The following is a 57,671-nucleotide window of genomic DNA, read 5'->3' as shown; positions in this document are numbered from 1 at the left end:
CATCCAGAGCTGAAGGACCAGCTGTTTCAGGAGATTGGTCAGATTGTAGCCACCGCCTGCTTGGCACACGATTTAGGCAACCCGCCCTTTGGTCATAGCGGCGAGAAAGCCATCCAGTCGTTCTTTACCGAAGGTGCCGGTTACGACCTGCAGCGCCAGGTAAGTGCCAACTTCTGGAACGACCTTACCCACTTTGAGGGTAACGCCAATGCGTTCCGTTTGCTAACGCATCAGTTCAAAGGTCGCCGTCCGGGAGGATTTGTCATGACTTATTCTACGCTTGCCAGCATTGTTAAGTATCCATTCTCATCGAGTGCTGCCGGCAAGAAAGGCAAGTTCGGATTCTTTGATTCCGAAAAGACATATTACCGTCGCATTGCCGACGAATTAGGCATCCCCTGTAAATCAGAAGTGGGCGAGCCCTTGCGTTACGCCCGTCATCCGCTGGTGTATCTTGTTGAGGCAGCCGACGATATCTGCTACGAGATTATGGACCTTGAGGATGCCCACAAACTTAAAATTATTTCGCACGCCGACACCATGCAGTTGCTGTTGGGATTCTTCGACGAGGAGACCCAGGCCCGTATCCAGAACCGCATTGTTGAGGAAGGTGTAAACGATAATAACGAAAAGATTGTATATCTGCGAGCCTGCGTGATTGGCAAACTCGAGAATGAGTGTGTACGCGTGTTTGTTGAGCACGAGGACGAGATATTGAGCGGCGTTTTCCAAGGCAGTTTGATTGATCATATCAGCGACCTGCCGCAGAATGCCTATAAGCGTTGTTGCGAGCTCTCGGTTCAGCACATCTACAAGAGTCGTCCCGTACTCGATGTAGAGCTGTCGGGTTATCAGATTATCCAGACGCTGATGGAGAAGTTTATCAATGCCGCTGTTCATCCCGAGCGTTTTTACTCTAAGCACCTGATCAGTCGTGTGTCGAGTCAGTATGATATTGATGCGCCCGACCTTGAAACGCGTATCATGGCGATTATCGATTATATCAGCGGTATGACCGATGTGTATGCACTTGATGTGTTCCAGAAGATTAACGGCATATCGCTACCTATTATTTAACCTGTTTATACTTTGCATGATGAAGAAGTTATATATTGAAACGTATGGCTGCCAGATGAATGTGGCCGATTCTGAAGTTGTTGCATCGGTGATGCAGATGGCTGGTTACGAAACCACCGAGACCATCGACGAGGCCGATGCTGTATTCCTGAACACCTGCTCTGTTAGAGATAACGCCGAGCAGAAGATTTATCACCGTTTGGAAGCGCTGGATGCTGAGCGTCGCCGCCGACTGAAGAGCAATCCCGAAGCTCCCAAAATGATTCTTGGTGTACTTGGTTGTATGGCTGAGAGAGCTCAGCGCGATTTGCTTGATAATCATTTTGCCGACCTGGTGGCAGGTCCCGACGCTTATCTGTCGCTGCCCGACCTGATTGCTCAGGCCGAACTGGGACACAAAGCCATGAATACCGAACTCTCTACCAGCGAGACTTATAAGGATGTGGTACCACAGCGTATCGGCATCGGACATAAGATTGGCGGTTTTGTAAGTATTATGCGTGGTTGCAACAATTTCTGCCACTACTGCATTGTGCCTTACACCCGTGGACGTGAGCGCAGTCGCGATGTAGAGAGCATCCTGCGTGAGGTTCGCGACCTGCGCGATAAGGGATTTAAGGAGGTAACCCTGTTGGGACAGAACGTAAACTCGTATAAGTTCGAGGATACCGACTTCCCCACCCTGTTAAGAAAGGTAGCCGAAGAGGTGCCCACCATGCGTGTTCGCTTCACCACTTCGCACCCTAAGGATATGAGCGATGAAACCCTGAAGGTAATAGCCGAAGTGCCCAACGTTTGCAAGCACATCCACCTGCCTGTACAGAGTGGTAGCGATCGTATCTTGAAGTTGATGAACCGCAAATACACCCGCGAGTGGTACATGGATCGCGTACATGCCATCCGTCGTATCATCCCCGATTGCGGTCTTTCTACCGATATCTTTGTAGGTTATCACTCCGAGACAGAGGAAGACCACCAGCTGTCGCTCGACCTGATGCGCGAGGTGGGTTACGATTCTGCCTTTATGTTCAAATACTCCGAACGCCCAGGCACTTACGCTTCGAAGCACCTGCCCGACGATGTGCCCGAGGAGGAGAAGATTCGTCGACTGAACGAGCTGATTGCCCTTCAGACCGAGATGAGTGCCATCCAGAACAAGAAGGACGAGGGCAAGGAGTTCGACGTGCTGGTTGAGGGCTTCTCAAAGCGCAGTCGTGAGCAGCTTTGCGGTCGTACCGAACAGAACAAGATGGTAGTCTTCGACAAGGGTACTCACCATATCGGCGAAACCGTTCGCGTAAGAATCACTGGTAGCACCAGCGCCACGCTTCTGGGCGAAGCAATCGTCAAATAGTAAATCGTCAAATAGATAAATGAAAGAGTTCCTGAACGTACTGAGGCGGTTTGTACCTCCTTACAAAAAATATCTGGTGGCATCGGTAGTGTTCAATATCCTATCGGTTATCTTGAATGTCTTCTCGTTTGCAGCCCTGATACCTATCTTACAGATTATCTTCAAGACAGGCGACGGCGACACAGCAACCGCACTGATGGCATGGGATTGGGCAAATGCGCAGGAGGTGTTGATGAACAACATGAACTACTACGTTAACAGCCTCATTGCCGATCTTGGTCCTACCACCACCCTGCTCATCATCGGCCTCTTCCTGGCCTTTATGACTTTCCTGAAGACGGGTGCTTACTTCCTGTCGTCGGCCACCATCGTGCCAATCCGCACAGGTGTGGTTCGCGACATCCGCAACCAGTTGTACCAGAAGATAAACACCCTGCCATTAGGTTTCTTCAGCGAGGAGCGCAAGGGCGACATCATCGCCCGTATGAGCGGCGATGTACAGGAGATTGAGAACTCTATCATGTCGAGTCTCGAGATGCTGTTCAAGAACCCCATCCTGATTGTAGGCTATTTCACCATGCTGCTGTTTATCTCATGGCAGCTCACCGTGTTCACCCTGGTTATCGTACCCATCATGGGTTGGTTTATGGGTTGGGTTGGTCGAAAGCTCAAAGCCCAGTCGGTCAAGGCTCAGGCGCTTTGGAGCGATACCATGAGTCAGGTCGAGGAAACCTTAGGTGGTTTGCGCATCATCAAGGCCTTCTGCGCCGAAGATAAGATGAACAAGCGTTTCGACACCATCAACTCGGCCTATCGCAACGACATCATGCGTGTTAACATCCGCCAGTCGTCGGCCCATCCTATGTCGGAGTTCCTGGGCACCGTGATGATTGTGATTGTGTTGTGGTTCGGTGGTGTATTGGTACTCAACAACCACACACTCTCTGGTCCTATCTTTATTTATTATATGGTGATGCTCTACTCGATTATCAACCCATTGAAGGATTTCTCGAAAGCCGGATATAACATCCCCAAGGGACTGGCTTCGATGGAACGTGTTGATAAGATCCTGATGGCCGAGAACACCATTAAGGAGCCAGCAGCCCCCAAGCATATCGCTAACTTCGAGCACCAGATAGAGTTCCGCCACGTATCGTTCAAATACGGCGAGCAGTGGGTATTGAAGGATATCAACCTGGTAATCCCCAAGGGCAAGACCATCGCTTTGGTAGGTCAGAGTGGTAGCGGAAAATCTACGATGGTAGATCTCATTCCCCGTTACTATGATGTTCAGGAAGGCGAGGTGCTCATCGATGGCATCAACGTGAAGGAGTTGGGTATTCACGATCTGCGCCAGCTGATTGGTAATGTAAACCAGGAGGCTATTCTCTTTAACGATTCGTTCCGCAATAACATCTCGTTCGGTGTGGATAACGCTACCCAGCAGCAGATTGAGGAAGCAGCCAAGATTGCCAACGCCTACGATTTCATCATGGCATCCGAGAACGGTTTCGATACCAACATCGGCGATCGCGGTGGCCGCTTGTCTGGTGGTCAGCGCCAGCGTGTCAGCATCGCTCGTGCCATTCTGAAGAATCCACCTATCCTGATTCTCGACGAGGCCACCTCGGCCCTCGATACCGAGAGCGAGCGCCTGGTGCAGGATGCCTTAGAGCGCCTGATGAAGACCCGCACTACCGTTGCCATCGCACACCGTTTAAGCACCATTAAGAACGCCGACGAGATTTGCGTACTGCACGAGGGTAAGATAGTAGAACGTGGCACCCACGATGAACTGTTGAATATCGACGGTTATTACAAGAAGTTACATGAAATGCAGAGTTAGTTATCTGATAAAGACGTACCTCTGGACGGTTCTTGTGTTCGTCTTGGCCAAGTTGGCATTTATGCTTTTCTGCCGAGAGGGACACGAGTTCGTGTTTATCGATATGTGGCAGGTGGTACAGCACGGACTGTCGCTCGACTTATCAACAGCCCTTTATTTCTTTATTGTACCTTTTCTCGCCACCATCGTCAGCATGTGGTACACAGGCCAATGGCTGTTCCGCATCCTGAAAGGGTATTACGCCCTGATAGCCATCGCCTTTGCTTTGGCTTTTGTGGCCGACACCAGTCTTTATCCCTTCTGGGCATTCAAGCTCGATGCCTCGTGCCTGCAGTATCTCGAAACACCCAACGAGGCTACAGCCAGCGTCTCTATCGTCTATCTCATCTGGCGATTCGTAGCATTAGTAGTTACGGCAGTAGTTATCTATAAGGGTTATGCTAACGCCTTATGCAGTCTGAAAGGCACCAGCCCACTGAAGAGTTCACTCAAAACAGCAGTCATCAGCCTGGTTACTTTCCTGGTCATGGCACCATTGATAGTTATCGGTATTCGTGGTGGCTTAGACGAATCAACCACCAATATCGGTCAGGTGTACTATTCACAGAATCAGTTCCTCAACCACTCGGCAGTTAATCCCGTTTTCAGTTTCCTGGCTTCGTTAGAGAAAACAGGCGAGGTAGAGAGCTACAACTACATGAGCGACGAGGACTGCCAACAGATTATCAACAAGCTGTATAACACCGAGAGTGTGAATAGTGATACGCTGTTGAACACCCCAACCCCTAACATCATTGTGATACTAATGGAGAGTCTCGGCGGTGAGTTTACCGAACTCAGCGGTCGCCAGGATATCACACCCAACCTCAACAAATTGGCTACCGAAGGTGTTTACTTTACCAACTGCTATGCCAACTCATGGCGCACCGATCGCGGCACCCTGTGTACCTATAGCGGCTACCCCTCGTTCCCCAACACGTCGGTAATGAAGTTGCCCGCCAAATCGCGCACCCTGCCTTGTATCGCCCGTTCGCTACGCGACGAGAAGCAGTACAACACCCACTATCTGTATGGTGGCGACATCAATTTTACCAACATGCGCAGCTATCTGATTAGCGGCGGGTTCGACCAGCTTACCTGGAAGGCCGACTATACAACAGCCGAACAGAAATCAGCCGAATGGGGTGTACGCGATGATATCACCTTCGGCACCCTGTATGATATGGCCACCACCCTCCCATCGCCTTATCTCATTGGCTACTCTTCGCTGAGCAGTCATGAGCCTTGGGATGTGCCCATCAAGCATTTCGACGACGAGATTCTGAATGCTTTCTATTATCTCGACCAATGTATTGGCGATTTCGTAACCAAACTGCGCCGCACAGAGGCCTGGAAGAATACGCTGATTGTGCTGCTGCCCGATCACGGCATCAACTACAAAGCGTACGACGAGCAGCATCCGCTACGCAATCGCATCCCGATGATTTGGGTTGGCGGCGCCGTAAAAGCACCTCGCCGTATCGATACCATCTGCAACCAGACCGACCTGCCCGCTACGCTGTTAGCCCAGTTAGGTCTGTCGCATAGCGATTACACGTTTAGTCGCGATGTGCTCAGCAGCACCTATACCCACCCCGTAGCCATGCATACCTTTACCGAAGGTTATTCGATGGTAGATAGTACGGGATTGACGGTATTCGACCTGTACAGTCAGCGTGTTACCACAGGTAAGGGCGATATCACTATTGCCCAAGCCATTCTGCAAGCCGCTACAAAAGATTTAAATCAACGATGAAACATCTTCTCAGCAAGCCCTACGCCCCTATCGTGGCCGTTATCTGGAACATCCTGTTAGTCTATGTGGTTTACCAGATAGCCCGATTGGCATATTTCTTCGAAAACGCCCAACTGCTCCATTATAACAGTGATGTATTCTGTGGCGGACTCTTGTTCGATACCTCAGCAATTGTTTATACCAATGCGCTTTATGTGGTGCTGATGATAGCCGCTGGGGCATTTACGCTGAAAGGTCAGAAAGCCCTTAAGTGGCTATATCTCATCATCAACGGTCTTGCTTTAGCCATCAACCTAGGCGATGCGGTTTATTTCCAATACACCATGCGCCGCACCACTACAACGGTGTTCGGCGAGTTCTCGAACGAGGGCAACTTAGGTAGCATTTTTGGCACCGAGTTCATCAACCACTGGTATCTGGTACTGCTGTTTGCTGTAGTGATGATAGCTCTCTACAAGCTGTATGCCCAGCCCCGACGCAAGCATGCAGCCAACTTAGCCAGCTTGCTGCTTATCGCACCTCTGAGTATTGCCGGCATGCGTGGCGGTTTTACCACAGCCGTTCGCCCCATCACCGTATCAAATGCCAACCAGTACGCCCAGCATCCTACCGATGCCGCCTTGGTGCTCAACACCCCCTTCTCGCTCATCCGCACCATTGGCAAAAGCGTATTCACTGTGCCCAACTATTATCAGAGCGAGACTGAGTTAGAAGCTATCTACACCCCACAGCATAAAGCCCAGACCGATACATTGGTAAAAAAGAACGTTGTTGTTCTGATTATCGAGAGTTTCGGTCGCGAGTATATCGGTGCACTCAACCGCGATTTAGAGGGCGGAAAGTACAAGGGCTACACCCCCTGTGTCGATTCACTCATTGCCCACAGCACCACCTTCCGCTACAGTTTCTGTAACGGCCGAAAGAGTATCGACGGCATGCCCAGCATCCTCTCCAGCATCCCTATGTTTGTTGAGCCGTTCTTCCTCACCCCAGCCTCGATGAACGACTATACCGGCCTGGCAGGCATCTTGGGTAACGAGGGATACCAGACAGCTTTCTTCCATGGGGCCCAGAATGGTTCGATGGGCTTCGAGGCCTTTGCCAAGAAGACGGGCTTCCAGCGTTATTACGGTCGTACCGAATACGAGGCTGCTCGTGGCACTAACGATTTCGATGGTACCTGGGCCATCTGGGACGAGCCCTTCTTCCAGTATTATGCTGAGGAGATGAGCAAGATGCAGCAACCGTTTATGACAGCTATCTTCTCAGCTTCCAGTCACCATCCGTTCGCCATCCCCGAGCAGTATAAGGCACAGTTCCCCGAGGAGCATCTGCCCATCCAGAAGTGCATCCGCTATACCGACATGGCCCTTGGCAAGTTCTTTGCCACCGCCCGTAAGCAGCCTTGGTTTGATAACACCATCTTTGTGCTTACCAGCGACCATACCAACCAGAGCGACCACGCAGAATATCAGAGCGATCTGGGTGGATTCTGTTCGCCCATCATCATCTACGATCCTTCGCAGCCTGTAGGCCGAATGGAAGAGAAGATTGCCCAGCAGATAGATATCATGCCCACCATCTTAGGTATGTTAGGCTACTCTAAGCCCTATATGGCCTTTGGTATCGACGTGCTCAGCACGCCCGCCAACGATACGTGGGCGGTTAACTACCTCAACGGCATTTATCAGTACGTAAAATATGGTTATGTGCTTCAGTTCGACGGCAAACAAACCAAGGGTGTTTACCAGTTAACCGACCGTCTGATGCAGCACAACCTGAAGGGCAAGGTACCTCAGCAGGCGCAGATGGAACGCGAGCTGAAAGCCATCATACAACAATATATGATGCGCATGACCAAAAACAAGTTGCTTTAGAACTTATACCAAGGTTTCTTGGGAGGCGCGGGCTTATTGTCGGGATGATCCTTGGCTATAACCTTACCATCGATCACCTCGAAACGCTCGTTAAACTCAGCACGTGTACGCTTCCAGCGGTCGTGACTCCACAACCAGAACTCAGGCGCACGCTTGATGCTCTTCTCCAACAAATCAAAGTACATATCTGTGAGTTCGTAATCCTTCAGCTGCTGTGGCTCGCGGGTCATAGGAATCACTTCGGCCTCATAGTAGCCACGCTTTACACGACGCACATCCATGAAGAACACCGCATAATTCATCTTCTTGGCAATACGCTCAGTACCAGTGAGCACGGGTGTATCGTGATGCAGGAAATCTATCCAGTGGTGGATATTCACCCAATGGGGCTTCTGATCCGAGATAAATCCGATAACAATAGGCTGCTTAGCCCTGCGGTACTCCACCATTCTTCGCAGCGTATCCTGCATGGGGATACAAACGGCTCCCATACGCTGGCGCGAGCGCAGGAACAAGCGGTCGAAATCCTTATTCTCGATAGGATGATAAATCTGTCCTAATTGCGCATCCGACTTCATCCAGAGTGGCAACGATGTTATCCACTCCCAGTTGCACAGATGCCCCAGATACACGGCGCACGACTGCCCCGAATTGATAGCCTCATCAATCTGCTCTACCCCCTTAAACACCATACGGCGCTTCAGGTTCTCGGGTGTCATCGTCATCAGTTTCACACTCTCCACGATGTAATCACAGAAAAAGTGGTAGAATCCGCGTTCTATCCTGTATCTCTCGTCATCGGTTTTCTCGGGGAACGACTCTTTGATGTTTCTTCTTATTACCTTCTTACGATAGCCCAATACGCCATACAGCAACCAGAACAGCAGGTCGCTGATGAAGTAATGTACACGTAATGGCAGTAATGAGAACACATACCAAACGGCTAAAACAATATAGTAGAGTACCTTCATGGATGCAAAATTATATAATTATTTGCAATCTCACAAGCGTTTTGATTGAAATATGCAGTTTTTTGCGTACCTTTGCCACGAAAATTTAAACAATTAACAATAGTTTATATGGCAAGTTACGATATCCGTCCCCTTCAACTCCACATCCTGAAGATTCTTCAGGCCGTCGATAAAGTATGTCAGGAACACAACCTGCGCTATTATCTCTGGGCAGGCACCATGCTGGGTGCAGTGCGCCACAAGGGCTTTATTCCCTGGGATGATGATATGGATATCGCCATGCCCCGTAAGGATTACGACACACTGATGGCGCATGCCCACGAGTGGCTGCCCAAGCCATTCGAAGCCGTTTGTGCCGAGACCGATCCCAACTACCCAGGTCCCTTCGGTAAAATCCAGGATGCCAGCACCACGCTGATTGAGCGCGAGCATATCAACTATATCGGTGGTTTGTATATCGATGTGTTCCCCTTGGATGGTGTTTGTGCCAACAAGCTGTTGCAGCGCCTTAACTTTGCGCGCTACGAGTTCTGGAAGCGTGTTATCTACTACATCCACCGCGATCCGTTCAAGCACGGTAAGGATCTCAGTGCCGTAGTGCCTTTGCTGTGCCAGAAGCTGTTTACCAACCACTATGTGCAGCAGAAGATGCGCCGCATTATGATGCACTACGATTACGACAAGTGCGATTTGATAGCCGATTACGATGATGGCAAGAACGGCATCATCAACAAGGCGGTATTAGGTCAGCCCACTCCCATCAAGTTCGAGGATATCACGTTTATGGGCGTTGAGCATTTCGATACCTACCTGGCTACCAAATACGGCGATTATATGACCATCCCTAAGCACGACGAACAGCGACAGCACGATTTTCATTATCTCGACTATCAGCTGCCCTATCGCCAGTACGATGATCAGCGTGCCAATATGAAGGGTTAATCCTCCCAGATATTCTTGATTTTCACATCACGGAATATCGTCAGGGCTTTCTTCAGCTTACTTCTTGTCAGGTCTTTCTTCAGGGCGGCACTGGTGTCGTTCTGGCTGTCCCAGCGTTCACCGCGCTGCAGCACATCGCGCATAAACGATGCCGATGTGATGCCCCATTTTCTCAGGAACTGGGTGCTACCATCGTTCTTCACAATGCGATGGGTTGAGCGTGCCTCAAAATGGTACACACGACTTTTATCAATGCCTTTGAAGATTCTTACACCCGCCTTCCACAGCTTGGCCGAGAAGTCGGGATCGCTATACATGCCAGGCGAATATTCAATCGAGTAGCCGCCCACCAAGTCCCAGATATCCTTATGCACCACGTTTGGTGGCCATGTAGCGCCTTTCCAATCGTAGTGTGGCAGGTTCTTATATTCGTTCAGCAGTCTCTGTTCGTCAAAGGTCTCTACGGTCTGTCCAAAGTCGGCTGGTGCAATCACGCTCTTACAGAAGAATGGGCGTGGCTGAATCAGGGTAGATGACAGGAAGAACATCTTATGTCCGATACGCTCTATCTCCTCGTACAGGTTCTTATCCCAGTCGGGCAACACATACATATCGTCGTTCATAAACAGTATGTAGTCGGTAGTGGCCAATGGGCGCAAACCGTTCAGTGCAAAGCACACACCGATGTTCTCGGGCGAGTGCGTATATTTCAGTCCCTCGGCCTTTACCCACTCCAGCGTGCCGTCGCTACCATCGTTCACATGAATCAGAATCTCGTGCGGATACGTCGAGTTTTTGCGGATGCTATCCACACAAATCTTCAGGAACTTCAGGTTGTTCCATGTAGGAATCAATATCGAGAACAGAGGTTTATCCATATTAATACAATTCTTTTGGTAATGCAGCCGAAGCTTTTTCCAAGTCCTCGGGGGTGTCGAGCTCGTAACTGAACAGGTCGGTGGTATCTACCACTTCAAACGTATGTCCCTGCGGAATCAGCCGCTCAAAGGCGCGCTCGTAGAAGATATCTATCAGGTTCTCATCTAATATCATCTTGCGCAGTTCCTGATAGATGGCCTCGGTATAGGCGGGTGTCATCTTCTCGATACCCACACTCTCGCCAATGGCGTCGGCAGGACTGCAAGTCTTGCTTATCTCGGTAATACGTCCGGCCTCGTCAACCACAATCTTCATCTCTTCCTCGCCCAGCTCGTGCTGCTGCATGGCTAAGGCGGGGGTGGTTTTACGGGCCACACGGCGCACAGCCTCAGGATCGCACAGTATGTCGCTATCCATCAGCAGCACCTCTTGTCCGTGCAGTTTCTGCATGGCCAGCCACAACGAGAAAATGTTGTTGTTATGCTCAAAATCGACGTTGTCGATATAATTGATAATTGACAATTGATAATTGACAGTTAGGAATTCCCTTATCATCTCTGCACGATAGCCTGTTACTACCACAAACTCCTTCACGCCGGCGCTTATCATCGCGTCAACCGTACGCTGCAACAGCGTTTTACCACCAACCTCCAGCAGGCATTTGGGTTTCTCGTCTGTAAGCGGGCGCAGTCTCTTGGCCATTCCCGCCGCCAATATCACACCAATCATAATGTTCAATGGTCAATGTTCAATGTTCAATTACTTTAAGTATGGTGTCCACTACAACCTGTGTCTGCTCCTTGCGACCCAAGGTAATACGCACACACTCCTCCAGGCCCTTATCGCTCATAAACTTAATCTTGTAGTTCTGGTCGGCCAGCGCCTTCTGCAGGGCCTCCTTAATCTCTACAGGATATTTTATCAGGATAAAGTTGGCCACACTCTTATACACCTTAAAGCCAGGCTTGTCGCCCAGTGCTTTCTTGTACAGCTGTCGGCCCCACTCCATATCGTCGGCCACCTGGCGGTAGTGCTCATCGCTATCGAGCGCAGCCAATGCCACAGCCTCCGAGAAGCGGTTGTAACCCAAGTACTTGTTGATATAGCTTACAAAATGATCGTGTCCGGCACCGATAAAGCCAAAGCCACAACGCAGTCCGGGCAGTCCGTAGAACTTACTCAGCGTACGCGATATAATCAGGTTGCGGTATTTGTTTACCAGTGGTGCTATATAGTCGGTATCGCTGGTAATAAAGCTGGCATAAGCCTCATCTATCAGCACCATTGTATCGCTGGGGATGTTCTCCATGATACGTCCGATCTCCTCGGGTGTCAAGCAGTTACCCGTGGGGTTGTTAGGCGATGCCAACAGCAGCATACGGGGATGAATGCGGTTGGTATATTCTATCACCTCATCCACATCATAGGCAAAGGTATCCTCCTGCTCGTGCAGGGGGTACATCTCAAAGGTACCGTAGCACTCAGCAGCCACCTTGTTGTAGTACCACCATGAGTATTCGGGTATCAGTATTTTCTTGTTGTCGCCTTTCATCAGGTAGTAGTGAATGGCATTCTTCAGAATATCCTCACCACCATAAGCCAGCAGTACCTGCTCTTCGGGTACGCCGTATATCTCGCTCAGCTTTACCGATACAACGCTCTTCTTGCCCTGATCGTAAATGCGGGTATAAAAACACAATGTCTTTGGGTCAAAATTGCGGATAGCTTCTACCACCTTCTCACTGGGTTCGAAATTAAACTCATTTCTATCCAGAAAATTCATTTCCTTCTCCATATTTATTCTATTTGGGTGCAAAGTTACAATTTTTTTAGCTTTTTATACCAAAACTACTATTTTTTTTATACCTTTGCAAAGAATTATTTACCTTTTGATCATGAAACTACCTGTATTAACCTCTAAGATTAAACACTATCTGGCCGACTTTCGTGTCGTGTTTTTCGTATGGCTCATCATGGCCATCATCCCTTGGCTGCGCATTTGGCTCAAGGGTAAGTTCGACCTCGATTATTCCATCTTCTACCACTCGTTCTGGCATGCCTGGCAACAAATGCCGCTGTATATTATCTACCCCGAGGATGGTAATTATTTTCTATACGGACCGCTCTTCCCGCTGCTCATGGCACCCATGGCAGTGCTGCCCTATCAGTTAGGCCGACTGATCTGGATGCTGCTCATCACGTTTGTGCCTTATTGGAGCATACGCCAGTCGTTCTTCACCCGCAGTCAGCAGCTGTTCATCCTGTGGTTTGTGGCGGTCGAAGCCTATACCTGCATACTCGATTCCGAGAGCAACAGTCTCATCTTAGCCTGCATCCTGTTCACCTATTACCTCACCCAGAAGCAGAAGGATTGCTGGGCGGCATTCCTCATCGCTTTGGGCACTGTCACCAAAATCTACGGTATTGCGGGCTTGGCGTTCTTCCCCTTCTCGCACCATAAGCGCCAGTTCTTAGGCTGGTTTGTAGCTTGGATGGTCATTCTGTCGGTACTGCCCATGTTCGTATTCGGGTTCGATTACGTATGCGGCCAGTACGGTGCCTGGTACGATGTGCTGGTACATAAGAACGACCTCAACCAGTTTGCCGCCGGTCAGAACATCTCGCTGCTGGGTATGGTACGTAAGATATCAGGCATCGCCAGTTACAACGATATCTGGCTTATCCTGCCTGGTGCCATTCTCTTCGCTCTGCCTTATCTGCGACTCGATCAGTATCGCCATCAGGGGTTCCGCCTGGCAGCCGTAGCCTCAGCGCTCATGACGATTGTGCTGTTCAGCACCGGTTCCGAGTCGTACAGCTACATCATCGCCATGCCCGGTGTAGCCATCTGGTATCTCACCAGTCCTTGGCAGCGCAACCGCTGCGATCTGGCACTCATCATCTTCGCCTTTATCATCACGTCGATGTCGCCATCCGACCTCTTTCCAAAGGTAGTATGGAGCCAGCTCATCAAGCCCTATTCGCTCAAGGCCCTGCCTGTAGCTATCATCTGGTTTAAGCTCATTTACGAGATGCTCACCAAGGATTATGCCTTCACCACAGCCCAAACCATGCGCACCCAGGCCAGCGTCATGCAGTAGATATCAAACCAGAAGTTATTGTGGAAGAATTTATATACTGCTACAGGACAGAGTGCATCTACAGGGAAGATGCAGAAGTTTACGAACAGTAGCCAGAATATCACCCAGTCTATCGTGGTACGTTTGGGTTGCAACCAGAACACCATCTGGTAGCCAGCCAAGGCAATCAGGTACGTATGTGTTTCCGGACTGTCGCTAAACAGTATCACGTAGCCCATCATCACTGCTAAGGCCGTTACTCTGAATCTGTAATTGCTCCACAAACGGTACTTCCAGAAGAAGATGGCAGCCAATACGGCCAGCACACCCAACTGTATGGCTCGCATGTTTGGCAGCAGCACATCGCGCAGTACGGGTGCAAACAGCAGTCCTGCCCAGGTACCCGAATCGCCGTGCTGTGTCAGCATCTCGCCCATCTGTCGGTACAGGTCAAGCGGGTGCTCAAACATCGGGTTCAAGGCTGGCAGCAACAGCAATCCCACGCCCATCAGCACCGCAGCGCCAAGGTTACGCCACATTTTGGGATAGCACAACAGCAGCGCCAACTCTATACCGCCGTAAATCTTAGTGGTAGCCGAAATCATAATCAGCAGTACCGCCCACAACGGCTTGTTACGTTCCAGCAGCGTAAAGGCCAACAGGAACAGCGCACACACCACCAGGTTATACTGAAAACAGAAGGTGCCCTGCACTATCAGCAACAGCAGGAATCCGAAAATCTTAGTGCGGTATTTGTTCACCTCGCCCGGCAGCGTTCTGATGGCCGTTACCATCAGGGCATACAGCATGCCGTTCCATGCAAACGGCCCTAACCATTTGGGCAGCAGCAGGATAGGTGCATACAGGGTGGTAAACACGGGTGTATAAAGAAAATAGCGCCCATGGTCGGTAATAAACTGCTGGGTGTAAGGTGTCAGTCCGTGCCAGAACATGCTGGTGGCATCGCTATACACATAGTAGTTGCTGGCCCTGCCACGCAGCGTTTCGATGGCAGTTGCTGCCACCATGATAATCAGTCCCAACCAAAATAATATCTGTTCTTTGTTTTTGATATTCTTAATTTTTTGCCACATGGTTTCGTTCGCCATTATACGAGTTCAGGAAGTAGCCAGGTCGGCCCTTCACTTCATTAAAAATCTTTGCCACATACTCACCCAGGATGCCCAAGCTCAGCAGCTGTATGCCACCTAAGAAGAGTATCGTTACCATCATCGTAGGATAGCCCTGAACAGGCTCGCCATACAAGTTGGTAATCACAATAATGTATATCAGATACAGGAAAGCCACAAACGATACAATCAGTCCCAGTACCGATGCCAGTCGCAGCGGTGCGGTGGTGTACGACATGATACCGTTCAGTGCCAGGTGCATCAGCGCACGTGTGCTCCATTTGCTCTCACCCGCCTGTCGCTCCAGCTGCTTGTAGCCGATGCCCTTTTTGCGGAATCCTATCCACGAGTACATACCCTTGGTGTTACGTTCGGTTTCGCGCATCTGTTTCAAGGCCTCCACACACGAGCGGTCCAGCAGTCTGAAGTCACCGGTATCCTTCTGTATGGGCACCTTGGTAACCGATTGCAGCACCTCGTAGTACCAGTGCGATGTGGCACGCTTCAGCCAACTCTCCTTACTGTCCTGTCGGGTGGCATACACGTCGTCGTAACCCTGCTCCCAGTACTGCAGCATCTCGGGTATCACGTCTATCGGGTGCTGCATGTCGGCGTCCATCACTATTACGGCATCGCCTTTGGCATAGTCAAAACCAGCCATCATCGCTATCTCCTTGCCGTAGTTGCGGCTCAGGTCCAGATAGTTGTAATGCAGGTCTTCGCGGTGCAGTCGCATCATCTGCTGCAGCGTATGGTCGCTACTGCCATCGTTTACCAGCAGAAACTCCCAGTTGTAGTCCGGGTTCTGTTTCAGCACCTCGCCCATCCGTTCTTTCAGTAGCTCGAACGACGATTCCTCGTTATAGGCAGGCAGTATAATTGTTACCGTTTTCATATATTCGTTTGTTGTTATCTTATAGTTGCTTGTCAGTAAATTCCGTGTAAGTTATAAATTTGTGGCCGTGGGCTTTCAGCATCTTTATCAGCTTGTCAAGTCGCCCAGCCATCTCACGTCCGCTGTGGTTCTTGATAATAAAGGGCATCTTAAACTCGGGGTGCTCCTTCAGGTCGTAAAACTCCCAGGGGTGAAAGTAGGTCACAAAGTAGCCATCGTGCTTCAGCACCCTTCTCACCAGCCAGTGGTACACGCTCTGTGGCAGGTTGTGCAGTGCCAGCCAGAACAGCGGGAATCGTATCAGCGGTGTTACCGAAGCCGGTATCTGCATCACCCCATCCTTCATAAACCAGGTTCTGGGTTCAGTCAGATGCATGTATCTGCCGGGAATGAACGCAGGGTTCAAACTCGAGTTATAGCGATAGCCCGCACGCTTTATTTCGCTCTCCACCACGGGGAACATACGTGGCTGTCGGTAGCCGTACACCGTTCGTCCGGTTACCCGTTCCACTATTTCCTTCGATCGGGCAAAGTCAGTTTCTTTCGGCTCAAAGTGATCCACGCCATGACAGGCCACCTCGTGCCCTTCGTCCATAATCCGTTGCACCAGTTCAGGTGCATTCTCTGCAAAATTACCTGTGCAAAAAAAGGTAGCCTTCACGCCGTTCTGCTTCAAGCAGTCCAATATGCGGCGCGTGCCTTCCTTCGAAACTTCCATACCTTGTTGTAACGAAAAATCCACGCCATGTTCACGTGGTCCATCAAACTCTTCGGTATCAAAACTCAATAGTATCATGATAATAATTGGTATAATTTGGTGCAAAGGTACACAATTATACCGAATTATTTGTATCTTTGCACCAAAATTTCATGTTCATGGATAAAAAGGAAACATTTGGTCAGATTGTTCGCTTCGGTATTGTGGGCACCACTGCCGCCGCCATCCACTACGGTGTGTACTGGTTGCTGCAGCACTTTATCGAGGTTAACATTGCCTATACCGTGGGCTATATCGTTAGTTTCTTAGTCAACTACTACCTGTCGGCCCACTTCACCTTCCGCGAAAAAACCTCAGCCCGCAACGGCATAGGTTTTGGCGGCGCCCATGCAGTCAACTACGTGCTGCACATCGTGCTGTTCAATTTCTTCCTGTGGTTAGGTCTCAGTCGTGCTGTAGCCCCATTGGCAGTACTGGCCATCGCTGTGCCAGCCAATTTCATCATGGTTCGTTTTGTATTCAAGCACTTTAAAAAGCAATAGTATTATCATGAGTAACACGCCCCTTCATATCGGTTTCGATGCCAAGCGCATTGTTCGCAACGGCACAGGCCTTGGTGCCTATGGCCGCACGTTGGTCAACGATCTGGCCCAGTATCCCCTGCAGCTCAGCCTCTATGCCCCCGATGCCGGTCGCGCCCCTCTGCGCAACCAAATCATAGAGCGCCCCAATGTAGCATTTAAGTTTGCCAACAAACGATGGCCGTTGGGCAACGCCTACTGGCGTACCAAGGGTATCGTTGCCGATCTTAAGCGCGATGGCATCCAGCTCTATCATGGCTTATCGGGCGAACTGCCCCTTGGCATCAGTCAGAGCGGCATCCCCAGCGTAGTTACCATCCACGATTTGATATTCCTGCGCCATCCCGAGTTTTACAATCCCATCGATGTCAAGCTCTACACCTGGAAGTTCCGTCGCACCCTGCGCGAGGCCACCCATATCATTGCCATCAGCGAGCGTACCAAGCACGATATCATCCAGTACGGTCAGGTACCCGACGAGAAAATCTCGCTCATCTACCAGAGTTGTGCCCAGCGTTTCGGTGCCGAGACCGATGCCGCCGTGCTGCAGCAGGTAGCCCAGCATTACCAGTTACCCCAGCGTTACATCCTGAATGTGGGTTCTATCGAAACGCGCAAGAATGTGCTGCAGGCCGTTCAGGCGCTGCTCTATCTGCCCTCCGATGTGTCGCTGGTCATCATCGGCCGCCCCACCGATTACACCCATAAGGTCATGGCCTACGCCCAGCGTCAGAACCTGCAGCAGCGTGTACGCATCCTGCATGGTGTACCCGACGAGCACCTGCCAGCCCTTTACGCTATGGCCGAAGTGTTTGTTTATCCCAGTGTTTACGAGGGTTTCGGCATACCTATCATCGAGGCCATCCGTTGCGGTTTGCCAGTAGTGGCTTGCAGCGGTTCGTGCTTAGAAGAGGCAGGCGGTCCCGACAACATCTATGTCAAACCGGGCGATGTGTTAGGCATGGCAGATGCCATCCGCCGTTCGCTGATTGGTTCAGCCCATCGCGAAGCCCGCATCCAGCGCAGCCAGACCTATGTGCAGCGTTTCGCTGGCAACGATGTCGCCGGCCAGGTTTATCAGCTCTATCATCAGATCTTAAGCCGCAGCTGAAGCATCATATCCGTTTTCGATTCGCGTTCAAAGTTGTTGTTTACGCCCATTTTGGCGGTCAGCAGCAAGTGTTTTCCTGCATTAGCGCGTAGCATCAGCCAATAACGTATGCCCTCGCCATACAGCTGCTGCATGGCATAAGTATATAGCGGTCCGTTCTCATACACATACAGTCGGCTATTATAACCATCCGTATGGTAATAGCCCGCTCCAGCGTTCAGTCGCAACCACTTATAAGTGTAGGCCATGCTCTCGCTCAGCATAGCCCCCGTCTCCGTTCCTCCATCCGCTCCATAGTTGCCATCCAGCTGGGTGCGCACACCCAAGCCGCAGTCCCAGTTGTATTCAGCTGCCAGTCTGGTGCGGTGTTCCTGTTGCTTGGCTTTCAGTCGGTACCTGCCGCTCAGTTTCCAGCGGCTGCTGGTATAGGTTGTCTGTAGCAGATAGTCCATTGTGTAAGTACCCGCCTGCTGTCGGTACCTTACCCACGGAAAGTAAGCCCAGTCGGCATAAGCCGCCACCTGCCATTTAGTGGATGGCTGCCAACTAGCTCCCACATACACGCCGCTTTCGTTCTGCACGCTGCCCCCATCGCTATAGCTCTGTGCATCCAGCGAGGTATAACGGTACTGGTAATAGCGCTGCAGTGCCATCAGCGTCAGGTTACTCCCCATCGCCACGCTCACACTGTTGATAGTGGCTATATGCCCGTTCCCATCCACGGCCGTTTCACCGTTCAGCGACCATTTGCTATTGGCATAGCCGTAGTCCGTACTCATATTCACAAAACTGCTGCCCTGCGGTTTATACAGGTTGTATAGCTGTTTGGTGTTAGGTTGCAGCGGTCGGTCCAGATGCACGTAAAGCCCGTTCAGCCCTATGTGCAGTCCATGTTCCGTATAACGCACACTACCACCCGTTTTCAGAGCGTGCAAATTATGTTTCTTAGCTATTTCGGCTTCCGTACGGTGGTAGCCAGTGGTTAGTATCGTACGTGCACTACCGTCCTTATTCAGCGTGGCATCCATCGGCACATACCCCACAAACGCAGTAGTCTGCCAACCGCGCCCTAACTTCAGGGTTATACCTGCACCTTGAAGTGCGTTCTCCGTTCTCGAGGCGTGTGCCCGCAAGGTGTTTGTGCTGCGCCCCAAGTTCTGTAGCATGGCTATCTTGCCTAAACTAAAGCTGTTGTTCATCACCAAGCCCATGCCCATGCTCACTCTGTAGCTACCCAGCACCAGTGTCTCTATACGTCCCCAGTGGTTCAGCTGCACATACGGTGCATAGTAGTCGTAGCCCCATCGGTTGGGGCCCTTCATAAAGGGTTCGTCAGCATCCAAATCACCCACCAGCCCCGCCTTCAGCCGGTCGCCATATTGCAGCTGGTAGCGAAACCAGTGCCCGTTGCTTAGTGGCAGCTTGGCGGTGGCCGTCAGTTCGTGGTGTAAGTAGCGTTTGGGGTTGCTCTCACCTGTATAAATGCAGTAGCTCAGCAGTTCGCGCTGGGCTGGTGTCAACAGTGTCATCATACGCAGTTCGGCAGTCGATTGCATCGGTGCATAACGGTACAGGTAAGCCATCAGCTCCTCTACCTGTTGTGCCGACAAAAAGGGGATGGCCTCCAGCTGTTCACGTGTGGCGGTATTAATGTTGATGGGGTGCTGCACCAGGTCGCTCAGCAGATCGTACGTCTGCTGCCACCCCTCCGATGCCGCATCCTCAGCCGTCATCACCTGATTCAAGTACGTCTCCCATCCATGCGATTCCTGCGCTTTTACGCCTAGGAATGGCAGTAAGAGTAGTAATGATAATCTTAGTTTCATTAATTTAGCTAATCTTTTGATGGTGCAAAGGTATAGAAAAAATTAGAAACAATAAAATAAACCCACTGAAAATCAAAAACAAATTCAGTGAAATTGAAGAACAAATTCAGTGAATTTGATGAACAAATACAGTGAATTTGATATTAAAGGAATTAGCGATTACTTTTAAACGAATTAAATGTATTTCACTAATTAATATGTTTTTTCGTGTTAAAACATGCACTACGTGACGAAAAAAGTAGTACCTTTGCACCCGAAAATGAGAAAAGGGTTTATCATAGCATTGCTGTGTTGCGCTGCTTGCGCCCAGGCGCAGGAGGAACAACGGATAACCGCCGAGCAGGTGCTGGCGGAGATGGACTCGCCTACATTTGTACCAACCGTGAAGGTGGGAAAGGTGCTGCACGAGGGCGACAGCATACAATACATGGAGATGAACAATGTGTATGTGTACCCGCAACTGACTTTTAAAAACAAAAAACAGGCCCAGCAGTACATGCGACTGGTGAACAACGTGAAGAAAGTGCTGCCTATAGCCAAAGAGGCACGCATGATGCTGATTGAGACCACCGAATACCTGGAAACGCTACAAACAGACCAGGAAAAGGCGGAACACATGAAGCGTGTGGAGGCCGACATATTTAAAACCTACAAACCCAAAATGAAAAAACTGACCTACAGCCAAGGTAAGCTGCTGATAAAACTGATTGACCGAGAATGCCACTCGAGCAGCTACGATATGATTAAAGCCTTTATGGGCCCCCTGAGAGCGGGATTCTGGCAGGTGTTTGCCTGGGGCTTTGGTGCCAGCCTGAAAAAGGAGTACGACGCAAAGGGCGTGGACCGACTGACCGAACGCGTGGTGCTGATGGTGGAGAGTGGGCAGATTTAAACTAAGAAAATTGCTAATATATTTTGCAGTTTAATAATAAATGTATATCTTTGCACTCGAAATAAAAGAATTTTTGTGTGGAAAAAACTGAGTTTACTCTTTTAAATAAGATCCAGACACCTGATGATTTGAGAAAACTGAAGGTGGATGAATTGCCACAGGTTTGCGACGAACTGCGACGCGACATCATTGAAGAAGTGGCAGTGAACCCTGGACACTTAGCCTCGAGTTTGGGTGTGGCCGAAATTACGGTTGCACTTCATTACGTATATAACACCCCCGAAGACAGAATAGTTTGGGACGTGGGACACCAGGCATACGGACATAAGATTCTGACTGGCCGTAAAGACCGATTCTGCACCAACCGTAAGTTGGGCGGTATCAAGCCTTTCCCATCGCCCGAAGAGAGCGAGTACGACACCTTTGCCTGCGGACACGCCAGCAACTCGGTATCGGCAGCCTTGGGTATGGCCGTAGCAGCTGAACTGGAGGGCAAGCACGACCGCCATGTGGTGGCTGTGATTGGCGACGGTGCACTGAGCGGCGGACTGGCTTTTGAGGGACTGAACAACGTTTCGAGCAGCCCTAACAACCTGCTGATCATACTGAACGATAACAACATGAGTATCGACCGCAGTGTGGGCGGCATGAAGCAGTATCTGCTGAACCTGAGCACCAACGAGACGTATAACGCCATTAAGTTTAAGACGGCACGCTGGTTTAACCGTCACGGTATGCTGAACGACGACCGCAAGAAGGGCTTGATACGACTGACAAACGCCATGAAGAGCGCCATCAGCCATCAGCAGAACATTTTTGACGGTATGAACATACAGTACTTCGGACCGTTTGACGGACACAACGTGAAGGAACTGGTGCGCATACTGAGTCAGCTGAAGAATATGACCGGACCGAAACTGCTGCACCTGCACACCAAGAAGGGACATGGCTATGCGCCTGCCGAGAAGGATGTGACGGTATGGCACGCACCGGGCAAGTTTAACCCTGATACTGGTGAGCGCCTGGTGGACAACGACCCCACCAAGCCACAGAAATACCAGGATGTATTCGGACACACGCTGCTGGAACTGGCTAAGCAGAACCCAAAGATTGTGGGTGTGACACCTGCGATGCCCAGCGGCTGCTCGATGAACATCATGATGAAAGAGATGCCCGAACGCACGTTTGACGTGGGTATAGCCGAGGGACACGCCGTGACATTCAGCGGCGGTATGGCCAAAGACGGACTGCTGCCCTTCTGCAATATCTACAGCGCCTTTGCACAGCGTGCATTCGATAATATCATACACGACGTGGCTCTGCTGAACCTGAACGTGGTGTTCTGCTTTGACCGCTCAGGACTGGTGGGCGAGGATGGTGCCACACACCATGGTGCCTTTGACCTGGCTGCCCTGCGCCCCATACCAAACATGACCATCTGCTCGCCACTGGATGAGCACGAGCTGCGACGACTGATGTACACCGCACAGCTGCCTAACAAGGGTCCGTTCGTGATACGCTATCCACGTGGTGGCGGCGAGCTGCAGGACTGGCGATGCCCACTGGAGGAGATAAAGGTGGGTACCGGACGTAAACTGCACGACGGCGACGACATAGCTGTGCTGAGCATTGGCCCGATAGGCAATAACGTTACCAGAGCGATTGAACAATTGTCAATTATCAATTGTCAATTGTCAATTGCCCACTACGACATGCGCTTCTTGAAGCCGATTGATGAATCGATTCTGGAAGAGGTAGGCAAGAAGTTTAAGAAGGTGATTACCGTTGAGAACGGTGTACGCCAAGGCGGACTGGGTAGCGCGGTGCTGGAGTGGATGAACGATCACGGTTACGCACCAAAGGTGACACGACTGGGACTGCCCGACAACTTTGTGGAGCACGGCACCGTAAAGGAGCTGCAGCACATTGTGGGCATTGACGAAGAAGGCATTAAGAAAGCTATTTTGGAGGCATGAAAATTGTGATAGTAGGTGCAGGCGCCGTAGGTACTCACCTGTCGAAATTGCTGTCGAGAGAACATCAGGACTGTATTCTGATTGATGACGACGAGGAGCGACTGGCTAAAATGAGCGAGTACGACGTGATGACGTATTGTGCATCGCCAACCAGCATCAGAGCTCTGAAAGAGGCCGGTGTGCCTAATGCCGACCTGTTTGTGGGCGTAACTCCCGAAGAGAGCACAAACATTAACGCCTGCATACTGGCACACGCCTTGGGCGCCAAGAAAACCGTAGCACGTATTGATAACTACGAGTACCTGGCACCCAGCTTACAACCATTTTTTAAGAACTTAGGACTTGACTCGCTGATTTACCCCGAGGTACTGGCAGCCATTGATATCAACAACGGCTTAAAGCTATCGTGGGTGCGCCAGCGCTGGGATGTACACGATGGTGCACTGACCATGCTGGGCATCAAGCTGAGAGAGCAGGCCGAGATACTGAACCAGCCACTGAAGGACCTGTGCGGCCCCGACGACCCGTACCACATTGTGGCCATTAAGCGCGGAGGCGACACGATTATACCAAGCGGTATGGACGAACTGAGAGTGGGCGACCTGGCCTACTTTATGACTACCAAGGAGTATATACCTTACATACGCAAGATAGTAGGTAAGGAGCACTATACCGACGTGAAGAACGTGATTATGATGGGCGGCGGCAAAACGACCGTACGTGCGGCGCTGACCACACCCGACTACATGCACGTGAAGATTATTGAGAAGGATGCCAAGCGCTGCGAGAAGCTGAACGAGCTGCTGGAGAACCAGGACACGATGGTGATTCACGGCGACGGACGCGACTTGGGACTGCTGGAAGAGGAGGGCATCAGAAATACACAGGCCTTTGTGGCGCTGACCGAGAATGCCGAGACCAACATTCTGGCTTGTTTGACAGCCAAGAAGATGGGCGTGCGCAAAACAGTAGCGATGGTGGAGAACCTGGACTACGTGAGCATGGCCGAAAGCCTGGATATCGGTACGATTATCAATAAGAAGACCATCGCCGCCAGCCATATCTACCAGATGCTGTTGGATGCCGACGTGAACAACCTGCGATCGCTGATGATGGTGGACAGCGAGGTGGCTGAGTTTACGGCTGCCGAGGATTCGAAGGTGACCAAGAAACCGGTTAAGGACTTAGGACTGCCATTTGGCGTAACTATCGGCGGACTGGTACGAAACGGCCACGGTATGCTGGTGAACGGTAACTCGCAGATTGAGGCGGGCGACTCGGTGATGGTATTCTGTCATGAACAGAAACTGAACAACATAGAAAAGTACTTCAAGAAGAATGCGATATGGTAAACTTCCGTATCATCAGTAAAATCATAGGCTCGCTGCTGCTGATAGAGGCATTGTTTATGTCGCTATGTGCACTGGTGGCTTTCTCGTATCACGAGGACGACCTGATGGCATTCCTGATATCGCTGCTGATAACCTTTGGCAGCGGTTTTACGTTTATGTATATGGGACGTAACGCAGACAACAGTCTGAGCCGTAGAGACGCCTACCTGCTGGTAACGGCCGCCTGGCTGGTGTTCTCGGTATTCGGTATGTTTCCATTTCTGACCCACGGCTGTATTACCAACATTACCGACGCTTTTTTTGAATCAACATCGGGCTTTACCACTACGGGCGCCTCGATTATCGACGATGTGGAGATACTGCCACACGGCATATTATTCTGGCGATCACTCACCCAGTGGATTGGCGGATTGGGAATCGTATTCTTTACCATCGCCATCCTGCCATCGTTGGTGGGTGGTAGTGTAAAGGTGTTTGCCGCCGAGGCTACAGGCCCCATCAAGGCCAAGATGCACCCACGACTAACCACAACTGCCAAATGGATCTGGAGTATCTACCTGATACTAACGCTGGCCTGCGTATTATCGTACTGTGCTGCAGGCATGAACTGGTTTGAGGCACTGAACTACGCCATGACCACCACAGCTACAGGCGGCTTTGCGATACACAACGAGAGCACGGAGTACTTCCACTCGCCTACCATCGACTATATCTCGATTACATTCCAATTCCTGTCGGGCATCAACTTTACCTTATTATATTTAAGCATTGTAAAAATGCGACTGAAGGCGCTGCTGACCAACTCGGAATTCAAGCTGTACGTAAGCGTGGTGATAGGTGCAACACTGTGGATTATGTACCTGCTGCTGACACGTATGGGCTACGACTTAGAGCATGCCTTCCGTGCTGCATTGTTCCAAGTGGTATCGTTTATCACCACCACGGGTATGTTTAACGAGGATGCAGGCACCTGGCCACATATCACCTGGGTGATATTGGGTGTGGTAATGTACTTAGGTGCCTGTGCAGGTAGTACCAGCGGTGGCTTTAAGTGTATCAGAGGCGTGATGCTGCTAAAAGTGGTACGTAATAACTTCCGCCAGATACTGCACCCCAATGCTGTGCTGCCTGTAAAGATTAACGGCATGAGTATTCCACAATCAAAACTGGTGGCGCTGTTTGCCTTTTTCACGCTCACCATGCTGATGACATTAGTAACGGCCACCATTATGATTGTGGCTGGCATTGATAACACCAACGCCATTACCATAGCCCTGAGCTGTGTGAGCAACGTAGGACCAACCTTAGGCACGCAGATAGGACCGGTGATGTCGTGGTCGATACTGCCCGAATACATCAAGTGGATTCTGTGTCCGTTGATGCTGATGGGACGTCTGGAGATTATGACGGTGCTGGTACTGTTTACACGTACCTTCTGGAAAGAAAATTAAACTAACACTAATATAGCTATGATTAAATTTGAACCGCTGCTGAAGCAGACACTGTGGGGAGGCGACAAGATTATCCCCTTTAAGCATTTAAACGACACCCTGGAGAATGTAGGCGAGAGCTGGGAGATTTCGGGTGTAAAGGACAACGAGACCATCGTAAGCGAGGGTGAGTACAAAGGCAAGAGCCTGAACCAACTGGTACGCGAGCTGAAAGGTAAGCTGGTGGGCCAGGAGAACTACGAGCGCTTTGGCGACGAGTTTCCCCTGCTGATTAAGTTTATCGATGCCCGTCAGGATCTGAGCATACAGGTACATCCTACCGATGAGATTGCCCACCGACAGGGTAAGACACGCGGCAAAACCGAGATGTGGTATGCCCTTGAGAGTGCCCCAGGTGCACAGCTGTACAACGGACTGAAACAGCAGATTACGCCTGAGCAGTACAAGCAGATGGTTGAGAACGATACGATTACGGATGCGCTGGCACGCTACGAGGTGAGCGAGGGCGACGTATTCTTTATTCCAGCCGGCCGCATACATGCCATTGGTGCCGGTTGCTTTGTGGCTGAGATACAGCAGACAAGCGACGTAACCTACCGCATTTACGACTTTAAGCGTAAGGACAAGAACGGCAACTACCGCGAGCTGCACACCGAGCTGGCGGCCGAGAGCATCGACTACACCGTGCTGCCCAACTATCGTGCCGAGTACGAGCGCACCAAGAACGAGGGCGTACAGGTGGCTACATGCCCCTACTTTACCACAGCCGTTTACGACTTGACTGAGCCTATGACACTCGATTACACAGAGCTTGACTCGTTTGTAATCCTGATAGCCGTAAAGGGCGAGGGCACCATCAAGGCCAACGGCCAGGAGACAACCTTCCGCATGGGTGACACTATCCTACTGCCCGCCACTACCGCCGAAGTAAAAATCGAAGGAACGGTCAAATTCCTCGAAACCTTCGTTTAATTATTTTTGGCACGGATTAACACGGCTCTCTTTTAGAGAGACGCTGCTTTTTCGTTAACAACAGCCGTGTCTTTATTTATAAAGCCGTGTTAATCCGTGCCTAAATAATTATGGATGTCGGATTGGAGGCGACGGAATTGCTCTGATGAAGCATAGCCCGTGTTTTTCTTAAGCATCGTTTTAATGTCCTGCAGCGAGTTTTCGTAGCAGGACATTTCGTTTCGCTTCTGCGTACGATGGGCAGAGGCGTGATAGATTTCGTTCTGGCGCTCCTGGCGTAACAGATTGCACACCTTTGACAGGATGGGCGACACAACGGTGTCGAACAAATGATGACCCTGTATATAAAGATAGGTGGTTTGCGGCGTTACGCCTAAAGCACGGATATCGTCCTTGGTACGCAGATACTCTTCCTTGGCATCGGGGAACTGGCGCTGCAGATCGTTGATCTTGGTGCGCACCTTACGCTTCACGTTGTTGATAGAGGCTGCGGGATTCTGCACACTGAAACCGCCCGGATCGGCAATACGACAGAAGTCGGTGATAGAGAACCGTGAGTAATTGCCATTGCGATACACCATGACACTCCACACAAAAAGCGGAAAAATGGCCTCGGAGAACTGCTGGAAATAATCGCGGAAATCGAAGATGCGATGATCGTTGAGTGTTACCGACACGCATACATTATGCAGCGAAGGGGCGTAACACTGAAAATTCTCGATGGCATACACGTAGGTGTGGAACACGTACGGACTGTTCAGGATGCGCTGCGACTGATGGGTGCGACCCTGCATCAGGTAGTCGTAATCGGCATCTACGCAGGCAATCATATCGCGCCCCAGAGGCTCGCCCTCGAGGAAGTTCATCAGTACGGATTTCTTGCCGCGTGTGAGATTGATTTTTGAGGGCAGCATCACCTCGAAGTAGCGCTTATCGTTCTCGAACTCGCTGAGAACGGTGCGCCAGAAGTAGATATCATCGTAGCTCTCGACATAGGCCACTATCCTACGTCGCGCCTTTTTAGAGGTGAGCGCATTGGCCGCCTCGAAATACTTGCTATTCAGATTATCTTTTAATCTACTTCCCATTCTTCTTTTTTTTGCAACGGACAACAGGACTTTACGATTTTCCTTATTCCTAAAGTCGTGTAGTCCGCTGCTAAATTATACTGTTATATCGCTTACTTCGGTAACGGCATCAACCCAACCATTCATGACGATGGCGGGCGAATGGGTGGTAAGAATAATCTGTACGTTAGGGTTAAGCTCGACACAGAGATCGACCAGACGCTTCTGCCATTCGAGATGGAGCGATACCTCGGGTTCGTCCATAAACAGCACGTAAGGCTGGTTGTCCTCGACCAGCACGGTGAGCAGGATAATCAGCATCTGCTTTTCGCCGCTCGACAGCTGATAGGGCAACAGCACCTCACCTATCTGGGTGAAGCGCAGTTCGTTCTCGGTACGGATAATCTTTTTGCCCGTTTCGCGGAACAAGTCATCTACAATGTCCTGGAAACGTGACTTTTTTTGTGAAAGCTGCTGAGCGGCATCGGTATCGCCGCTCTGCAGTTTTTCGATAATGCGATTGCCTATGTTTACCTGATAATCAAGGTACTTGCGCTGCAGGTTGTAGAGCTGGATATCGAGCAGCGAACCGCCACCAACACCAGCCAATGCCGATAAGGCCTGACGGAGGAATCCCTCGCCCTCGGCCAATGCCTGCTGCAGGTTGGTATCGAGCGAACGGATCATGTCGTAACGAATCCACTTGGCATCCTCGGGCACCACATCCAAGTGAACACCCTTGAGCATGTGCGAGGGGAACTCGCCACCTGCAATCAAACCCTTTACCACCTTATTCAGGATGGTACTTTTGCCCTGACCGTTAGTACCACTGAGGATGTTAACCTGACGGTTAAGCTCCCACACAATATGTTTCTTCCCGCTCCAAAGCGAGTCGATCTCGATGCGTTTAATGTAATCGGCGTATTTAGGCATAGGCAATGGATTTTATAAAAAGTTTTGTTATTCTTAGTGCTACTTACTTAAAAGCAGGGCGCGATTCGCCTGGGTGCCACACATCAGCAACAGCAATCTCGAACACCAGCGTGCTGTAACCAGGAATAGACGATGAAGTAGTTTCGCCATAAGCAAGCTGATAGGGGATATAAACCAGCCAATGGTCGCCTTTCTTCATGTGCTGCAGGGCTGTGCAGAAACCCTCGGTGAACAAACTCGTGGTTGTGCCCGATGTTGTGGTGACTTTATTCCAGCTTACGCATGCCTTGAGCATAGCTGACTTTGACCAATCGAAATCGCCCAAGAACGACTGATCGAACACATAACCTTTCTCATATGTCTTTGATGGAATCAATCTACCACGATAGGTATAGAACACTGAGTCGGTGAAAAGTGCTGTTTCGGTGCCACTTCCCTCCTCCAGCACATCTACGTAGATGTAGTCGGCATCGGTAATACTGGGATTTGTGGTATCCTTTGTGTAAGTCAGGATTTTCTTGTAGCTAGGATTTGAAACCACCTGATTAAAGTAGGTCTCGTTCTTCTGTTTCCAGTTGTCGAACTCGCCCTCTTCGGTCTCATCTTCGCTGCACGATGATACCATTCCCACAAGTGGGAACAGTATCAAAGCGAGCCATATGTATTTTAAATTCTTCATTGTTTACTGAAGCTTCTTAAGCAGACTAGCGATGCTTACCTTATCCTCGATGATTGAGTTAAGATCGCTGATGTTTACACGCTCCTGCTCCATAGTGTCGCGGAAACGCAGAGTTACCTTACCATCGGTGAGGGTGTCGTGATCGACAGTTACGCAGTAAGGAGTACCAATGGCATCCTGACGGCGATAACGCTTACCGATAGAATCCTTCTCGTCGTACTGACAGTTGAAGTGGAACTTGAGCTGGTCGATAATCTCGCGTGCCTTCTCGGGCAGACCATCCTTCTTAACCAGAGGCATAACAGCGCACTTAACTGGTGCGAGGGCTGCGGGCAACTTGAGTACGGTACGAGTCTCGCCGTTCTCGAGCTTCTCCTCCTCGAAAGCGTGGCACATAATGCTCAGGAACATACGATCGACACCGATAGAGGTCTCGATAACGTATGGAGTATAGCTCTCGTTGGTCTGAGGATCGAAGTACTTGATGCTCTTACCAGAGAACTTCTCGTGCTGGCTCAGGTCGAAGTTGGTACGAGAGTGGATACCCTCAACCTCCTTGAAGCCGAATGGCATCTTGAACTCGATATCGGTAGCTGCATTAGCATAGTGAGCCAACTTTTCGTGGTCGTGGAAACGATAGTTCTCGGCGCCGAAGCCCAGAGCCTGGTGCCACTTCATACGGGTTTCCTTCCACTTGGGGAACCACTCGAGCTCGGTACCAGGAGCTACAAAGAACTGCATCTCCATCTGCTCGAACTCGCGCATACGGAAGATGAACTGACGGGCTACAATCTCGTTACGGAAAGCCTTACCAATCTGAGCGATACCGAAAGGAATCTTCATACGACCGGTCTTCTGCACGTTCAGGTAGTTTACAAAGATACCCTGAGCAGTCTCAGGACGCAGGTAAACCTTCATCGAAGCATCGGCGCTGGCACCCATCTCGGTAGCGAACATCAGGTTGAACTGACGAACGTCGGTCCAGTTCTTGGTACCGCTGATAGGATCAACAATCTCCTCGTCGAGGATAATCTGCTTCAGAGCCTCGAGATCGGGACCCTGCATAGCCTCGGCATAACGGGCGTGCAGATTGTCGCGCTTCTCCTTAGTTTCCTTTACGCGCTCGCTGGTTTCCATATACTTTGCCTCGTCGAAGCTGTCGCCAAAACGCTTGCGGGCCTTCTCAACCTCCTTCTGGATCTTCTCGTCGTACTTGGCAATCTGATCCTCGATGAGTACATCGGCGCGGTAACGCTTCTTTGAGTCGCGGTTGTCAATCAAGGGATCGTTGAAAGCATCAACGTGACCTGATGCCTTCCAAATGGTGGGGTGCATAAAGATGGCACTATCGATACCAACGATGTTCTCGTGAAGCATCGTCATAGCCTTCCACCAATACTGCTTAATGTTATTCTTCAACTCTACACCGTTCTGACCGTAATCGTAAACGGCTCCTAAACCATCGTAAATCTCACTTGAGGGGAATACAAAGCCATACTCCTTACAGTGGCTCACGATCTTCTTAAATACATCTTCTTGTGCCATCTCTATTTACAATTTGACAATTTACTATTATATAATTTGGCTGCAAAGTTACACAAATAAATTGATAATTGAGAATTGAAAGTTGATAATTAACATAAAATCATAGAAAATCCCCGCCTTTTGGCGAGGATTAATCTCTATTAATTAAACAGATAACGAATAGTAAACATAATCTGATACGTTGACTGCAGACCGAGGAAATCGGAATAGGTGTGCAGGTGACGCTCGCCATTAACGGTGTTATAGGTGTATTGACCCTTGCTATAAGAGAGCAGCGACGTTTCGGTAACCTGCTTGTAAAGTCCCCACTTCTTGTTAAGGAAATTGGGCAGGTTGAGGATATCGACACCTAACTGCAGGGTGTGCTTGGTTTTACCGCAAAGGAGACTCATATCATGCTCGAACTTAAAGTCGATCTGATGGTGCCAAGGCATCTTAGCGCCACCACGCTCGGCATACTTACCGGTGCGATGCTTCAGATAATCGTCCTGCTGGATATAAGCCCAGAAATCGTCGCGCTGCATCTGGGCGGTATATACCTGATGGTTAGCGCCGTAGGTACTCTCGGCAAAGTCCCAGCTGTCGAGTTCCTGGCGCGAGGCGGGCACATAAATCAGGTTGGCAGGCGCCAAGGCGTCGCTGTTAACGTTGGCCGAGAAGATATAGCTGTAACGGCTGAAAGCATACTCGGTAAGGAAACCATACTGGTAGCCATCGTAAACCAACGAGAAGTGCGAGGTGTTGTTCTTTCCCTCGTTGAGTGTGTAGCTGGCCGAGAGCAACAGGCGGTTAGGAGCCACGTAGGTGGCGTAACCCAGCTCGTTATCATTAACGGCATTAACCGAGTTGCGGTAGTTGTTATAGGCCGATGCCACCTGGTTGCCGATACCATCGGTATAGGTCTTGGCCCTTGAGATGGTGTAGCTGGCCGAGAGATCGAGACCAAAGTCGAACTTCTTACGCAACTGGGCGCTGAGCGACATGTAGTAGGCCTTATGGCCTGCATTCTCGAGCACGTAAGCGGAAGAGTTGGCATCGTAATACGACATCTTATGGCGCACATCGCCGTGACCTAAGTCGATAGTAGAAGTGCCATCCCAGTAGATGTCGCGATTGGCCACTACTACGGGGTTGATATCGCGGTTATAGATACCCTCGATGGTAAAGTCGATATCGCCAGGCAGACGGGCATCGAGTGCCAACGAGGTTTTCCACGTTTTGGGCATACGCAGGTTATCGCTCAGGATAGTGGCGCTGCTGGGCACACTGATCTTACTCGGGGCACCAATCTGCTGCAACATATCCTGCTGACTGGTGGTAAAGGTAGGAATAGTGCCTTTGGTTTGAGAGGCGATATAAGAGGTCTGACCCATACCTGAGTTACCCACAGCCGAAATGAGCCAAACGAAAGGCAGACGACCTATGAACAAGCCCGAACCTCCACGCAGGATGATATTGCGCTCGCCTGTAATATCCCAGTTGAAGCCCACACGCGGCGATACCGAGATGCTGGCATTTGGCACGTTATCGGTGCGGAAATGCTCGCCGCCAAAGCTAATCTTATAATACTCCTCGTTGAAATTATCCTTCAGACTGGGATAAGAGGGCAGTTCGAAACGCAAACCAAGCGACATGCGGAAACGATCGGAGAGGCTCATGTTGTCCTGGAAATAGAGCGACCACTGGTTGGTGCTCATCTTAGCCACAAAATGATCGTGATTGTCGCCATTGCCAAAAGTGATACCAAACAAGCGGGTGTGATCTACTGCGAAAATCGGCCCCCAGTCGTTGTTTACGATGGCCTTATCTATCTCGTCCTGACTGGCCTGGAATGCATAATAGCCGGCACCAGCCTGAGCATAGCCGTTGGCAGCCCAGTTGTTCTCGTACTGCAAACCGCCAAACAGGTTGTGCTTACCCAACTGGATATTGATTTCGTCGGTAATCACGGTAGTCTTGGTCTTGGCCACATTGCCGTAAGTAAACAAATCGCCGGTAAGCGACCAGTAAGGATAATGGCCCTGACCATCGCTCATCACAATCTCAACCACAGGCACATCAACACCATACTCGTTGCTACGGGGCTGGTCCTGATACGAGTAGGTGCCACGCAGGGTGTTATGCAGCTTACCGAACTTGCTATTGAGCTCGGCTGCTACCGAAGTGAAGCGGAACTCGGTCATATAACGGCTTGAGAGCGACGACATACCATAATCGGTATTGCCGCCATACGAGTTCTGGTTGCCACCATAGATAATAGAGGTGCGATTGCTACCGATACTACGCGATGCCGAAGCGGGGTTGGCCTCCTTACGGTTCGACTTGGTGAAGCGCACGTTAAACTTATGATCGTCGTTGATGTTCCAGTCGATACGGGCCAACAGGCGATAAGCGGGCGTTTTCAGGTTATAATTCTGCCAAGGGCCTGTGGTAATACCATAAGCGTTCTGCATGTAGGTAGACAGACTCTCGAGCTCGGCCAACTTGGGGCGACGATTCGTGGCCGAATAGGGCTGGTCGCTGCGGTTATAAGCCATCACGGCAGGTCCAGCCGTCACATTATCCTCGTACTCGCCGTTAAGGAAGAAGAAGAGCTTATCCTTGATAATCGGTCCGCCAAAGCTCAAGCCAAAGGTGCTGTTATGCCCCTTGGATACGGGCAACCGGTTGTTACGAATCTTCTTACCCTTCAGGTCGGAACTGGTCAGGAAGGTATAGGCCATACCCTTAAAGGTGTTGGTACCACTCTTGGTAACCGCATTCACACCACCGCCAGTAAAACCACTCTGACGCACATCGTAAGGCGTAACCGAAACGGTCATCTGGTCGAGTGCCTCGAGCGAGATGGGAGTGCCACCACCAGGCAGCGGACTGGGTTCCATTCCGAACGAATCGTTGAACGAGGCACCATCGATGGTGACATACGACTGGCGGTAGTTTCCACCACCAATAGCCATACCGCTGGCCGAGCTCGACTGTGGCGTCATCTTCATGATATCCAGCATAGAACGACCGATATTAGGCACAGCAGCCATCTGGTTAGCGTTCAGGCTGGTTACAGCACCACTACGGTCGCTACGCATGGTATTGTTGGCCTTAGCCGTTACCACAATCTCCTGAATCATCTCTGAGCCCTCGCTCAGCGTGGCATCAACCACAGCATTCTGACCCAGGGCCAACTGGATATCGGTAAAACGCGACGTTTGGAAACCGATATACGATATCTCAACCTCGTAAGGTCCGCCCGCCTTCATGCCTGTAATCGTGTAGTGACCATCGATATTGGTAACACCACGATAGATAGAGCCCGAAGGCACATGCTTGGCTGTAACGGTAGCACCGATAGCCTCTTCGCCATCAGCCATCACCACACCTGTAATACCAGATGTAGTAACCTGAGCCATAACAGAAAGCGATATTGTCAAAAGGGCAAATAGTAATGTAGAAAGTCTTTTCATCATCTAACCAGTTAATTTTGTTCCACTTGCGGGGCAAAGATACAAAATAAAACAATATGATGCAAGTTTTTTTGACATAAAAACCACAAAAAATAAAAAGTACCTAGAAAACATTTGCGTTCCAGGTACTTTTCAATTGAAATCTAAGTACTTTTCAAATAGTAGCTTAAAGGCCCCAGGCAGAAATAATGTCTTCGCTCTTCGTAGCCTCTAACTGTTCCTCGACATCGTCGGGCAGGTTACAGAAGAAATCGATACCTGTTTTCTGCTCCAGATCGTCGATACTTACTACATAGCCTTTCAGGGCATCGTTCGAATGGTCTTCGTTCAGATGCTCGGCCCAGAAGCCTAACATACGTACGGGGCCAGAAGCGTTCTTAAACAACAGCGCCATGAAGAAGTACTTGGGCACGACATGATTGTTGATTGTCTTGCCAAGAATCTGATCGGCCTTATCGATGGTACCACCTTTACAGATAAAAATGGTGTCGCCATCGCCCAACTTCTGAGCCCAGCTGTTTACCTGCAGCTCCATCTTCTGCCAAAGCTTACCATTAAACTTACCTACCATTGGCAGAATGTTAGTCATGTAGAAAGTCTGCTCGTTGGCATCCTTGGTATAAAGGCGGTCGTTTGAAGGACAAACGTGACCCTTTTCGTAATAATCCTTAGAACCAGGATAATAGCTCTTGCTGAGCTCGCTATAGGTGGCCTGCTGATCGCTCGTAGCTACATCGGGATCGTAGTTCCAGGGATCACCATCAGGCCAAAGCGACTTACGGGTATTACCGTTCTTGGCAGCGTTGCGCTTGTTCATATCGTAACAAGTCCAGCGCTGAGCACGGATATTACTATCCCACTCTACCGAATAGGTTACGCCATAATCCTTGGTAGTATGGGTAATCACCTTTGAATCGGTACGAGCCTTAGGCATTTCCAAACGAGCCAGATAGGCATTCTCAGAAGCATCGTTCTTATTAGCATTGCCTACTGTAGGAGTTGGTGTAGGTGTAGGCGTTGGATCGGGAGTAGGATTAGGACCATCGCTACTACTGCTACCACCACCGCAAGCAACCAATGCAAAGACTGCTAAAGAATAAAACATCTTATTCATACTTATCGAATTTAAAAGCGCCAAAATGTCGCTATCCACAACATTTTGGCGCGTTAGTTTTGAGCTTTATCTAATTTTTACTCAGCTTTCTCGTGAGAGAAGTAGATACCACCATTAACCTGAGGAGTTTCCTTGTAGGTTGACTTAACACCGATAACGGTGAGCTTGTCGCCTACTGCGATACCCAGATTCTTGATAGCGCCCTTACGGTTATCACCGGTAGCACCCCATCCAGGATATGTGCCATATACATACAGGCGGTTGGTACCATCTGTGATGTACAAGTTACCATAAGTATCGTTGGCAATCTCGTCGATAGTACCAGATACTCTATAGTAAACATTAGCAGCATCCTCCTTAGCCAGGAAGTCGGCGATAGAAACCTCAGTTACCTTGATTGACTTCTCGAACTGACCACCAGTCATCTGGGCAGTTCCCTTGTACTCGCCACGCTTACCTACAAGAGTAATAACATCACCCTCCTTCAGGCCAAGCTTCTCGAAGTCGCCCTTAGAACCTACGCCATAAACGTAAGCCTCGCCAGAGTAGTCCTTAATGTAGATGTTACCATAAGATGCATTAGCAATCTTGGTGATAACACCAGTGAGGCGGAACTGAGTATTACCTACAGCAGCAGCCAGGAAGTCGGCAATGCTGCACTCAACGATAGCACCCTTCTGAGAGATAGTAGTCTGTGAGCTGTACTCCTTAGAACCATCGGTAGTCTTGAAGGTAACAGTTGTCTCACGGTCGCCACCCTCGTTAGCCTTAGCATAGAAGGTAACAGTTGGGTTAGTACCTACTGTTGAAGAGGTAACACCCAGCCAATCCTTAGCGTCGGCAGGAATCTCAACAGCTACGCCAGTACCCTTGCAGGTGAGGTGAGCAGTGATCTCGCCACCAGCTACAGGCAGCTCAGTAGCCTTAACGCCACCAACTGTGAGAGAATCAACCTTGATGAGCGACTTAACAATCTTAACAACAGTTACGTCAACCAGCTCTACAGTACCATTATAAGTAGTCTTTGGACCCTGAACAGTAATCTGGTCGCCTACCTCGAGGCCCCAGCTGCTGAAGTTCTTGGTGCTACCCTTAGAGTCGAGTGTACCATAGATGTAAACCTCACCAGTACCATCGTTCAAGTACCAGTTACCATAAGTGGTATTTACAATGCTGGTAACAGTACCAGTTACCTGATAAGTCTTAGAGTCGGGACCAGCCAGAACCTCAGCACAAGTAGCAGGGCTGATAGTTACAACACCCTGAATGATGTTGATGATCTGAGTCTCGTCGCCACAGTTAAGCTTTACTGAACCGCTACGACCCTCGGCAGCGTCGGCCGAGAAAGTGATAGTACCGTTACCTGTACCAGAGGCAGGTGAAACGGTGAGCCAGGTGGGAACCTCAGTAACAGTCCAGCTACCATTGGTGGTTACATCGATAGAGGCAGAACCACCAGCAGTGTTCAGAGCTACATACGACTGAGAAACGCGAATTCCCTCAAGATAGGTAGCATCCTTACCGTCAGAACAGCTTGTGAATACAGCTGCTACAACTGCTACGAGAGACGGAATGAAATATTTTAGTTTCATATTAATCTTACCTTAATTAATTAGTTGAAATAATACTTGATACCTACAGAAGCGTACCAGCACTGACCGATAGCGTAGTTGGTAGTCCAAGTCTGAGTATTACCGCTGATAGAAGAAGGTGTAGAGAAGGTTGCATAACCCTGTGCATCAACGCCCTCGTACTTCAGGATCTTAGCCTCGCTACCAATCTCAGGATTCAGGTGCTTAGCAACACCCCAAGAAGAGTTGAAGAAGTTAAGAACGTTCTTCATATCGAAGGTGAGCTGCAGCATATGCTTAGTCTGACCTACGTTGAACTTGAAGTCGTGCTTGTAACCGAAGTCGATGCGGTGTACCCATGGAGAGTAAACGCTGTAAGCCTCGGCGTAAGTACCCTGATGCTTGCTCAGGTAGCTATCCTTATGAACATAGTCCATGAAGCGAGTCAGGTCGTCCTGAGTCTTGAAGCGGAAGTCGCCTGTACCAACACCTACCTGATCATCTGTTGGGATATAGATAGCGTCGTAGTTGTAACCGTCGCCGTTCATATCGTTAACAGTTGTGTAAGAGTAGTTGTAGCCACCACGATATGCCTCGTAGATGAAGTTATAGTGGTTACCGCACTTATCGTGGATAGTAGCAGAAGCGATCAGACGATCAGGAGTTACATACTGAGAGTTGTGCAACTTGATGTTGTTTGGCCCCTCGTAAGTAGGAACGTATGTGAAGGCAGACTCAGCAGCCGAACCAGGCATACCGGTAACCTCCTTAGATACAGTGTGAGTATAAGCAGCCATCAAGCTAATCCAATCAGCAGGCTGAGCGTTCAGAGTAACGTTAGCACTCCAACCGTAACCTTTGCTGGTGTTCTCGAGCACGAATGCCTTTGTACCGCTGCGGAAATCATCGGGGAAGATAGGACGGTTGTCGGCACCGTTGAAGCGCGCGAAACCACCTACGTTCTTAATGCTCCAGTCAGAGATTGACACAGCATTGATAGTCTTGTTGTAGATACCCTCAACAGAAACTGAGAATGGGAAGTCAACAGGCAGCTGATAGTCGATAGCAACAGAAGTCTTCCATACCTGTGGCATCTTGAACTTAGGATCTACACCGTTAACAGCTGAAGGAACAGTTCCGTCCTCAGGCTTAACAGTTGTAGGATAGCCCAGGCTCTGCAGCTTAGCAATCATATCGCTAACCTTGGTCATAGGACCACCAGCGAACACGTCCATAGAGAAGCCCTTCTTGGCAGCGTTCTTCTCGTTGATCTGTGCCTGATACTGTACCAGACCACCGTTGGTAGGCATGTTGGTGAAGAATACCAAAGGCAGACGACCAGAGAAGAGACCAGTACCACCACGAACCTTCAAACTCTTGTCACCGAATACATCGTAGGTGAAGCCGAGACGTGGAGAGAAGGTGATGCTGTTCTTAGGCCACTTACCGGTATCGATGTGACGACCGTTGTAGTCGAGGTTCAGAATAGCAGCGTTAGTCATCAGGTCGCTGTTGTTGAAGAACAGACCGTCAACACGCAGACCGTATGTGAGCTTCAGCTTATTGTTAACGTTCCACTCATCCTGAGCATAGATACCAGGACGGTTGAACTGTACGCGAGCTGCAGGAGCAGCCTCACCATCGTAACCGTAGGTCAAGCAGAATACCTCAGGTGTGCTGTTGAACAGCATATCTGGCTGCAGTACACCGCCTACATACATATCGTCGGTGATGTTGTAGCGATAGTAACCAGAACCATTACGCATGTACTGGTTGTCGGCCATCTGATGCTCGAAGGTAATACCAGCCATAATCTTGTGGTCGCCCATATAATAGGTAACATCATCCTTGATGTTCCAGATAGTGTTATGAACGGCGTTGTTCCAAGTAAACAGCTCGTAACCGAGAGCCATATAGTTATCGCCATCGCGAGTGATATCGATGAATGGGAACTCAGCAGAGTTAGTGCCACGAACGTCGTCGAGCTTAGAGATAGTAGCCAGGAACTGGTTCGACAGGTTGTCGGTCAGACGGCTGTTCAAATCCAATGACCAAGAGTGAACGAGGTTCTCCATTGAGTACATTGAGTTAGCGAACGACATTGAAGTCTGTGACATACGGTAAGAAGCCATACGAGTACCACCGTCCATAGAAGTACCGTTAGGCGAGTTCCAGATATTATTCTTTGTATAGTTATAGCGCAAAGCCAGGTGATGACGATCGGTGATGTTCCAGTCCAAACGAGCCATCAGCTTGTAGTTGCTCTCATCAGCAGGGAAGCTGGTCCATGAACCGGTATCATAACCATACTTGCTGGCCATGTACTTAGAAACAGCCTCAAGATCCTTGTTAGTAGTACGAGAGATGTAGTTGTCGGCATCGGCCTTACCATCATCTGAACCCTTCCAACGGTTAACGATTGAAGGAATCTTGATCATTTCACCGTTTACGAAGAAGAAGAGCTTGTTCTTAATGATTGGACCACCCAGTGTGAAACCGTAAGTAGTAGTCTGAGCCTTCTCACGAGCGCCCTGGATCTGCTGACGATTTACAGCGTCACCCTGCATGTTCTCGTTCTTGTGGTAAACATAAGCACTACCCTTGAAGGTGTTAGTACCCGACTTGGTAATAGCGTTTACACCACCACCGATGAAGTTGGTCTGACGAACATCGTATGGAGAGATAACAACCTGCAACTCCTCGATAGCATCGATAGAGATTGGGTTACCACCACCAGGCAACTTGTCAGAAAGACCGAAGTTGTTGTTGAAGTTAGCACCATCAACGGTGAAGTTAGCGTTACGACCATCGCTACCAGCGAAGCTCATGCCGTTACCTCCGTAAGGAGACAGACGTGTTACATCTGTAATAGAACGGCTAACGGTTGGCAGGTTTGTGATCTGCGTACTGTTAATGTTAGTAGCAGCACCCGTCTTCTCAGCAGCAAACTTTGAAGCCTTACCGCTTACAACAACCTCTGCAAGTTCGGTAGCATCCTCGGTGAGGAATACATTCAGGTTGTAGGTTTCAGCCAGCTGGAGGGTAATACCCTTGACGGTTTTGGGCTGGAAACCAATGTAAGAGATGGTCACTGCGTAAGGACCACCAGTACGCATACCATTGATCGAGAAACGACCTGTGGTATTAGTTACTGCTGTGTAACGAGTACCAGAGGGCTCGTGTACAGCCACAACTGTAGCACCGATGACTTCCTCGCCATTCGCTGTGTCGAGGGTCACCTTTCCAGCCATACTTGAAGTTGTGATTTGTGCCATCAATGTTAACGAGAAAGTTAACATTAAAGCAACCAGAAAGAGCAATCTTTTCTGCATAAACTAGAACTGTTTTAATTAATTAAATGAGCGGATAAAATCCGGATTGTTTAAATTTCGGTGCAAAGATATGAAAAAAATCCGATTTAAAGTTATAAATCGGCTATTTTTTAAAAAATTGGTAAAATTTGTTGCGTAACGTTATGCTTCGTCGTCGAAGTCCTCGTATTCAAAGTCCTCGATATCTTCGATATCATCCTCGTCGATGTACTCGATATCCTCGTCCTCGCCCTCGTCGGCAAGCTCCTGAGCAAAACGGCTCATATCCTTGTCGCGATGTACCAGCGAATCCTCCGAGGTGATGACGTTAAGCTTGTTGCTTTCGGCATTCAACTCGTTCCAAAGCACATCCTTGAGTTCGTCGAGACCATAACCCGTTACGGCCGAAATGAATACCACAGGCAGATCCTGAGGCAAGGTTTCCTTCAGCATCTCAACCAACTCCTCATCAAGCAGGTCGCACTTGGTAACGGCCAGCACACGATGTTTGTCGAGCATTTCGGGATTGAACTGCTGAAGTTCGTTGAGCAGAATCTCATACTCACGCTTGATATCATCGGTATCACCTGGTACCATGAACAGCAGGAGCGAGTTGCGCTCAATATGTCGTAAGAATCTAAGTCCCAAGCCCTTACCTTCAGAGGCACCTTCGATAATACCAGGAATATCGGCCATCACAAACGACTTGTTGTCGCGATAACCTACGATACCCAGCGAAGGCTCCATCGTAGTAAATGGGTAATTGGCAATCTTGGGCTTAGCATTTGACAGCGATGAGACCAGGGTAGATTTTCCTGCATTAGGAAAACCTACCAAGCCCACATCAGCTAAAAGTTTCAATTCAAGAATAATGGTCATCTCCTGCATGGGCTCACCAGGCTGCGCATAACGGGGCGCCTGATTGGTGGCTGTGCGGAACTGGAAGTTACCCAATCCGCCACGACCGCCCTTAAGCAGCATGACTTCCTGACCATCGTATGTAACATCGCAGACATACTTACCGGTTTCGGCATTATACACCACGGTACCACAAGGCACATCAATGTAAACATCCTTTCCGTCGGTACCATGACACTTATCGCGACCGCCATTTCCACCGTGCTCGGCAAAAATATGGCGCTCGTACTTTAAGTGGAGCAAAGTCCAGTAGTTATGGTTTCCACGCAGAATAATGCTTCCGCCTTTTCCACCATCACCACCATCAGGACCGCCATTGGGATTATACTTTACATGGCGCAAGTGCATACTGCCCTTACCACCCTTTCCAGAGCGGCAGTAAATCTTTACGTAGTCTACGAAATTACTCTCCATTTAGATATTGTCAATAACCTGGCAAATGTCTGCAAAAATGCGGTCGAGCTCACCCAGACCGTCGATGTGATAGTGAACACCCTCCTGCTTGTACCACTCGATAAGTGGCATTGTCTGAGAGTGGTAAACCACGAGACGCTTCTTGATGGTCTCCTCATTATCGTCGGCACGGCCGCTCTGCTGACCACGCAGAATGAGGCGCTTCATCAGCTCGTCCTCGGGAACATCGAGCTCGATCATAGCAGCAACCTTGTCGCCACGCTCGTCGAGCATCTTCTTCAGGGCCTCGGCCTGTGGGATGGTGCGGGGGAAACCGTCGAAGATAACACCCTTGCTATCACGTCCGAAGCTATCGTAAACCGAAGCGAGAATGCTTACCATCAGATCGTCGGGGATCAGCTGTCCCTTCTCGATATAGCTGGCAGCAGTCTTACCCAGCTCGGTACCATTCTTAATTTCACCACGAAGTACATCACCAGTTGAAATGTGGTTCAAACCGTACTTCTCAATCATCTTATCACTCTGTGTTCCCTTACCTGAACCGGGAGCACCAAAAATAACGATATTCTTCATTATCCTGATATTTAGTTTAATTTAAGTTACTTACTCGATAATGGTGTATACATCTTTCAGTCCGCGCCCCTGCTGATCGTAATCAAGTCCGTAACCCAGGATAAAGTCGTCAGGAATGCTGAAGGCTACATACTCGGGGTTAATCTTCTCCTTCAGCTTGCTGGGCTTGAAGAAAAGGGTGCAGATATGAATAGATGCGGGATTACGTGTGCCTAACGACTCAATCATCTGCTTCATGGTGAGTCCGCTCTCCACGATATCCTCTACAATAATCACCGTACGATTGGTCAAGTCTTCGTTGATACCGAACACCTCCTTGATTTTACCTGTAGAAGTGGTACCCTGATAAGAGGCCAGCTTAACAAACGAAATCTCGCAAGGAATAGTCATCTCGCGCATCAGATCGGCAGCAAACATAAAAGCGCCATTCAGCACACCTAACAACAGAGGATTCTTGCCCTCCATATCCTTACTAATCTGCTGTGCAACAGCCTTTACACGCTCCTTAATCTCAGCCTCCGTAATGGAGATCTTGAACGACTTGTCCTTTATCTTTACGATACTCATACGCTGAAAGAATTAAAAATTTGTGCAAAATTACAAAAAATCTGCCAAACTCTATCATTCATTAGCAATTTTTTCGTATTTTTGCACCATTATGAAGATATTTACGAGCGCACAAGTCCACGAATTGGACAAATACACCATAGAGAACGAGCCCATTAAGTCGGTCGACCTGATGGAGCGTGCCGCTAAAGCCCTGACCCAAGCTATCGCCGACAGCTGGGGTAATACCACGCCCGTCATCATATTCGCAGGTCCAGGCAATAATGGCGGCGACGCGCTGGCCGTTGCCCGCATGCTGATTGACAAAAACTACGATGTAACAGCCTACCTTTTTAACATATCAGGTCATCTCTCGGAAGACTGCATGATAAACAAGAAGCGTTTGATTGAGAAACGCTCGAAAGCGCTGATTGAGGTAACCCAGGAGTTTGAGCCCCCACAGTTAGAGGAGGGCATGCTGGTGGTTGACGGACTGTTCGGATCGGGTATCAACAAGCCGTTGGCCGGTGGTTTCTCGTCGCTCGTGAAATACATCAACGCATCGCCCGCTCAGGTGGTAAGTATCGATGTGCCATCGGGACTGATGACCGAAGACAACACTTACAACGTAAGAGCCAACATTATCCGTGCCGATATGACGCTGACACTGCAGCTGCCAAAGCTGTCGTTCCTGTTCCCCGAGAACCAGATATTCATCGGCAAACTGAAGGTGCTGGATATCCGACTGAGCAAACAGGGCATGGAGAAGATTGATGCCAACTACACGCTGCTGGAGGAGAACGACGTGCGCCCACGCCTGCTGAAGCGCGACCCGTTTGCCCACAAAGGCAAGATGGGTAACGCCCTGATTATTGCCGGCAGCTACGGTATGGCAGGAGCTTCGGTGCTGGCCACCAAAGCATGTTTGCGCGTAGGTGTAGGAAAGGTCACTACCCACACACCCAAACGCAACTGCAACATTCTGCAGGTGAGCGTTCCCGAAGCCATCATACAGTTCGACAGAGAGGAAACCACTTTCTCGGAGGCGGTTGACACCGAAGACTTCAATGCGTTGGGCATTGGTCCTGGCTTGGGAACCAGCGAGCAAACGGCAATTGCCATCATTGCACAGCTGCGCCGCAGTCAATGCCCCACAGTGGTAGATGCCGACGCCATTAATATTCTGGCCAGTCATCGCGCATGGCTGCAGCAACTGCCAAAGGGTATCATCATGACCCCCCACCCCAAGGAATTCGACCGTTTGGAAGGTCATTCGGGCGATAGCTTTGAGCGTCTGATGAAGGCGCGCGATCTGGCTGAGCGCCTGCAGGCCTACATCGTACTGAAAGGTCATCACACCTCGCTATGCCTGCCCGATGGTCATATCATCTTTAACTCTACTGGTAATGCCGGTATGGCTACTGCCGGTAGCGGCGACGTGCTAACAGGTATCATCACAGGACTGCTGGCTCGTGGCTATAATCAAGAAAACGCATGTGTTGTAGGTATGTATCTGCACGGACTGGCTGGCGACATTGCCGCTCGCGAACTGGGCGAGGAAAGCGTAATAGCCAGCGATTTGATTCAGAACTTGCCTTATGCATTTAAACGACTTAATGAATGAAATTATTTAGCACTTTATTGATAGCCTTTACATTAGGCACTGCCAGTTCGCTGGCACAAACCGTAATCAGTTCGTACAAACCTGGTGTTACCAGCGAGGGCGCCGTATATTATCTGCCCAAAACAGCCATCCGCGTTACCATGCAGGTGGAGAAGAGTACCTATACCCCAGGTGAATTCTGCAAGTATTCGGAGAAATTTCTACGTATGAAAGATGTGCCTGCCAGCGCATCTACCAAGTATCGCATCCTGTCGGTAAAGCAGGAGCCATTTGCTGTAGCCGACACATCGAAGTGTTACGCTGTGAAGTTTGATGCCAAGACATCGGCCTGCAACGTACGCCTGAGCGACAAGGGTATCCTGCTAGCCATCAACACCGATGCCAAGCAGCAGTCTAAGAGCAATTCTGCCACAGTGCAGCAGATCCGTCCTTTAAAGAAATCGCCCAAATCGTATCTGAACGAAGAGATTCTCTCGGCAGGCAGCACCGCCAAGATGGCCGAGCTTACTGCTCAGGAGATCTACGAGATACGTGAGAGCAAAAGCATGCTGGCCAAGGGCCAGGCCGACTTTATGCCTAAGGATGGCGAGCAACTGAAACTGATGCTGGAGGAACTGAACACACAGAACGAGGCGCTCACCAGTCTGTTTATCGGCACCACCGAGAACGATACCACCACACATACGTTTACCTACGTGGTTGACAAGCCAACGAAACGCGATGTACTGTTCCGTTTCTCGCCTGATTACGGAGTGGTTGACAGCGATGATTTGTCGGGTACACCTTATTATATTAATATAGAGGACCTGAAAACGGTTGACGAACCTGCGCCCGTAGATCCCAAGAAAGCTGCCAAGCCGCAGCAGTCGGGCATCTATGTAAACATCCCTGGTAAATTGCGCTCAACCATCTTCGATGCTAAGAATCAGATTGTCAGCAGCGAGTTTCCTGCAGCCCAGTTCGGCAATGTAGAGCTGCTGAGTGGTGCTTTGTTCAACAAGAAATACACCACACGCCTACTTCTCAACACCTTGACAGGCGCCGTAGAGAAGTTGGAAGCCGAGCAACCCAGATAACAAGATTTACAAGAATAAAAAAATTCAGGTACTACTTCTCGGAGAAGAGTACCTGAATTAATGTCTGCCCTACTGCCTGTAGGGTATTTTTGTCGATATGTTCCATATCATCGTTAACGGTATGCCAAGTAGGTCCGAACGAACTCTGCTCGCAGTTAGGATAATAAGGGATGATATCGATAGTTGGAATCTTAGCCTTGGTGTTCACCGAGATATGATCGTCGGTAACGCCAGTACCCTGCTGCGAGGGGAACATGCTACCGTAACCTACTACCTGAGCAGCGCGCCATACTTTCTCTACGATATGATTGGCATACTGAACAGACATGGCCTCTTTATAGAACTGCGCACCCTGACCGCCTACCATATCAAGCAGGATACCAAAGCGGGCACGATAGCCTTTCTTATGCAGATTATTCGACCAATACTGAGCACCAAGCGCCCACGAGTCGCTATCGAAATTATCCTCGTTCCACTGTGGTACGCCCCAGTCTTCGGCATCAAAGCAGATAAAATCAACACCAAGCTGCAAGGTATCCTTAGAGAGCAAACGGGCAATCTCCAACATCACAGCCACGCCCGATGCACCATCGTTAGCAGCCATCACAGGTGTTTTCCAGTTAGCCTCGTCGGGATCGTTATCAGCCCAAGGACGACTGTCCCAGTGGGCACACAGCAATACGCGGTCGGTCAGATCAGGACGATAGCTGGCAATGATGTTGGTGCTGTTGAGCGATGTACCATCGTAGCCCTTCAACACAGCTTTCTGTGGGGTTACCTGCATGCCGAAACTCTCGAACTTTGAGATAATCCACTTTTCGCAATCGTCGTGCGCCTTGCTGTTCATGGTTCGTGGACCGAAATCGCACTGAGCCTGACAGTACAGATAAGCACTATCGGCACAGAACACAGGACCAACAGGCTGCAAAGAAGCCGACTCATCGGTAGTCTGCTTCTTTAAATTACCACAAGAGACAGTGAATAGTGAACAGTGAATAGTGAATAATATCACCACCACCAAATTCACATATCTCTTTGTCTTTATATTACCTAAATTCATCACTATTCACTAATCACTATTCACTTCTTTTGTACTTCCTCCATCACACGCAGGAAGTTACCACCCCAGATTTTCTGGATGTCGTGCTCACTGAAGCGACGGGCCAGCAATCTACGGGTAAAATTAATCAGTTCCGACGAATCGGCCAAGCCACGAACACCACCGTCGCCATCAAAGTCGGTACCAAGACCCACATGGTCGATACCCATCACATCAATGGCATGCTCTAAGTGAGCAATCACATCGTTGATGGTAGCCTCGCCATCCTTCTTCAGGAATCCGTGATAGATGGTAGTCTGTGCTACGCCACCTTTCTGTGCAAGGGCACGCATCTGGTCGTCGGTAAGGTTACGAGGATGATCGCAAAGCGCACGTGCCGACGAGTGACTGCAAACAATAGGTTTGCAGCTGATTTCGAGCGCCTGATAGAAGCTCTCCTCGCCAGCATGGCTCATATCAACAAGCACGCCCAAACGATTCATCTCCTTGATAACCTGCTCGCCGAAAGCACTCACACCATGATGCGTGTGCTGTGTTTTCGAAGCCGAATCGCAAATATCGTTATCACCATTATGACAGAGAGTCATATATACGATACCGCGATCCACAAAATGCTGCAGATTCTCCAGTTTACCGTCGATAGCGATACCGTTCTCGATACCAAGCATAATGCTCTTCAAGCCCTGATGCTTGTTCATCCAGAGGTCGCGAGGCGTGTTAGCGATACGTACATAATCGCTGTTCTGACCCACAATCACCTCAATCTGGTCGAAAATGCTATCAGCAAAGGCCGTAGGATTCTCGGTTGGCTGGGGCAGATAAGCTACCATGATGGTTGCATCCTGACGACCTTCGGTCATCTTGTGCAAATCTACAAGAATCTTGGGGTCGCGCTGCTCAAAGTGTATGCCCTGAGGAAAGAACATAGGTGTATCGCAATGGGTATCGAGTGTAAGCACACGATCGTGAGTGGTATGAGCTTCACGAAAACTCTTGGCCTCGTTAACCAACCACTGGAACAAGGGCAGGCCTTCTTCCAAACACTCGGGATGCCACTGAACACCCAATATCGATTTAAACTCGCTACTCTCCATCGCTTCGATGATACCATCGGGCGACTTGGCTATTACTCTGAACTTATCGCCAGCTTCGGCCACAGCCTGATGATGGAACGAGTTAACCATCACCTTGGTAGATTTATAAATATCGAACAAACTTGAATCTTCGTCGATAATCACGCTATGTGTAGGTTCCGAACGGTCGGCATCCTGCGAATGCTTGATGGTTGCCACATCGCTGATGTCCTGTGCCACCTTGCCGCCAAACGCTGTAGCCAGCGTCTGGATACCACGACAGATACCCAGCATAGGAATCTGACGGTTGTAGGCCAAACGGGCAATCAACAATTCGGGCAGGTCGCGTTCCTGATTGATACCATGCAGCTTGGGCGAAGGCTCCTCGCCTGCCCAAAGGGGATTGATATCACCTCCACCACTCAGGATAAGGGCGTCGATATGCTCTAAGGTATTTACAATTACATGCTTATCGGCCACAGGCGGAATAACAACGGGCACACCACCTGCTGCTACTACCGACTGATAATAGCCTCGACCCAACTTACATGTCAGGTCTTCGTAATTGCCAGTAATACCAATCACAGGACGCTTCTCAGCTTCTGGGAAGTGGGCATACACATCATTCAGATGCGACTGGAGTTCAAATCTGCTCATAGCTTTTTGTCTTCATCGTCGAGCACGATGGGAATCTCACGTTTCAAACTCTGTTCCAACGAGATCAATGTTTCGGTAGCAACTACGCCAGGAATACCCTGCAGCTTGCCATTCAGCAATTCCATCAGCTGCTCGTTATCCTTAGCATAGAGCTTAACCATCATCGTATAAGGACCAGTAGTGAAGTGACATTCTACTATCTCGGGGATATGCTGCAAACGCTCTACCACCTCTTTATACATCGAACCCTTTTCAAGGGTGATACCCACGTAGGTACAAGTAGAATAACCTAAACTCTTAGGATTAACATCGAAACCACTACCTGTAATCACTTCGGCATCAATCAGGTGCTGAACACGCTGGTGGATAGCGGCTCGCGATACATTACATTCTGCAGCAACATCCTTGAAAGGAATACGTGCATTCTTGGAAAGGATACTCAGAATCTTTTTGTCCAAAAAATCAATTTTTTCCATTTTTTCTCCCTTTAGTTACATTTTGTCAGCAAAATTACGTAAATTAATTGAACAATGCAACTTTTTTGAAGAAAAAATTAAAAAAGTGTGCCACTTTTGTGACACACTTGCTTATTTCTTAGCTTTTTTCGACGATTTTGCGGCCTTTGCTGGTGCAGGTTTGTCACCTACGATTCCAACAAGCTCAATATCGAAAATCAACGCGCTGTAAGGTTTTATTTGTCCGGCATCGCGACTACCGTAAGCCAGTTCAAAGGGGATATAAACCTGCCACTTTGAACCTACAGGCATCATGGTAAGTGCCTCGGTCCAGCCCTTGATCACATCAGTTGGACGGAACTCAGCAGGCTCGTCGCCATGATTTCTTGAGGCATCGAATACGGTGCCGTCGATCAGACGACCCTCGTAATGTACCTGTACCTTATCGCTGGTGGTAGGCACAGCCCCTGTTCCCTGGGTAAGCACCTTGTACTGGAGTCCGCTGGGCAGTGTAATCACACCATCCTTCTTAGCATTCTCGGCCAGGAACTGACGGCCAGCCTCGCGGTTTGCGCCATAGAGTCGCTCTTCCTTCTCAGCCTTGTTGGCCTCCATCTTGGTTCTGAAGATGTTCTCGGCAGCATCTACCTTAAAGAAAGTAGTATCCTGCAGCAGAGCATCGGTAAAACCTTTGAAGAAAGCACCCGAAACCAACGAGTCGGGAGTTCCCTCAAGTTCTTTAGCCACACCAGGCATCATGCGGTCAACCAGCTGCTGAGCGATGGTGATACCCATCATATAAGCCTTCTCCTGGGGATTGTCGAGATTTCTTGAAACAGTCTCGTTAAATCCACGTACAAAATCAGCCATGTAAGCGGTATCTACCTTCTGCTGAAGCAGGAAGTTAACCAAACCCATTGTGCTACTCATACCTGCAGTATAGCTGATAGAATCAGAACTGGTAGCGAGTTTGAAAGCCTCAACAACAGGAGCCTCCTCCTTTACTACCACCTTCTTTTTCTTGGCAGCATCTACTGTAGATAAAGAAGCACCCGCCACGAGGGCGAGTGCAAATATCAATGACTTCTTCATTGTTACTTCTTAGGATTTACCTCGAGCAACTCGATCTTGAAGATCAGTGCTGAGAAAGGATCGATGTTACGCTGAGCACGCTCGCCGTAAGCCAGCTCCTGAGGAATGTAAACCTCCCAAACTGAACCAGCAGGCATGTGAGTGAGAGCCTCTGTCCAACCCTTGATAACCTGGTTGGCACGGAATGTTGTGGGCTCGCCACGCTTGTATGAGCTATCGAAGATAGTATCGTTAATCAAACGACCCTCGTAGTGTACCTTAACGAGTGAAGTATCAGCGGGGATAGCACCTGTACCCTCCTTGATAACCTTGTACTGAACACCGCTAGGCAGAGTTTTTACACCAGCCTTCTTAGCGTTGGCAGCAAGGAACTTCTCACCAGCCTCCTTGTTAGGGCCATAGGTCTTTGACATCTCCTTAGCCTTGATTTCCTGAATCATGCGCTGAGCAACCATCTGAGCTGAATCAACAGTCATCAGACCCTTCTTGCCTGTAGTACCGCTGATGAAACCAGCCATGAAGTTCTTCAGAGAGATAGTCTTTGTAGAGTCATCACCGAATACCTCGTGGTTGATACCCTTGATCATACGGTTAGCAATCTGCTGACCGATCTGGATACCAGCATAGTAAGCAGCCTTCTTCTTGTTGTCGCCAGCGTTAGCACCCTCCTGCAGACCCTTGATGAACTCGGCCATGTAAGCGGTGTCAACATCCAGACTTCCTACGAGATACTCCTTCAAACCCTGAGTCTGAGCCATACCAATGGCGTAGCTCATAGTGTCTACGTCTGTCTTCAGACTTGCTTTAGGGGTAGAGTTGCCACATGCGGTGAAACCGGCAGCAGCAATAGCCATAACGGCTACGATTGATAATTTTTTCATTGCTTTCTGTTATTATTTTAAACTACTTGTATTAACTCAACATCGAAAATGAGTGCTGCGAATGGAGGAATAGAAGCACCTGCACCACCCTCGCCATAAGCCAGACGGTAAGGGATGAAGAAACGATACTTGGCACCCTCCTGCATGAGCTGTAGACCCTCGGTCCAACCAGCGATAACCTGCTGGAGTGGGAATGTAGCGGGCTCGCCACGCTGGTATGAGCTATCGAATACAGTACCGTCGATGAGTGTACCCTCATAGTGGCACATAACGGTATCCTTAGCCGATGGCTTCTTACCGTTACCCTCTTTCAGTACCTGATACTGCAGTCCGCTGGGAAGTGTTACCACCTCAGCCTTCTTGCCATTCTCGGCGAGGAACTTCTCGCCTGCCTCCTTATGTGCCTTTCCCTTCTCGGCACGCTCAGCCTGGAGCTTCTGCTCCTGCTTCTGGAAATAGTCCTGTACGATTGTCTGAGCCTCACGGTGTGAAACCTTCAGCTCGTTGCCTTTCAACACGTCGTTGATAGCCTGTGCAAAGTCCTCGACACTGATATTGTCAGCACCCATCTGAGCCAACTGCTGACCGATGCCCAGACCTAAAGCATAACTTAATTTATCCATTCTCTATTTATTAATAATGTGTAACGTCTAAAAAACGGCTGCAAAGTTACACTTTTTTTCTTATTCCGATGCATTATAATTGCTAAAATTTCTTTTTTATATCAGAAAAGTTGTATTTTTGCAACATCAAACTTAAAAATCATTCTTATGAAAAAGATTGTTGTCTTAACTGGTGCAGGTATGTCGGTAGAAAGTGGACTGAAGACTTTCCGCGATGCCGATGGTTTGTGGGAGAATTATCCCGTACAGAAGGTAGCCACCCACGAGGGTTGGCTGGCCGATCCTACGCTCGTAACAAACTTCTACAATATGCTGCGTAAGAAGTGTTGGAACGTGCAGCCAAACGAGGGACATAAGTTGGTGGCCGAACTTGAGAAAAACTATGACGTAACGGTTGTAACGCAGAATGTTGACAACCTGCACGAGATGGCAGGCTCAAGTAAGGTGATTCACCTGCATGGCGAACTGATGAAGGTTTGTTCGAGTCGCGATGTGGACGACCCACGCTACCAGATTCAACTTACACCCGACAACTGCGAGATAGAACCAGGCACCAAGGCTGGCGACGGCTCGTTACTGCGTCCGTTTATCGTATTCTTTGGCGAAGCGGTGCCTAACATCACGATAGCAGCCGAAGAGGTACAGGAGGCCGACATTCTGATTATCATCGGCACCTCACTGGTGGTTTATCCTGCCGCAGGTTTGCTGCACTATGCCCGTCCCGATGTGCCCGTTTACCTTATCGATCCCAATCCCATCAACGCCGGTGGTCGCGTAACACAGATACAGAAAGGCGCTAGCGAAGGAATGAAAGAACTCGTAAAGATTCTTAGCGAATAAGGTTTTGGCACGGATTACACGGCTTTAATAAATTAAAAACACGGCTTTGGTATTGCAACTAAAGCCGTGTTTCTTTATAAAAAAGAGCCGTGTTAATCCGTGCCTATAAAATCGTGTCTTTATTTCTGGCCGCGGTCTTTGCGGATGAATTCGATAAGACGTTCTACAGCCTCTTCTTCGGGAATATTCTTCTCGATACACTCCTTGGCCTTGTAGAGCGAGATTTTACCACGTCCGGCACCTACGTAACCGTAGTCGGCATCGGCCATCTCACCAGGACCGTTTACGATACAGCCCATGATACCAATCTTCAAGCCTACCATGTCCTTGGTGGCAGCTTTAATCTTGGCAATAGTTTCCTGCAGATTGTAGAGCGTACGACCGCAACCTGGGCACGAGATATACTCGGTCTTGGTAAACTTGATACGGGCTGCCTGCAGAATGGCGTCAGAAAGCTCTACCAACTTTGAACTTTGATCTTTGAACGTTGAACTGTTGATTACCAGGTTGTGGGCCTTCTTATCTATCAGCAGGGCACCAACAGCCATAGCGGCCTTGAGCTGCAGGGTTCCCCAATCGGGGGCATCCACATCCAGCGTGATGGTATCGTCCTTGATGCTTGCCTCAGCCTTCTCGCGCAGGGCGGTACACTCAGGAATCATATCTACCAGCTTGCGAGCCACAGGGATTTCGCACTCAGGCTCCTCGCTCAATGATACACGGATGGTATCACCGATACCCTCAGTAAGCAGGGCACCAATACCAACGGCACTCTTGATACGACCGTCTTCGCCCTCACCAGCCTCGGTAACACCCAAGTGCAGGGGGTAGTGCATATCTTCCTTATCCATGGTTTTAACCAGCAGACGCATAGTGGTTACCATCACTACGGTGTTAGAGGCCTTGATACTGATAACCACATCGTTAAAGTTCTCACGCTTAAAGATACGCAGGAACTCCATGCAACTCTCAACGATACCCTCGGGAGTGTCGCCGTAACGACTCATGATACGATCCGACAGTGAACCGTGGTTCACGCCGATACGTACTGCCGTGTGATGCTCCTTACAGATATTCAGGAAAGGCACCAGCTGCTTCTCGATCTTCTGCAACTCGGCAGCATACTCCTCATCGGTATATTCCAGATGCTTGAACGTACGACCTGGATCAACGTAGTTGCCAGGATTAATACGCACCTTCTCACAGTACTGGGCAGCCACATCGGCGGTATGAGCAGTAAAGTGCACATCGGCCACCAGTGGTGTATTGTAACCATCGGCCTTAAGCTGGGCCGAAATGTTCTTCATGTTCTCAGCCTCGCGGGTACCCTGGGTGGTAAAGCGAACCAGCTCGCCACCAGCGTCGATAATACGCTTGGCCTGGGCCACACAGCCCTCGGTATTATTGGTATCTACCGTTCCCATCGACTGAATGCGGATGGGGTTCTGACCGCCAATGCCGATACCGCCGACACGGGCTTCGGAAGATTGTCTTCTGCTATACATTAAAGATTAGACATTAAAAATTAAACATTAATTGGTTTTGAACTGGTATTTAATCGCGGCCAGCTCCTCGTTGGCTTTCTCGATCTTGATACGCAGATTACCTTTATAAACAGCCAGGCGCTGTGCCAACTCCTGATCGGCCAAGGCCATCATCTCGCAAGCCAGGATAGCTGCGTTCTGTGCACCGTTTACACCTACTGTAGCAACAGGGATGCCTGGGGGCATCTGGATGATAGAAAGCATGGCATCCAAACCGTCGAGCATACCCTTGATGGGCACACCGATAACGGGCAGAGTGGTTGATGCGGCAATCACACCAGGCAGGGCAGCAGCCATACCGGCACCAGCAATAATCACCTTAATGCCACGATCCTTAGCGGTACGTGCAAACTCCTCGACGGCATCGGGAGTGCGGTGAGCCGACAGGGCATTAACCTCGAAAGGTACCTGCATCTCGTCGAGCAACTTAAACGCTTTTTCCATAACGGGCAGATCGCTTGTACTGCCCATGATAATACTTACTAATGGCTTCATAATATATTAAACATTAAATTTCAGAAAACATTATAAATACAGCAGACCGAGTACGGAGCACACAAGGCCTACCAGAAACCCGGCTACCACCTGCGCAAGCGAGTGCTGACGCAGAATCATTCGACTGGTGCCTAACATGCCTGCCAGGATGAACACCAGACAGAGCCACCAGATGGGATTAAAGGCAAACAGCTCGCCAAACACAAACAGCGCGCCTGCCACACCACCGATTGCCGAAGTATGGGTTGAAATCTTCCACCACACGTTTACCAAGGCGCACACTATCTGGATGGCCAATGCAGCCGATACGATGGTGCCCATAAAGTGCGGTATGTGCAGCATGTCCATGATGTACACGCAGAAGAAGTAGCAGAGAATAGAGATAACATAAGGCACCATACGACGCTCCTTGTGTCCGAGCTCTATCAGGTTCCAGCCGTTGTACTTACGATACAGATGAATAAGCACCGTAGGCAATAGGATGGTGAAGAAATACACCAGCGTTAACACCTGAAGCTTGTAGCCCAAGGGCATTAAGCTGAGGTAGCTCAGAAAGAAGAGCGACAGCAACCCCACAATAGGCAGGTAGAACGGTGTAAACACCATGCTCATCACCCTTGCCGTTAATATGATATTCTTTTCCCTACTCATTTTCTTAATCTTGCTATAGGAATACCCAACTGTTCGCGATACTTGGCCACGGTGCGGCGGGCGATAGGAAAGCCTTTGGCAGCAAGCTGATCTTTCAGCTGGTCGTCGCTCAGCGGCTTACGTTTGTCTTCGGCATCCACCAGGTCGCGCAGGGCAGCTTTAATCTGTCGGGTGCTCAGCTCCTCGCCACTCTCGGTAACGTAGCCGTCGCTAAAGAAATGGCGCAAGGGGAAGGTGCCCCAACGCGTTTGGGCGTATTTCGAATTGCTTACACGCGAGATGGTAGATATATCGAGTCCGGCCTTTTCGGCCACATCTTTCAGAATCATAGGTCGTAGCGAGGCCTCGTCGCCATCTAGGAAGAACTGACGCTGCAACTGGATGATTGCCCGCATGGTAACCGTGAGTGTATGGCGGCGCACTTTGATGGCCTCGATAAAGCCCTGTGCAGCATCCACCTTTTTCTTGATATACAGCAGCGCTTCCTTGGTCTGACGACTCAGGTGGTCTTTGTTCTGCTGATACTCCTGCATCGAATCAACAAACGATTGCGACACCTTGAGTTCGGGCACCTCGCCGTTGTTCAGCGTAAAGGTGATGGTGCCATCATCCTGGGTATCCACAATAAAGTCGGGGGTTATCTGCTGCATGCTGCGACCCACGGTTTCGCCAAGCGATGCACCTGGACGTGGATTCAGCTTGCGCAGTTCGCGGAACAGGGCCTCGGCCTGCACGTCGTTCAACTGCAAGTCGGTCTGTATCTTGTCCCAATGTTTGCGGGTAAATGCCTCAAAGTAATGGTTGATAACACGCTCCATCAGATCGCGCAACCGCGATGGGTCGCGACGTTCAATCTGCAGCAGCAGGCACTCCTGCAGCGAGCGGGCACCGATACCGGCGGGATCGAAAGCCTGCAGCATCAGCAGCACGTGCTCAATCTCCTTGTCGGTGGCATCGATGTTATGATAGATAGCCAGCTCGTCGCTAACGATCGAGAGGTCTTTTCTCAGCAATCCGTCGTCGTCGAGCGAGCCAATCAGATATTCCAGAATATCACGTTCCTTATCAGTCAGGTCGAGTTCGCCCACCTGCTCTTTCAGCTGGTCGTAGAACGATTCGGTTTCGCCGTACACGATCTCCTCGCGTTCCTCGGCATACGAGCTGCCACTCTGGTACACAGGCAGGTCTTCATCGTCGCGACCGATACCGCTCAGGGCCTCGTCGAGTGCACTCTGACGTTCCTCACGCTCGCTGGCAGCCTCAAAATCCTCGGCGCCATCGTTATCGCTACCACCGCCAAAGTCGGTCTCTTCGGCAGCCATCGCATCATCGTCGTAGGGCTGTTCGCTCTCCAGAGCGGGGTTATCGTTCATTTCGGTATTGATACGGTCAATCAGCTGCGTCACTGGCAACTCTATCAGCGACGATTGTAACAACTGCTGTTGAGAGAATGTCTGTCCCAGTTTCTGCAGTTGCTGCTGTTCCTGTATCTGTGTATTCTTAATGCTCAATTTTCAATATTCAATGTTCAAAATAGTCCTTCAACTGTTCGGCATACGAAGCCAACTCCTGCGGTTCGCTGTTGCCAAAGCGGCGCCACACCTGCTGACAGGCCAATACCAAGTTTCCCTTCATCTCGTCCTTGCGATTCAGATATGGGTCGCAGTGCTGGAAAGCCTCCATCACATCTACCACCTCCTGGGGCTTCAGCCTCATCATCTTGGCCAATGCCTGCACCTCGGGGGTCTCGGGCACCATCGTGATAGGTGTTAAGCGGAAGTACTCATCCAGTATCAGCACCAGCATCATTGGTGTTAGCGTGGTATCATCAGCTATAGGCTTAAACTCCTTCTCGAAACTCTCAATCGTCTCCACCCCTTCGTAAAACTCCAGGGCGTTGTTGAATCCCCACATTTCGCGCAACAGGTTTACGGCCCGCTTCAGCTTACGCGGGTTCTGTCCGTACACCTCCCAGATGTGTTCGATGCGCGGTGTTTCGAGGTTGGCTATCTGGCACATTTTATTGAAGAGCTGCTGGGGTGCGATATGCAACTCCAGACTCAAATCAACCATTGCCTTGCTGTACATGGGCTTTATGCCAGTGGGTTTTTGTAAGTACAACTGCATGAGCAGTAGCCAGTATTCATCCTGCCATTTTGAGTTTTTTGCCATATTATGCGCTATTTTTTTGCAAAAATAGTGATTTTTTTGTATATTTGCACCGAAAAGGAGAAAAAACTATGAGAAAAGTGGTATTATTTGCCCTTTGGGCACTGTCGGTAGCCTCGGTGTGCGGTCAAAATGTTCGCGAAACGTTGAAACGCGATTTTCTGAAGGCTGGCAGTAACTACTATGCTTACCAGGGGCCAACACGCGAACTAACACCTCCGCCATCGGGCGAGAAGCCGTTTTACATCAGTAGCTATTCGCGCCACGGGTCGCGTTACCTCATCAAGGCCGAAGAGTACGACTACCCATATCTGGTACTGCTTAAAGCCGACAGTCTGGGCAAGCTTACCGAGTTGGGACAGAAGGCTCTGCGACTGCTTGGCTACCTGCGCGACGATGCGAGTGGCCGATATGGCGATCTGACCCCCCTGGGTGCCGTACAGCATCAGCAGATAGCCCAGCGCATGTACGACCGCTTTCCTGAGGTATTCGAGGGGCGCTCGGTTATCGAGGCCAAGAGTACGGTGGTTATCCGTTGCATCCTGTCGATGCAGCACGAGCTGTTGCAGCTGGCCAA

At 49.8% G+C, this 57,671-nt stretch carries 48 protein-coding genes (2 of these 48 running past the window's edge); 18 read left to right on the top strand and 30 right to left on the bottom strand.

Going from position 1 to position 57,671, the window contains the following annotated elements:
• The 5 genes in view from dgt to T499_RS0107990 are tightly spaced (at most 19 nt apart) and all read left to right on the top strand, a layout consistent with a single transcriptional unit that may run on beyond the window.
• Positions 1-1,077, top strand: partial view of a dGTP triphosphohydrolase gene (gene dgt / locus T499_RS0108010; protein WP_033150573.1) — the 3' portion only. Its footprint begins 261 nt before the window's first position; 1,077 of the gene's 1,338 nt are visible here — the last part of the coding sequence; its start codon lies beyond the left edge, outside the window; it ends in the stop codon at positions 1,075-1,077.
• Positions 1,078-1,096: 19 nt separating this feature from the next.
• Positions 1,097-2,431 carry a tRNA (N6-isopentenyl adenosine(37)-C2)-methylthiotransferase MiaB gene (miaB, locus tag T499_RS0108005; protein ID WP_033150499.1) on the top strand — a complete coding sequence of 445 codons (1,335 nt, stop codon included), beginning with the start codon at positions 1,097-1,099 and terminating at the stop codon, positions 2,429-2,431.
• A 19-nt stretch (positions 2,432-2,450) separates the two neighbouring features.
• Positions 2,451-4,277, top strand: coding sequence for an ABC transporter ATP-binding protein (locus T499_RS0108000; RefSeq protein ID WP_013064344.1), 1,827 nt, complete (start codon positions 2,451-2,453; stop codon positions 4,275-4,277).
• A complete protein-coding gene (locus T499_RS0107995) occupies positions 4,261-6,072 on the top strand; it encodes an LTA synthase family protein (RefSeq protein ID WP_033150498.1) in 1,812 nt (603 codons plus the stop codon). Before T499_RS0108000 ends, T499_RS0107995 begins: the two co-directional genes overlap by 17 nt.
• Positions 6,069-7,949 carry an LTA synthase family protein gene (locus tag T499_RS0107990; protein ID WP_033150497.1) on the top strand — a complete coding sequence of 627 codons (1,881 nt, stop codon included), beginning with the start codon at positions 6,069-6,071 and terminating at the stop codon, positions 7,947-7,949. The genes T499_RS0107995 and T499_RS0107990 overlap by 4 nt, the downstream gene beginning before the upstream one ends.
• Here T499_RS0107990 and T499_RS0107985 read toward each other — a convergent pair.
• Positions 7,946-8,920, bottom strand: coding sequence for a lysophospholipid acyltransferase family protein (locus tag T499_RS0107985; RefSeq protein ID WP_013065734.1), 975 nt, complete (start codon positions 8,918-8,920; stop codon positions 7,946-7,948). The genes T499_RS0107990 and T499_RS0107985 overlap by 4 nt on opposite strands.
• A 108-nt stretch (positions 8,921-9,028) precedes the next feature.
• Between T499_RS0107985 and T499_RS0107980 the strand changes: the two genes are divergently transcribed.
• Positions 9,029-9,862, top strand: a complete 834-nt coding sequence (locus tag T499_RS0107980) for a LicD family protein (protein WP_013063417.1) — start codon at positions 9,029-9,031, stop codon at positions 9,860-9,862.
• Here T499_RS0107980 and T499_RS0107975 read toward each other — a convergent pair.
• From T499_RS0107975 to T499_RS0107965, 3 genes are read right to left on the bottom strand one after another with little or no spacing between them, the layout of a single operon-like run.
• Positions 9,859-10,740 carry a glycosyltransferase family 2 protein gene (locus tag T499_RS0107975; RefSeq protein WP_013064231.1) on the bottom strand — a complete coding sequence of 294 codons (882 nt, stop codon included), beginning with the start codon at positions 10,738-10,740 and terminating at the stop codon, positions 9,859-9,861. The two genes, T499_RS0107980 and T499_RS0107975, sit on opposite strands and share 4 nt — an antisense overlap.
• A 1-nt stretch (position 10,741) precedes the next feature.
• Entirely contained in the window at positions 10,742-11,470 is a 729-nt protein-coding gene (locus T499_RS0107970) for a phosphocholine cytidylyltransferase family protein (RefSeq protein WP_033150496.1), read from the bottom strand.
• A gap of 19 nt (positions 11,471-11,489) precedes the next feature.
• Positions 11,490-12,536: a pyridoxal phosphate-dependent aminotransferase gene (locus tag T499_RS0107965; protein WP_033150495.1), complete on the bottom strand. Its 1,047-nt coding sequence runs from the start codon at positions 12,534-12,536 to the stop codon at positions 11,490-11,492.
• Positions 12,537-12,636: 100 nt separating this feature from the next.
• Between T499_RS0107965 and T499_RS0107960 the strand changes: the two genes are divergently transcribed.
• Positions 12,637-13,842: a glycosyltransferase family 87 protein gene (locus tag T499_RS0107960; RefSeq protein WP_084163000.1), complete on the top strand. Its 1,206-nt coding sequence runs from the start codon at positions 12,637-12,639 to the stop codon at positions 13,840-13,842.
• On the opposite strand, the gene T499_RS0107955 is transcribed toward T499_RS0107960, so the two are convergent.
• Genes T499_RS0107955 through T499_RS0107945 form a run of 3 tightly spaced genes read right to left on the bottom strand, consistent with a single transcriptional unit; the run spans position 13,788 to position 16,642 of the window.
• Positions 13,788-14,930 (bottom strand): glycosyltransferase family 87 protein, encoded by a 1,143-nt coding sequence (locus T499_RS0107955; RefSeq protein WP_052173555.1) that lies wholly within the window; start codon positions 14,928-14,930, stop codon positions 13,788-13,790. The genes T499_RS0107960 and T499_RS0107955 overlap by 55 nt on opposite strands.
• Entirely contained in the window at positions 14,899-15,846 is a 948-nt protein-coding gene (locus tag T499_RS0107950; RefSeq protein WP_033150494.1) for a glycosyltransferase family 2 protein, read from the bottom strand. Before T499_RS0107950 ends, T499_RS0107955 begins: the two co-directional genes overlap by 32 nt.
• 19 nt (positions 15,847-15,865) lie before the next feature.
• Positions 15,866-16,642 carry a polysaccharide deacetylase family protein gene (locus T499_RS0107945; protein ID WP_033150493.1) on the bottom strand — a complete coding sequence of 259 codons (777 nt, stop codon included), beginning with the start codon at positions 16,640-16,642 and terminating at the stop codon, positions 15,866-15,868.
• Between the two features lie 80 nt (positions 16,643-16,722).
• Between T499_RS0107945 and T499_RS0107940 the strand changes: the two genes are divergently transcribed.
• Both T499_RS0107940 and T499_RS0107935 read left to right on the top strand, forming a co-directional pair.
• Complete coding sequence (locus T499_RS0107940) at positions 16,723-17,106, top strand: GtrA family protein (protein WP_013065338.1); 384 nt, start codon at positions 16,723-16,725, stop codon at positions 17,104-17,106.
• Between the two features lie 7 nt (positions 17,107-17,113).
• Positions 17,114-18,256 carry a glycosyltransferase family 4 protein gene (locus tag T499_RS0107935; protein ID WP_033150491.1) on the top strand — a complete coding sequence of 381 codons (1,143 nt, stop codon included), beginning with the start codon at positions 17,114-17,116 and terminating at the stop codon, positions 18,254-18,256.
• Here the strand turns inward: T499_RS0107935 and T499_RS0107930 are convergent.
• Entirely contained in the window at positions 18,235-20,082 is a 1,848-nt protein-coding gene (locus T499_RS0107930; protein WP_033150490.1) for a ComEA family DNA-binding protein, read from the bottom strand. The two genes, T499_RS0107935 and T499_RS0107930, sit on opposite strands and share 22 nt — an antisense overlap.
• Before the next feature lie 355 nt (positions 20,083-20,437).
• On the opposite strand from T499_RS0107930, the gene T499_RS0107925 reads away from it, so the two are divergent.
• The 5 genes from T499_RS0107925 (at position 20,438) to T499_RS0107905 (ending at position 26,725) form a co-directional block, all read left to right on the top strand.
• A complete protein-coding gene (locus T499_RS0107925; protein WP_013064610.1) occupies positions 20,438-20,974 on the top strand; it encodes a DUF4294 domain-containing protein in 537 nt (178 codons plus the stop codon).
• 77 nt (positions 20,975-21,051) lie between these two features.
• On the top strand, positions 21,052-22,950 hold the full coding sequence (gene dxs / locus T499_RS0107920; RefSeq protein WP_033150488.1) for a 1-deoxy-D-xylulose-5-phosphate synthase: 1,899 nt from the start codon (positions 21,052-21,054) through the stop codon (positions 22,948-22,950).
• The gene (gene trkA, locus T499_RS0107915) at positions 22,947-24,302 is read left to right on the top strand and encodes a Trk system potassium transporter TrkA (RefSeq protein ID WP_033150487.1); all 1,356 of its coding nucleotides are present in this window, start codon (positions 22,947-22,949) and stop codon (positions 24,300-24,302) included. The genes dxs and trkA overlap by 4 nt, the downstream gene beginning before the upstream one ends.
• Positions 24,296-25,753, top strand: a complete 1,458-nt coding sequence (locus tag T499_RS0107910) for a TrkH family potassium uptake protein (RefSeq protein WP_013063436.1) — start codon at positions 24,296-24,298, stop codon at positions 25,751-25,753. The genes trkA and T499_RS0107910 overlap by 7 nt, the downstream gene beginning before the upstream one ends.
• Positions 25,754-25,771: 18 nt before the next feature.
• Positions 25,772-26,725 (top strand): type I phosphomannose isomerase catalytic subunit, encoded by a 954-nt coding sequence (locus T499_RS0107905; RefSeq protein ID WP_033150486.1) that lies wholly within the window; start codon positions 25,772-25,774, stop codon positions 26,723-26,725.
• A gap of 89 nt (positions 26,726-26,814) precedes the next feature.
• Here the strand turns inward: T499_RS0107905 and T499_RS0107900 are convergent, their stop codons facing one another.
• From T499_RS0107900 to hpt, 11 genes are all read right to left on the bottom strand, one after another.
• The gene (locus tag T499_RS0107900) at positions 26,815-27,813 is read right to left on the bottom strand and encodes a DUF4435 domain-containing protein (RefSeq protein ID WP_033150485.1); all 999 of its coding nucleotides are present in this window, start codon (positions 27,811-27,813) and stop codon (positions 26,815-26,817) included.
• A 75-nt stretch (positions 27,814-27,888) separates the two neighbouring features.
• Entirely contained in the window at positions 27,889-28,725 is an 837-nt protein-coding gene (locus T499_RS0107895) for an AAA family ATPase (RefSeq protein ID WP_033150484.1), read from the bottom strand.
• A 43-nt stretch (positions 28,726-28,768) separates the two neighbouring features.
• Positions 28,769-29,404 carry an FKBP-type peptidyl-prolyl cis-trans isomerase gene (locus T499_RS0107890; RefSeq protein WP_084162998.1) on the bottom strand — a complete coding sequence of 212 codons (636 nt, stop codon included), beginning with the start codon at positions 29,402-29,404 and terminating at the stop codon, positions 28,769-28,771.
• 3 nt (positions 29,405-29,407) lie between these two features.
• Positions 29,408-30,949, bottom strand: a complete 1,542-nt coding sequence (locus T499_RS0107885) for a glycine--tRNA ligase (protein WP_013063866.1) — start codon at positions 30,947-30,949, stop codon at positions 29,408-29,410.
• Between the two features lie 140 nt (positions 30,950-31,089).
• Positions 31,090-34,410, bottom strand: a complete 3,321-nt coding sequence (locus tag T499_RS0107880) for a TonB-dependent receptor (protein ID WP_033150483.1) — start codon at positions 34,408-34,410, stop codon at positions 31,090-31,092.
• Between the two features lie 163 nt (positions 34,411-34,573).
• On the bottom strand, positions 34,574-35,521 hold the full coding sequence (locus T499_RS0107875) for a DNA/RNA non-specific endonuclease (protein ID WP_033150482.1): 948 nt from the start codon (positions 35,519-35,521) through the stop codon (positions 34,574-34,576).
• 77 nt (positions 35,522-35,598) lie between these two features.
• Positions 35,599-37,113 carry a BACON domain-containing protein gene (locus T499_RS0107870; protein ID WP_033150481.1) on the bottom strand — a complete coding sequence of 505 codons (1,515 nt, stop codon included), beginning with the start codon at positions 37,111-37,113 and terminating at the stop codon, positions 35,599-35,601.
• A 20-nt stretch (positions 37,114-37,133) separates the two neighbouring features.
• The gene (locus tag T499_RS0107865; protein WP_033150480.1) at positions 37,134-40,424 is read right to left on the bottom strand and encodes a TonB-dependent receptor; all 3,291 of its coding nucleotides are present in this window, start codon (positions 40,422-40,424) and stop codon (positions 37,134-37,136) included.
• Positions 40,425-40,565: 141 nt separating this feature from the next.
• The gene (gene obgE / locus T499_RS0107860; RefSeq protein WP_013064968.1) at positions 40,566-41,735 is read right to left on the bottom strand and encodes a GTPase ObgE; all 1,170 of its coding nucleotides are present in this window, start codon (positions 41,733-41,735) and stop codon (positions 40,566-40,568) included.
• Positions 41,736-42,308, bottom strand: coding sequence for an adenylate kinase (locus T499_RS0107855; protein WP_013063890.1), 573 nt, complete (start codon positions 42,306-42,308; stop codon positions 41,736-41,738).
• Positions 42,309-42,338: 30 nt separating this feature from the next.
• Positions 42,339-42,875, bottom strand: coding sequence for a hypoxanthine phosphoribosyltransferase (gene hpt, locus T499_RS0107850; protein ID WP_013062998.1), 537 nt, complete (start codon positions 42,873-42,875; stop codon positions 42,339-42,341).
• Between the two features lie 91 nt (positions 42,876-42,966).
• Between hpt and T499_RS0107845 the strand changes: the two genes are divergently transcribed.
• Positions 42,967-44,478 carry an NAD(P)H-hydrate dehydratase gene (locus T499_RS0107845; protein WP_033150479.1) on the top strand — a complete coding sequence of 504 codons (1,512 nt, stop codon included), beginning with the start codon at positions 42,967-42,969 and terminating at the stop codon, positions 44,476-44,478.
• The gene (locus T499_RS0107840) at positions 44,475-45,554 is read left to right on the top strand and encodes a DUF4831 family protein (protein WP_033150478.1); all 1,080 of its coding nucleotides are present in this window, start codon (positions 44,475-44,477) and stop codon (positions 45,552-45,554) included. The genes T499_RS0107845 and T499_RS0107840 overlap by 4 nt, the downstream gene beginning before the upstream one ends.
• A gap of 31 nt (positions 45,555-45,585) precedes the next feature.
• Here T499_RS0107840 and T499_RS0107835 read toward each other — a convergent pair whose 3' ends face one another.
• The 6 genes from T499_RS0107835 to T499_RS0107810 all read right to left on the bottom strand — a co-directional run bounded on the left by T499_RS0107835 (position 45,586) and on the right by T499_RS0107810 (position 51,395).
• Positions 45,586-46,614, bottom strand: coding sequence for a M28 family peptidase (locus T499_RS0107835; RefSeq protein ID WP_033150477.1), 1,029 nt, complete (start codon positions 46,612-46,614; stop codon positions 45,586-45,588).
• A 20-nt stretch (positions 46,615-46,634) separates the two neighbouring features.
• Positions 46,635-48,344, bottom strand: coding sequence for a membrane dipeptidase (locus T499_RS0107830; RefSeq protein ID WP_033150476.1), 1,710 nt, complete (start codon positions 48,342-48,344; stop codon positions 46,635-46,637).
• Complete coding sequence (locus T499_RS0107825; RefSeq protein WP_013064402.1) at positions 48,341-48,820, bottom strand: Lrp/AsnC family transcriptional regulator; 480 nt, start codon at positions 48,818-48,820, stop codon at positions 48,341-48,343. Before T499_RS0107825 ends, T499_RS0107830 begins: the two co-directional genes overlap by 4 nt.
• A gap of 111 nt (positions 48,821-48,931) precedes the next feature.
• Positions 48,932-49,891: an FKBP-type peptidyl-prolyl cis-trans isomerase gene (locus tag T499_RS0107820; protein ID WP_033150475.1), complete on the bottom strand. Its 960-nt coding sequence runs from the start codon at positions 49,889-49,891 to the stop codon at positions 48,932-48,934.
• Between the two features lie 2 nt (positions 49,892-49,893).
• The gene (locus tag T499_RS0107815) at positions 49,894-50,772 is read right to left on the bottom strand and encodes an FKBP-type peptidyl-prolyl cis-trans isomerase (RefSeq protein WP_013065343.1); all 879 of its coding nucleotides are present in this window, start codon (positions 50,770-50,772) and stop codon (positions 49,894-49,896) included.
• A 17-nt stretch (positions 50,773-50,789) separates the two neighbouring features.
• Positions 50,790-51,395, bottom strand: coding sequence for an FKBP-type peptidyl-prolyl cis-trans isomerase (locus T499_RS0107810; protein WP_033150474.1), 606 nt, complete (start codon positions 51,393-51,395; stop codon positions 50,790-50,792).
• Positions 51,396-51,542: 147 nt separating this feature from the next.
• Between T499_RS0107810 and T499_RS0107805 the strand changes: the two genes are divergently transcribed.
• The gene (locus T499_RS0107805) at positions 51,543-52,235 is read left to right on the top strand and encodes an SIR2 family NAD-dependent protein deacylase (RefSeq protein ID WP_013064206.1); all 693 of its coding nucleotides are present in this window, start codon (positions 51,543-51,545) and stop codon (positions 52,233-52,235) included.
• A gap of 119 nt (positions 52,236-52,354) precedes the next feature.
• Here the strand turns inward: T499_RS0107805 and ispG are convergent, their stop codons facing one another.
• From ispG to T499_RS0107780, 5 genes are read right to left on the bottom strand one after another with little or no spacing between them, the layout of a single operon-like run.
• Entirely contained in the window at positions 52,355-53,740 is a 1,386-nt protein-coding gene (gene ispG / locus T499_RS0107800) for a (E)-4-hydroxy-3-methylbut-2-enyl-diphosphate synthase (RefSeq protein WP_033150473.1), read from the bottom strand.
• Between the two features lie 27 nt (positions 53,741-53,767).
• Positions 53,768-54,274 carry a 5-(carboxyamino)imidazole ribonucleotide mutase gene (purE, locus tag T499_RS0107795; RefSeq protein ID WP_013065668.1) on the bottom strand — a complete coding sequence of 169 codons (507 nt, stop codon included), beginning with the start codon at positions 54,272-54,274 and terminating at the stop codon, positions 53,768-53,770.
• Positions 54,275-54,304: 30 nt separating this feature from the next.
• Positions 54,305-54,925 (bottom strand): phosphatase PAP2 family protein, encoded by a 621-nt coding sequence (locus tag T499_RS0107790; RefSeq protein ID WP_033150472.1) that lies wholly within the window; start codon positions 54,923-54,925, stop codon positions 54,305-54,307.
• Entirely contained in the window at positions 54,922-56,430 is a 1,509-nt protein-coding gene (gene rpoN / locus T499_RS0107785) for an RNA polymerase factor sigma-54 (protein WP_157054566.1), read from the bottom strand. Before rpoN ends, T499_RS0107790 begins: the two co-directional genes overlap by 4 nt.
• A gap of 16 nt (positions 56,431-56,446) precedes the next feature.
• Positions 56,447-57,097, bottom strand: coding sequence for a hypothetical protein (locus T499_RS0107780; protein ID WP_033150470.1), 651 nt, complete (start codon positions 57,095-57,097; stop codon positions 56,447-56,449).
• Between the two features lie 68 nt (positions 57,098-57,165).
• On the opposite strand from T499_RS0107780, the gene T499_RS0107775 reads away from it, so the two are divergent.
• Positions 57,166-57,671 carry the start of a histidine-type phosphatase gene (locus T499_RS0107775; protein WP_033150469.1) on the top strand. Its footprint extends 799 nt past the window's final position, so the window shows 506 of its 1,305 coding nt (coding positions 1-506); its start codon is at positions 57,166-57,168; its stop codon lies beyond the right edge, outside the window.

Origin of the sequence: Prevotella sp. RM4 (genome assembly GCF_000701965.1) — a bacterium.
Classification (GTDB): domain Bacteria; phylum Bacteroidota; class Bacteroidia; order Bacteroidales; family Bacteroidaceae; genus Prevotella; species Prevotella ruminicola.
Note: the sequence above shows the minus strand (reverse complement) of the source record. Positions and strands in the feature narration are given on the sequence as shown.

Excerpts from the sequence above, each read along its gene's own strand:
- miaB (WP_033150499.1), top strand. The coding sequence starts at position 1,097 with ATGAAGAAGTTATATATTGAAACGTATGGCTGCCAGATGAATGTGGCC.
- T499_RS0108000 (WP_013064344.1), top strand. The coding sequence starts at position 2,451 with ATGAAAGAGTTCCTGAACGTACTGAGGCGGTTTGTACCTCCTTACAAA.
- T499_RS0107995 (WP_033150498.1), top strand. The coding sequence starts at position 4,261 with ATGAAATGCAGAGTTAGTTATCTGATAAAGACGTACCTCTGGACGGTT.
- T499_RS0107990 (WP_033150497.1), top strand. The coding sequence starts at position 6,069 with ATGAAACATCTTCTCAGCAAGCCCTACGCCCCTATCGTGGCCGTTATC.
- T499_RS0107985 (WP_013065734.1), bottom strand. The coding sequence starts at position 8,920 with ATGAAGGTACTCTACTATATTGTTTTAGCCGTTTGGTATGTGTTCTCA.
- T499_RS0107980 (WP_013063417.1), top strand. The coding sequence starts at position 9,029 with ATGGCAAGTTACGATATCCGTCCCCTTCAACTCCACATCCTGAAGATT.
- T499_RS0107975 (WP_013064231.1), bottom strand. The coding sequence starts at position 10,740 with ATGGATAAACCTCTGTTCTCGATATTGATTCCTACATGGAACAACCTG.
- T499_RS0107970 (WP_033150496.1), bottom strand. The coding sequence starts at position 11,470 with ATGATTGGTGTGATATTGGCGGCGGGAATGGCCAAGAGACTGCGCCCG.
- T499_RS0107965 (WP_033150495.1), bottom strand. The coding sequence starts at position 12,536 with ATGGAGAAGGAAATGAATTTTCTGGATAGAAATGAGTTTAATTTCGAA.
- T499_RS0107960 (WP_084163000.1), top strand. The coding sequence starts at position 12,637 with ATGAAACTACCTGTATTAACCTCTAAGATTAAACACTATCTGGCCGAC.
- T499_RS0107955 (WP_052173555.1), bottom strand. The coding sequence starts at position 14,930 with ATGGCGAACGAAACCATGTGGCAAAAAATTAAGAATATCAAAAACAAA.
- T499_RS0107950 (WP_033150494.1), bottom strand. The coding sequence starts at position 15,846 with ATGAAAACGGTAACAATTATACTGCCTGCCTATAACGAGGAATCGTCG.
- T499_RS0107945 (WP_033150493.1), bottom strand. The coding sequence starts at position 16,642 with ATGATACTATTGAGTTTTGATACCGAAGAGTTTGATGGACCACGTGAA.
- T499_RS0107940 (WP_013065338.1), top strand. The coding sequence starts at position 16,723 with ATGGATAAAAAGGAAACATTTGGTCAGATTGTTCGCTTCGGTATTGTG.
- T499_RS0107935 (WP_033150491.1), top strand. The coding sequence starts at position 17,114 with ATGAGTAACACGCCCCTTCATATCGGTTTCGATGCCAAGCGCATTGTT.
- T499_RS0107930 (WP_033150490.1), bottom strand. The coding sequence starts at position 20,082 with ATGAAACTAAGATTATCATTACTACTCTTACTGCCATTCCTAGGCGTA.
- T499_RS0107925 (WP_013064610.1), top strand. The coding sequence starts at position 20,438 with ATGGACTCGCCTACATTTGTACCAACCGTGAAGGTGGGAAAGGTGCTG.
- trkA (WP_033150487.1), top strand. The coding sequence starts at position 22,947 with ATGAAAATTGTGATAGTAGGTGCAGGCGCCGTAGGTACTCACCTGTCG.
- T499_RS0107910 (WP_013063436.1), top strand. The coding sequence starts at position 24,296 with ATGGTAAACTTCCGTATCATCAGTAAAATCATAGGCTCGCTGCTGCTG.
- T499_RS0107905 (WP_033150486.1), top strand. The coding sequence starts at position 25,772 with ATGATTAAATTTGAACCGCTGCTGAAGCAGACACTGTGGGGAGGCGAC.
- T499_RS0107900 (WP_033150485.1), bottom strand. The coding sequence starts at position 27,813 with ATGGGAAGTAGATTAAAAGATAATCTGAATAGCAAGTATTTCGAGGCG.
- T499_RS0107895 (WP_033150484.1), bottom strand. The coding sequence starts at position 28,725 with ATGCCTAAATACGCCGATTACATTAAACGCATCGAGATCGACTCGCTT.
- T499_RS0107890 (WP_084162998.1), bottom strand. The coding sequence starts at position 29,404 with ATGAAGAATTTAAAATACATATGGCTCGCTTTGATACTGTTCCCACTT.
- T499_RS0107885 (WP_013063866.1), bottom strand. The coding sequence starts at position 30,949 with ATGGCACAAGAAGATGTATTTAAGAAGATCGTGAGCCACTGTAAGGAG.
- T499_RS0107880 (WP_033150483.1), bottom strand. The coding sequence starts at position 34,410 with ATGATGAAAAGACTTTCTACATTACTATTTGCCCTTTTGACAATATCG.
- T499_RS0107875 (WP_033150482.1), bottom strand. The coding sequence starts at position 35,521 with ATGAATAAGATGTTTTATTCTTTAGCAGTCTTTGCATTGGTTGCTTGC.
- T499_RS0107870 (WP_033150481.1), bottom strand. The coding sequence starts at position 37,113 with ATGAAACTAAAATATTTCATTCCGTCTCTCGTAGCAGTTGTAGCAGCT.
- T499_RS0107865 (WP_033150480.1), bottom strand. The coding sequence starts at position 40,424 with ATGCAGAAAAGATTGCTCTTTCTGGTTGCTTTAATGTTAACTTTCTCG.
- obgE (WP_013064968.1), bottom strand. The coding sequence starts at position 41,735 with ATGGAGAGTAATTTCGTAGACTACGTAAAGATTTACTGCCGCTCTGGA.
- T499_RS0107855 (WP_013063890.1), bottom strand. The coding sequence starts at position 42,308 with ATGAAGAATATCGTTATTTTTGGTGCTCCCGGTTCAGGTAAGGGAACA.
- hpt (WP_013062998.1), bottom strand. The coding sequence starts at position 42,875 with ATGAGTATCGTAAAGATAAAGGACAAGTCGTTCAAGATCTCCATTACG.
- T499_RS0107845 (WP_033150479.1), top strand. The coding sequence starts at position 42,967 with ATGAAGATATTTACGAGCGCACAAGTCCACGAATTGGACAAATACACC.
- T499_RS0107840 (WP_033150478.1), top strand. The coding sequence starts at position 44,475 with ATGAAATTATTTAGCACTTTATTGATAGCCTTTACATTAGGCACTGCC.
- T499_RS0107835 (WP_033150477.1), bottom strand. The coding sequence starts at position 46,614 with ATGAATTTAGGTAATATAAAGACAAAGAGATATGTGAATTTGGTGGTG.
- T499_RS0107830 (WP_033150476.1), bottom strand. The coding sequence starts at position 48,344 with ATGAGCAGATTTGAACTCCAGTCGCATCTGAATGATGTGTATGCCCAC.
- T499_RS0107825 (WP_013064402.1), bottom strand. The coding sequence starts at position 48,820 with ATGGAAAAAATTGATTTTTTGGACAAAAAGATTCTGAGTATCCTTTCC.
- T499_RS0107820 (WP_033150475.1), bottom strand. The coding sequence starts at position 49,891 with ATGAAGAAGTCATTGATATTTGCACTCGCCCTCGTGGCGGGTGCTTCT.
- T499_RS0107815 (WP_013065343.1), bottom strand. The coding sequence starts at position 50,772 with ATGAAAAAATTATCAATCGTAGCCGTTATGGCTATTGCTGCTGCCGGT.
- T499_RS0107810 (WP_033150474.1), bottom strand. The coding sequence starts at position 51,395 with ATGGATAAATTAAGTTATGCTTTAGGTCTGGGCATCGGTCAGCAGTTG.
- T499_RS0107805 (WP_013064206.1), top strand. The coding sequence starts at position 51,543 with ATGAAAAAGATTGTTGTCTTAACTGGTGCAGGTATGTCGGTAGAAAGT.
- ispG (WP_033150473.1), bottom strand. The coding sequence starts at position 53,740 with ATGTATAGCAGAAGACAATCTTCCGAAGCCCGTGTCGGCGGTATCGGC.
- purE (WP_013065668.1), bottom strand. The coding sequence starts at position 54,274 with ATGAAGCCATTAGTAAGTATTATCATGGGCAGTACAAGCGATCTGCCC.
- T499_RS0107790 (WP_033150472.1), bottom strand. The coding sequence starts at position 54,925 with ATGAGTAGGGAAAAGAATATCATATTAACGGCAAGGGTGATGAGCATG.
- T499_RS0107780 (WP_033150470.1), bottom strand. The coding sequence starts at position 57,097 with ATGGCAAAAAACTCAAAATGGCAGGATGAATACTGGCTACTGCTCATG.